The 57,671-nt window shown below is 39.1% G+C and carries 56 protein-coding genes and 1 pseudogene (1 of these 57 running past the window's edge); 10 read left to right on the forward strand and 47 right to left on the reverse strand.

Annotated features, from left to right (window positions below; translation table 11 throughout):
* The 4 genes from ABP870_RS02095 to ABP870_RS02110 form a co-directional block, all read right to left on the reverse strand.
* Positions 1–134 (reverse strand): replication initiator protein A (locus ABP870_RS02095; protein WP_350013836.1); only part of this gene is annotated, 134 nt, incomplete at its 3' end.
* Entirely contained in the window at positions 131–304 is a 174-nt protein-coding gene (locus ABP870_RS02100; RefSeq protein WP_350013849.1) for a hypothetical protein, read from the reverse strand. The genes ABP870_RS02100 and ABP870_RS02095, both read right to left, overlap by 4 nt.
* Positions 305–506: 202 nt before the next feature.
* Positions 507–1,820 carry a 23S rRNA (uracil(1939)-C(5))-methyltransferase RlmD gene (gene rlmD, locus ABP870_RS02105; protein ID WP_350014002.1) on the reverse strand — a complete coding sequence of 438 codons (1,314 nt, stop codon included), beginning with the start codon at positions 1,818–1,820 and terminating at the stop codon, positions 507–509.
* A gap of 28 nt (positions 1,821–1,848) precedes the next feature.
* Positions 1,849–2,826 carry a hypothetical protein gene (locus ABP870_RS02110; RefSeq protein ID WP_350013850.1) on the reverse strand — a complete coding sequence of 326 codons (978 nt, stop codon included), beginning with the start codon at positions 2,824–2,826 and terminating at the stop codon, positions 1,849–1,851.
* A 62-nt stretch (positions 2,827–2,888) separates the two neighbouring features.
* Between ABP870_RS02110 and ABP870_RS02115 the strand changes: the two genes are divergently transcribed.
* The 4 genes from ABP870_RS02115 to ABP870_RS02130 all read left to right on the forward strand — a co-directional run bounded on the left by ABP870_RS02115 (position 2,889) and on the right by ABP870_RS02130 (position 5,479).
* Positions 2,889–3,668 (forward strand): phosphotransferase, encoded by a 780-nt coding sequence (locus tag ABP870_RS02115; RefSeq protein WP_350013851.1) that lies wholly within the window; start codon positions 2,889–2,891, stop codon positions 3,666–3,668.
* Between the two features lie 2 nt (positions 3,669–3,670).
* On the forward strand, positions 3,671–4,447 hold the full coding sequence (gene recX / locus ABP870_RS02120; RefSeq protein WP_350013852.1) for a recombination regulator RecX: 777 nt from the start codon (positions 3,671–3,673) through the stop codon (positions 4,445–4,447).
* Between the two features lie 81 nt (positions 4,448–4,528).
* A complete protein-coding gene (ntdP, locus tag ABP870_RS02125; RefSeq protein WP_062712559.1) occupies positions 4,529–5,062 on the forward strand; it encodes a nucleoside tri-diphosphate phosphatase in 534 nt (177 codons plus the stop codon).
* A 99-nt stretch (positions 5,063–5,161) separates the two neighbouring features.
* Positions 5,162–5,479, forward strand: coding sequence for a DUF960 domain-containing protein (locus ABP870_RS02130; protein ID WP_350013853.1), 318 nt, complete (start codon positions 5,162–5,164; stop codon positions 5,477–5,479).
* Between the two features lie 182 nt (positions 5,480–5,661).
* On the opposite strand, the gene ABP870_RS02135 is transcribed toward ABP870_RS02130, so the two are convergent.
* From ABP870_RS02135 to ABP870_RS02145, 3 genes are read right to left on the reverse strand one after another with little or no spacing between them, the layout of a single operon-like run.
* The gene (locus tag ABP870_RS02135; RefSeq protein ID WP_350013854.1) at positions 5,662–6,351 is read right to left on the reverse strand and encodes a Bax inhibitor-1/YccA family protein; all 690 of its coding nucleotides are present in this window, start codon (positions 6,349–6,351) and stop codon (positions 5,662–5,664) included.
* 21 nt (positions 6,352–6,372) lie between these two features.
* Entirely contained in the window at positions 6,373–6,876 is a 504-nt protein-coding gene (locus ABP870_RS02140; protein ID WP_350013855.1) for an HD domain-containing protein, read from the reverse strand.
* A gap of 39 nt (positions 6,877–6,915) precedes the next feature.
* The gene (locus ABP870_RS02145; RefSeq protein WP_350013856.1) at positions 6,916–7,659 is read right to left on the reverse strand and encodes a TrmH family RNA methyltransferase; all 744 of its coding nucleotides are present in this window, start codon (positions 7,657–7,659) and stop codon (positions 6,916–6,918) included.
* Positions 7,660–7,704: 45 nt separating this feature from the next.
* Between ABP870_RS02145 and ABP870_RS02150 the strand changes: the two genes are divergently transcribed.
* Both ABP870_RS02150 and yidC read left to right on the forward strand, forming a co-directional pair.
* Positions 7,705–7,983, forward strand: a complete 279-nt coding sequence (locus ABP870_RS02150) for an acylphosphatase (protein ID WP_350013857.1) — start codon at positions 7,705–7,707, stop codon at positions 7,981–7,983.
* Between the two features lie 81 nt (positions 7,984–8,064).
* On the forward strand, positions 8,065–8,982 hold the full coding sequence (yidC, locus tag ABP870_RS02155; RefSeq protein WP_350013858.1) for a membrane protein insertase YidC: 918 nt from the start codon (positions 8,065–8,067) through the stop codon (positions 8,980–8,982).
* Positions 8,983–9,130: 148 nt separating this feature from the next.
* Here the strand turns inward: yidC and ABP870_RS02160 are convergent.
* The 16 genes and pseudogenes from ABP870_RS02160 to htpX form a co-directional block, all read right to left on the reverse strand.
* Positions 9,131–9,268: pseudogene (locus tag ABP870_RS02160) on the reverse strand (IS3 family transposase); the annotation flags it as partial.
* 257 nt (positions 9,269–9,525) lie between these two features.
* On the reverse strand, positions 9,526–10,017 hold the full coding sequence (greA, locus tag ABP870_RS02165) for a transcription elongation factor GreA (RefSeq protein WP_350013859.1): 492 nt from the start codon (positions 10,015–10,017) through the stop codon (positions 9,526–9,528).
* Between the two features lie 66 nt (positions 10,018–10,083).
* Positions 10,084–12,069: an endolytic transglycosylase MltG gene (mltG, locus tag ABP870_RS02170; protein ID WP_350013860.1), complete on the reverse strand. Its 1,986-nt coding sequence runs from the start codon at positions 12,067–12,069 to the stop codon at positions 10,084–10,086.
* Positions 12,070–12,161: 92 nt separating this feature from the next.
* Positions 12,162–12,653, reverse strand: coding sequence for a GNAT family N-acetyltransferase (locus tag ABP870_RS02175; protein ID WP_350013861.1), 492 nt, complete (start codon positions 12,651–12,653; stop codon positions 12,162–12,164).
* A gap of 135 nt (positions 12,654–12,788) precedes the next feature.
* Positions 12,789–14,120, reverse strand: a complete 1,332-nt coding sequence (gene murC, locus ABP870_RS02180) for a UDP-N-acetylmuramate--L-alanine ligase (RefSeq protein WP_350013862.1) — start codon at positions 14,118–14,120, stop codon at positions 12,789–12,791.
* Between the two features lie 9 nt (positions 14,121–14,129).
* Entirely contained in the window at positions 14,130–14,834 is a 705-nt protein-coding gene (locus ABP870_RS02185; protein WP_350013863.1) for a hypothetical protein, read from the reverse strand.
* A gap of 59 nt (positions 14,835–14,893) precedes the next feature.
* Complete coding sequence (locus ABP870_RS02190) at positions 14,894–17,992, reverse strand: DEAD/DEAH box helicase (protein WP_350013864.1); 3,099 nt, start codon at positions 17,990–17,992, stop codon at positions 14,894–14,896.
* A gap of 294 nt (positions 17,993–18,286) precedes the next feature.
* A complete protein-coding gene (locus tag ABP870_RS02195; RefSeq protein WP_350013865.1) occupies positions 18,287–18,817 on the reverse strand; it encodes a hypothetical protein in 531 nt (176 codons plus the stop codon).
* Positions 18,818–18,858: 41 nt separating this feature from the next.
* Positions 18,859–20,169 carry a ribosome biogenesis GTPase Der gene (gene der, locus ABP870_RS02200; protein ID WP_350013866.1) on the reverse strand — a complete coding sequence of 437 codons (1,311 nt, stop codon included), beginning with the start codon at positions 20,167–20,169 and terminating at the stop codon, positions 18,859–18,861.
* 60 nt (positions 20,170–20,229) lie between these two features.
* Positions 20,230–21,132: a primosomal protein DnaI gene (gene dnaI / locus ABP870_RS02205; protein WP_350013867.1), complete on the reverse strand. Its 903-nt coding sequence runs from the start codon at positions 21,130–21,132 to the stop codon at positions 20,230–20,232.
* A gap of 2 nt (positions 21,133–21,134) precedes the next feature.
* Positions 21,135–22,307 (reverse strand): helicase loader, encoded by a 1,173-nt coding sequence (locus ABP870_RS02210; protein WP_350013868.1) that lies wholly within the window; start codon positions 22,305–22,307, stop codon positions 21,135–21,137.
* Positions 22,307–22,780 (reverse strand): transcriptional regulator NrdR, encoded by a 474-nt coding sequence (gene nrdR / locus ABP870_RS02215; RefSeq protein ID WP_350014003.1) that lies wholly within the window; start codon positions 22,778–22,780, stop codon positions 22,307–22,309. The genes ABP870_RS02210 and nrdR overlap by 1 nt, the downstream gene beginning before the upstream one ends.
* An 810-nt stretch (positions 22,781–23,590) precedes the next feature.
* On the reverse strand, positions 23,591–25,048 hold the full coding sequence (locus tag ABP870_RS02220) for a sensor histidine kinase (protein WP_350013869.1): 1,458 nt from the start codon (positions 25,046–25,048) through the stop codon (positions 23,591–23,593).
* A gap of 43 nt (positions 25,049–25,091) precedes the next feature.
* Positions 25,092–25,781, reverse strand: a complete 690-nt coding sequence (locus ABP870_RS02225) for a response regulator transcription factor (RefSeq protein ID WP_350013870.1) — start codon at positions 25,779–25,781, stop codon at positions 25,092–25,094.
* Between the two features lie 241 nt (positions 25,782–26,022).
* Entirely contained in the window at positions 26,023–26,556 is a 534-nt protein-coding gene (locus ABP870_RS02230; protein ID WP_405054635.1) for a DUF177 domain-containing protein, read from the reverse strand.
* A gap of 35 nt (positions 26,557–26,591) precedes the next feature.
* Positions 26,592–27,497, reverse strand: coding sequence for a zinc metalloprotease HtpX (gene htpX / locus ABP870_RS02235; protein WP_350013871.1), 906 nt, complete (start codon positions 27,495–27,497; stop codon positions 26,592–26,594).
* Between the two features lie 113 nt (positions 27,498–27,610).
* Here htpX and rsmG point away from each other — a divergent pair, with 113 nt between their 5' ends.
* The 4 genes from rsmG (at position 27,611) to brnQ (ending at position 32,367) form a co-directional block, all read left to right on the forward strand.
* Positions 27,611–28,324, forward strand: coding sequence for a 16S rRNA (guanine(527)-N(7))-methyltransferase RsmG (rsmG, locus tag ABP870_RS02240; RefSeq protein WP_350013872.1), 714 nt, complete (start codon positions 27,611–27,613; stop codon positions 28,322–28,324).
* A 24-nt stretch (positions 28,325–28,348) separates the two neighbouring features.
* Positions 28,349–29,722 (forward strand): TrkH family potassium uptake protein, encoded by a 1,374-nt coding sequence (locus tag ABP870_RS02245; RefSeq protein WP_350013873.1) that lies wholly within the window; start codon positions 28,349–28,351, stop codon positions 29,720–29,722.
* Positions 29,723–29,740: 18 nt separating this feature from the next.
* Complete coding sequence (ktrA, locus tag ABP870_RS02250; RefSeq protein WP_350013874.1) at positions 29,741–30,412, forward strand: potassium uptake transporter gating subunit KtrA; 672 nt, start codon at positions 29,741–29,743, stop codon at positions 30,410–30,412.
* A 572-nt stretch (positions 30,413–30,984) separates the two neighbouring features.
* Positions 30,985–32,367, forward strand: coding sequence for a branched-chain amino acid transport system II carrier protein (gene brnQ, locus ABP870_RS02255; RefSeq protein WP_350013875.1), 1,383 nt, complete (start codon positions 30,985–30,987; stop codon positions 32,365–32,367).
* A gap of 38 nt (positions 32,368–32,405) precedes the next feature.
* On the opposite strand, the gene sstT is transcribed toward brnQ, so the two are convergent.
* The 24 genes from sstT to tkt form a co-directional block, all read right to left on the reverse strand.
* Positions 32,406–33,614, reverse strand: a complete 1,209-nt coding sequence (sstT, locus tag ABP870_RS02260) for a serine/threonine transporter SstT (RefSeq protein WP_350013876.1) — start codon at positions 33,612–33,614, stop codon at positions 32,406–32,408.
* A gap of 112 nt (positions 33,615–33,726) precedes the next feature.
* On the reverse strand, positions 33,727–34,917 hold the full coding sequence (locus ABP870_RS02265; protein ID WP_350013877.1) for a pyridoxal phosphate-dependent aminotransferase: 1,191 nt from the start codon (positions 34,915–34,917) through the stop codon (positions 33,727–33,729).
* A 1-nt stretch (position 34,918) separates the two neighbouring features.
* Positions 34,919–35,707: a carbon-nitrogen family hydrolase gene (locus ABP870_RS02270; protein WP_350013878.1), complete on the reverse strand. Its 789-nt coding sequence runs from the start codon at positions 35,705–35,707 to the stop codon at positions 34,919–34,921.
* Positions 35,708–35,800: 93 nt separating this feature from the next.
* The gene (locus tag ABP870_RS02275; RefSeq protein ID WP_062711905.1) at positions 35,801–36,493 is read right to left on the reverse strand and encodes a methionine ABC transporter permease; all 693 of its coding nucleotides are present in this window, start codon (positions 36,491–36,493) and stop codon (positions 35,801–35,803) included.
* Complete coding sequence (locus tag ABP870_RS02280; protein WP_350013879.1) at positions 36,494–37,558, reverse strand: methionine ABC transporter ATP-binding protein; 1,065 nt, start codon at positions 37,556–37,558, stop codon at positions 36,494–36,496.
* Positions 37,551–38,909 (reverse strand): M20/M25/M40 family metallo-hydrolase, encoded by a 1,359-nt coding sequence (locus ABP870_RS02285; RefSeq protein WP_350013880.1) that lies wholly within the window; start codon positions 38,907–38,909, stop codon positions 37,551–37,553. Before ABP870_RS02285 ends, ABP870_RS02280 begins: the two co-directional genes overlap by 8 nt.
* Positions 38,910–39,207: 298 nt before the next feature.
* The gene (locus tag ABP870_RS02290) at positions 39,208–40,080 is read right to left on the reverse strand and encodes a MetQ/NlpA family ABC transporter substrate-binding protein (protein WP_350013881.1); all 873 of its coding nucleotides are present in this window, start codon (positions 40,078–40,080) and stop codon (positions 39,208–39,210) included.
* Between the two features lie 144 nt (positions 40,081–40,224).
* Positions 40,225–41,562, reverse strand: a complete 1,338-nt coding sequence (gene pepC, locus ABP870_RS02295; RefSeq protein ID WP_350013882.1) for an aminopeptidase C — start codon at positions 41,560–41,562, stop codon at positions 40,225–40,227.
* A gap of 272 nt (positions 41,563–41,834) precedes the next feature.
* Positions 41,835–42,656: an ammonia-dependent NAD(+) synthetase gene (gene nadE / locus ABP870_RS02300; RefSeq protein WP_350013883.1), complete on the reverse strand. Its 822-nt coding sequence runs from the start codon at positions 42,654–42,656 to the stop codon at positions 41,835–41,837.
* A 3-nt stretch (positions 42,657–42,659) separates the two neighbouring features.
* On the reverse strand, positions 42,660–44,123 hold the full coding sequence (locus ABP870_RS02305; RefSeq protein ID WP_350013884.1) for a nicotinate phosphoribosyltransferase: 1,464 nt from the start codon (positions 44,121–44,123) through the stop codon (positions 42,660–42,662).
* A 180-nt stretch (positions 44,124–44,303) separates the two neighbouring features.
* Positions 44,304–45,221, reverse strand: a complete 918-nt coding sequence (trxB, locus tag ABP870_RS02310) for a thioredoxin-disulfide reductase (protein WP_350013885.1) — start codon at positions 45,219–45,221, stop codon at positions 44,304–44,306.
* A 64-nt stretch (positions 45,222–45,285) separates the two neighbouring features.
* Positions 45,286–45,510, reverse strand: coding sequence for a DUF4059 family protein (locus ABP870_RS02315; protein ID WP_350013886.1), 225 nt, complete (start codon positions 45,508–45,510; stop codon positions 45,286–45,288).
* 107 nt (positions 45,511–45,617) lie between these two features.
* Complete coding sequence (locus ABP870_RS02320; protein ID WP_350013887.1) at positions 45,618–46,361, reverse strand: amino acid ABC transporter ATP-binding protein; 744 nt, start codon at positions 46,359–46,361, stop codon at positions 45,618–45,620.
* Positions 46,361–47,158, reverse strand: coding sequence for an amino acid ABC transporter permease (locus ABP870_RS02325; RefSeq protein WP_350013888.1), 798 nt, complete (start codon positions 47,156–47,158; stop codon positions 46,361–46,363). Before ABP870_RS02325 ends, ABP870_RS02320 begins: the two co-directional genes overlap by 1 nt.
* 138 nt (positions 47,159–47,296) lie before the next feature.
* The gene (locus ABP870_RS02330) at positions 47,297–48,127 is read right to left on the reverse strand and encodes a transporter substrate-binding domain-containing protein (protein ID WP_350013889.1); all 831 of its coding nucleotides are present in this window, start codon (positions 48,125–48,127) and stop codon (positions 47,297–47,299) included.
* Positions 48,128–48,606: 479 nt separating this feature from the next.
* The gene (locus ABP870_RS02335; protein ID WP_350013890.1) at positions 48,607–49,950 is read right to left on the reverse strand and encodes a DEAD/DEAH box helicase; all 1,344 of its coding nucleotides are present in this window, start codon (positions 49,948–49,950) and stop codon (positions 48,607–48,609) included.
* A gap of 66 nt (positions 49,951–50,016) precedes the next feature.
* Positions 50,017–51,027, reverse strand: a complete 1,011-nt coding sequence (gene mraY / locus ABP870_RS02340) for a phospho-N-acetylmuramoyl-pentapeptide-transferase (RefSeq protein WP_350013891.1) — start codon at positions 51,025–51,027, stop codon at positions 50,017–50,019.
* A gap of 1 nt (position 51,028) precedes the next feature.
* Complete coding sequence (gene pbp2x / locus ABP870_RS02345) at positions 51,029–53,275, reverse strand: penicillin-binding protein PBP2X (protein WP_350013892.1); 2,247 nt, start codon at positions 53,273–53,275, stop codon at positions 51,029–51,031.
* A 2-nt stretch (positions 53,276–53,277) separates the two neighbouring features.
* The gene (gene ftsL / locus ABP870_RS02350) at positions 53,278–53,601 is read right to left on the reverse strand and encodes a cell division protein FtsL (protein ID WP_350013893.1); all 324 of its coding nucleotides are present in this window, start codon (positions 53,599–53,601) and stop codon (positions 53,278–53,280) included.
* A 2-nt stretch (positions 53,602–53,603) separates the two neighbouring features.
* On the reverse strand, positions 53,604–54,554 hold the full coding sequence (gene rsmH / locus ABP870_RS02355; protein WP_350013894.1) for a 16S rRNA (cytosine(1402)-N(4))-methyltransferase RsmH: 951 nt from the start codon (positions 54,552–54,554) through the stop codon (positions 53,604–53,606).
* A gap of 105 nt (positions 54,555–54,659) precedes the next feature.
* Complete coding sequence (locus ABP870_RS02360; RefSeq protein ID WP_350013895.1) at positions 54,660–55,058, reverse strand: hypothetical protein; 399 nt, start codon at positions 55,056–55,058, stop codon at positions 54,660–54,662.
* Positions 55,059–55,078: 20 nt separating this feature from the next.
* A complete protein-coding gene (locus ABP870_RS02365; RefSeq protein ID WP_350013896.1) occupies positions 55,079–56,329 on the reverse strand; it encodes a glutamate-5-semialdehyde dehydrogenase in 1,251 nt (416 codons plus the stop codon).
* Positions 56,330–56,338: 9 nt separating this feature from the next.
* The gene (gene proB, locus ABP870_RS02370) at positions 56,339–57,142 is read right to left on the reverse strand and encodes a glutamate 5-kinase (protein WP_350013897.1); all 804 of its coding nucleotides are present in this window, start codon (positions 57,140–57,142) and stop codon (positions 56,339–56,341) included.
* Between the two features lie 80 nt (positions 57,143–57,222).
* A protein-coding gene (gene tkt / locus ABP870_RS02375; protein ID WP_350013898.1) for a transketolase crosses the window boundary here: on the reverse strand, positions 57,223–57,671 show its 3' portion. It continues 1,537 nt past the right edge of the window; only the last 449 of its 1,986 coding nucleotides appear in the window; its start codon lies beyond the right edge, outside the window; its stop codon occupies positions 57,223–57,225.

Raw genomic sequence — 57,671 nt, forward strand, 5'->3', positions numbered from 1 at the left:
CGGTCTTTTAGAACAGCATAAGCAACCTTAACTTCTAACTTCATATCCTTGTAGCGATCGCTCTCAAACAAAAGTTTTGGAAGTTTATAGTAACGTTCTGACGTCTGGTAGTGATTTGCGGTAATACGTTTCATGATTGTCCCTCCAACACTAATAGAGCAACATTTCCTATGTCATCAAACTGGATTAAGCCAGACTGTTCCATCTCAGTAATTAACTGAGTTGCTATTTCAATATTAATTCCCATGATAGCCATGAGATGGCACATCACAATTTGTCGTGATGACTGTTCTTCCTTTTGCATCATTACCTCCTGAAAATAAAAAAGCGAGAACACCTATTAAAATGTTCTCGTTTACTTTGATATATCTAATCTTTGTGTCTTCCACAGACAGGCGAGATAAAAACGCTAACTTCTATCTCTTTTTTTGGGACTTTTTTTAGACCTCCAAGACCATCTGGAACAAACACAAAATGCTTAAAAAACTGCTTAAAATCAAGGATTCTCAGCATTCCTTCTTTTGTAGTTTCACTACAGCCTCTGTCCTTGCTGTATGGGGAAACATATCCACACTTTGAATATACTCAACATCATAAACTTTCGTCAACTGCACCAAATCACGCGCCAAGGTTGAAACGTTACAAGAGACATAAACCATTTTTTTCGGTTGGTATTTGACAATGGTTTTCAGGAGTGCTTCATCTAAACCAGTCCGCGGTGGGTCCACAACAAGGGCATCTGCTCGATAGCCGTCTTGATACCATTTGGGAATGATTTCTTCTGCTTTTCCTGCTTCGTAGTGAGTGTTGTCAAATCCCATGCGGCGCGCATTTTCTTTCGCATCTTCAATAGCTTCTGGGATAATATCCATACCGCGCACGCTTTTCACTTTATCTGCAAATGCAAAACCAATCGTTCCAACACCACAGTATGCATCAATCAAATGATCTTCAGGCGTCACATCAAGAGCCTTGACAGCCTCTCCATAAAGAACTTCCGTCTGCTCTGGATTCAATTGATAAAAAGCTCTTGGAGATAGCTGGAAACCATAATTAAGAACTTCTTCTTCAATGGTGTCCTGACCCCAAAGTATTTCGGTGTCTTGACCATAAATCTCACTGGATTTTGAGGTATTAAGATTAAAGGCGACTGTTTTTATCTGAGGATACACAGCAATCAACTCTTTAATGAGAGCAGTTAAATTAACCCACTTGCTAGCAATGAAGATGATTTGAATCTGATCAGTAGCTTCTGCCTTACGAACCATGACTGTCCGAATCCCCTGAATTTTGCGCTCATTGTAGATAGGCACTTTGTATTTATCCAAAAGATTGGTAATCTTGTTAATGATTGCCTGTGTCAGCTGATCCTGCACCAAACAGTCTTCCAGAGAAACAAGTCGATGGCTACCTTCTGCATAGAGTCCTGCCTTGACAGAACCGCCAAAAGAGCGGGTTTGAAACTGCAATTTAGCACGATAATGTTGCGGTTTATCCATACCCAAGGTCGGACGTATCTCATAGTTTTCATATCCTGTTGGTTTAAACTTCTTAAGAGCTTGTTTGAGTAAATCTACTTTGAAATCAAGTTGCTTGTCATAGCGCAAATGCATGATTTGACAACCCCCACAAGCTTCATAGATGGGGCATTGGGGAACAACTCGGAACTTGGATTTTTTATTAATGTCTAACAACTTTGCTTCGACAAAATTACGTTTAACAGAAGTCACCTGACAAAAGACTTCCTCGCCTTTTAAGGCTCCACGTACAAAGACCAGAGTTTTCTTATAAAAGCCAATCCCTTCGCCATTGATCCCCATACGCTTGATTTTCAATGGAATCCGCTGTTTAACTTGTAGAGTGCTCACAATGAAATACAACTCCTTTCTCCTTGAGTTTCTTAATTGTTGTTGGGCCAATTTTAGGGATTTCTTTAAATTCGGCTTCCGACCATTCTTCAATATCTGAAACGTATCGAATACCAAAACTGGTCAAGGTATTTAATTGAGCACTACTAAACACTCCCAACTCTTCAATAAATGGCGGCTCTTCTATCTCTAGTAATTGCTGAATAACAGCCATAATGTAATGACTAGAAGGAACTAAGATAGCCAAAAATGAGCTTAAGGAAACATAGACAGCTGTCATGCTATTAACTTGATATGAGTCTATAACACTAGCTTCCATGATGTCTTCCAAAGGCATAGTCGGGCGGTTACAAAATTGAAATAAACCATCCACTTGGTATAGCCACTTATCCAGTATATCTCTGGCAGATTCTTCCTGACCAGCCAAGATACAGGAAACTATATAAGGAATAGCCATCATCAAATCTCCTTGATGATAGTCCTTGCTGAAATAAAAAGCGTTCAATTCCTCATGCCTTGACATCAACACATACGACGCCATAATTTCATAACGTGTCCCTAAACCATCTGTTTCCTCTACCTGATAGATTTCAAGGAAATGGTCTAGAGCTTTTTGATAAAGACCATTTTGTTTGTAGGCTGTCGCTAGTGCCATCTTATTTGACAGATATGGGCGCTCGTCCAAATTGACCCAGCCAACTGGTGATGAAGCCAACCAAGCATCGTGCCCTGCAGCTTCTATCCCCTCTAGGTCCTTTAAGAGGCGAACATTCTCGCGCGCTGCCTCTGCTTCTTCTAGTTCTTCTTCAAATTCCTGTCCAAAGGCTAAATCATCATAAAGTTCATCTAACTCTTCGTCAGAAAAGTCCGCCAACTCCTTTTTTAGAATCTCTTCAAAATCCTTTTCAGCTAGATAGTCACTAAAATCAACTATATTATCTTTCTTTTTATCGACCATATCAGCTACTCACTTTCAACTTACTTTTGCTTCCATTGTACCATTTTTGGTATAATAAAATCATGACAAATCCTGAACTTTCTCCAAAGATAAGTGAAATGCCTACAAAATTACACCTGTACTTAAGAAACAAAATGCTATATGATGTTTCATCTCACTCTGGAGCACTGGTTCTAAAAGTTGGTAACGATTTCTTTCTGAAAGTTGATGCACCTGGAAAACTTGCCAAAGAAGCAAAATTAACTCACTATTTTTTCACACATGATATGGGAGTTGAGGTGATTGATTATATCAGTACCGACAAAGACTATCTCCTGACAAAGGCCGCAATGGGTTCTGATGCAACATCTTTTTTGGATCAGCCAGAATCAGTCTGTATGATTTTAGGAAAAACATTACGTGATCTTCATCAACTAAGACCAAAGGGTTTCCCACAAGACCGTCTTCTTGATGCTTATCGTCAGACAAGCAAAATCAACTATCAAAAAGGTGTTTTCTATCAAAAAGCACTCCTTCCGCACTTTAATATCTCAGGTAAAGATGAAGCCATTTATTTAGTACAAGACCAAGGACATCTGTTAGAAACAAATGCCTTCATACATGGTGATGCTTGCCTCCCTAACATTATTTTAAAAGACAGCCAAACTTTCTCAACCTTCATAGATTGGGGACTTTCTGGCTATAGTGAAAAGCATGTCGATATCTTTTGGGCTATTTGGTCCATTCATTATAATTTAGCTGATGACAAATACATCGATGTTTTTCTAGACAGCTATTCACGAGAAGAAATTGACTGGGATAAATTAAAAATCGTTGCCGCCCATGAAGCCTTTGGAGACTAAGCATGAAAATCACCAAAATCGAAAAGAAAAAGCGCCTCTATCTGTTAGAACTGGATGAGACAGAGAAGCTCTATATTACGGAAGATACAATCGTTCGCTTTATGTTGAGTAAAGGTATGACGATTTCAGAGAAAGAACTTGACGAAATTCGTCAGTTTGCCCAATTTTCTTATGGGAAAAATCTGGCTCTTTATTTCATATCGTTCAAACAAAGAACGGAAAAAGAAGTTAGGGATTATCTCTATAAACATGAGATTGAGTCGACTATCATTCCCAAAGTCATTGATAATCTAAAAGCTGATAAATGGATTAACGATAGGCAGTTTGTAATTTCAACAGTTGAGCAAAATCTATCAAGTGGTGATAAGGGATCTTTTGTTATCAAGCAGAAGCTCATGCAAAAGGGCATCTCTAGTAGCACCATTGATAGCGTTTTAGCCGACTATGACCTTACCGAGGTTGCCGAGCGCATCGCGCAGAAACTTTTACGCAAGTATGATGGCAAACTAGCTTTTAAAGCCCTAAAAGACAAACTCAGCCAAAGTCTCACTAACAAAGGATTTTCCTACCAAGAAGCTAAACTCGCCATTGAAACGCTAGATTTAGAGAAGGATGAGGAAACTGAGGAAGAGCTTATCTACCAAGAGTTGGAAAAACAATACCGAAAATATAGCCGAAAATATGAGGGCTATGATCTAAAACAACGGCTAACACAGGCACTCGCTAGAAAAGGATACGATTTTGATGCCATTCGGTCCGCTTTAAGAGACTATTTGTAGTCACTTCTCGTCTCAAAGTGATTTTTTCTGAAAATTATGATAAACTATTAAGGACAAAGAAATTGTAGAAAGATGATTGCCATGAAATTACCAAAAGAAGGCGACTTTATTACAATTCAAAGTTATAAACATGATGGTAGTTTGCACCGCACTTGGCGTGATACTATGGTACTCAAAACAACGGAAAATGCCATTATTGGGGTAAATGATCACACGCTCGTGACAGAGCACGATGGTCGTCGTTGGGTTACTCGCGAACCTGCTATTGTCTATTTCCACAAAAAGTATTGGTTCAATATCATTGCAATGATTCGAGATAATGGCATTTCTTATTATTGCAATCTTGCCAGTCCTTACGTTCTAGACCAGGAAGCTCTCAAATACATTGACTATGATTTAGATGTCAAAGTCTTTGCTGACGGAGAAAAAAAACTTCTGGATGTAGATGAATATGAGATTCATAAGCGAGAAATGCAGTATTCGTCTGATATTGATTTCATTCTAAAAAAGAATGTTAGAATTTTAGTGGATTGGATTAATAACCATAAAGGACCATTTTCACAGTCTTACGTTAATATCTGGTACAAACGCTATCTTGAGCTGAAGAAGCGTTAAAGTTGTCCTTAGGAGCTGGAGAAAGGTCTTCAGCTCCTTCGCTTTTGCTTTTAGACCACGATCAAACAAATCCAACTGCTTAGAAAGGAAGGATACCAGATGGCTTTTGAAAAATCAACCGCTCGTTACGCGAGCTTCGGTGTTGCCACCAGTTTACCCAGCGAACTAATTGATACCTTTTGGGATATCTTAGACAACTATTTAAAGTCCGTAGTTCCTTTAGATAGTGTTCTGACCTTTAAACTTAAAAAATCTAACAAAGGCATGACCTATGAATACCATGATGCTAAACGAAAACTAATGATTGCTTTTGATTACAAGTATCAATTTGATCCCTTTTTTCCTAAAAAACTCTATATTGTGGATAATAATGGCCAGCAAACTATCCTGCTGGCCCATGAACTTAATCACTTATAGTGCATACAAACCAACAGGTTGTAGACAGTGAGCTTTAGCCTGGTTCATTATCTTCAAAAAAAGAAAAACTCTTAGCAAAGTCACTAAATTGACCTTGCTAAGAGTTTGTTTTATTCACACTGAACGTTTACAGTTTCTATTTTGCTATCATTTAAAGGGGTGTCTGGATGCTGAAAAATGGATTAATCGTTACGCCCCAAAATACGCAAAAGATTTAGGAACAAGTTAATGAAGTCCAAATATAGGCTAAGCGCCATTGAGATAGCCCAACCATTTTGAACATTACCGCCTGTTTGCTGATAAACGCGTTTAATCATTTGATTATCGTAAGCAATCAAACCAGAGAAAATCAAAACAGAAACAACACTGATCAAGAAACTCATCGTTCCACTACCGATGAATAGGTTAACCAGACTAGCAATAATAATACCAATCAAAGCTGCCACAAGGGCTTTGGCCATGCCTGACAAATCCTTTTTTATCGTTGCGCCAATGGCTGCCATAACAAAAAATACCAAGGCTGAGCTCACAAAAGCTTGAACAACTGTCGTTTGAGTATATTGAGCAACAATAAAACTAAGTGTAAAGCCATTCAAGGCTGAATAGGTTAAAAAGAGTGGTAAAGCAGCTGGTGTATTTTTTCGGGCTGCAGTTGATGCCAAGAAAACTAAGGCTAATTCTGCAAAGAAAGCACCATAGTATACCCATGAATACTGCGTCATAATCGTGACGAGATTAGCTTGAAATGGGTAAAGCATGAGCCAAGAAACAAAGGCTGAAAGCCCAATACCAATACCAACAAGACTATAGATTTTCGTAAAGAAGGCTGATAAGCCACTCTGCGATTCTGTGTAAATGAGATTATCATTCATAACTAAAACTTCCTTTTCTAATTAGCGATTGTGACTGCCCAAAAATTTACGGCTATAACGGATAGGCTTTCCAAAAGTACGGCGCATAGGGATAGTAGCTTCCTTAATAGCCCAGTACTTATCAACCATAGTCACAATATAAGATTCCTTATAACGTGGAAAGGCGATAGTAGCTCCCCACATATGCTTGAGGATAATATCCTCTTCTTTTTTATTTAGCGGCGTTAATTTTCTGGCATTACGAACGGCAATACGAGGATGAATCCAGGCATGGCTTTTTTTGAATTTAGTCACGCGCCAATCATAATAAAAGAAATCATGGAGAAGACCACCACGTGCCGTTGAATCTTTATCCCAACCAAGCTTTCGAGCAATTTTATAACTGGTATAAGCAACATTAATCGAATGTTCCATACGCGTGGAATGGTGATGTTGAACGATACCATCAAGTTTTTGGAAGCGTGGGTGGCTAATCAAATGCCCAACCAGTTCCATGAATTCAGCATCATTTTCATATTTTTTCATCGGAATCACCTCCTTAGGCTATTATTATACCATATTGCCTTAAAGCAAGCTAAAAATCACTATTCCTGCTGCTACTGCCACATTAAGACTTTCCGCCTGACCTGGCATATTAATATGAATCAAATGATCAGCGATAAGACTTGTCTGCGAACTAATTCCCTGCCCCTCATTTCCCATCACCAAGGCAAATTTGTCGAAAGGTTTTAAATCCTGATAATCAACTGACTTATCTGACAAAGTTGTCGCTAGAATGGGCAAATCAGCCGCCTTCATTTCATTGAAAACATCAGCCAAAGCAGAACGAAAGACAGGTAAATGAAAATGACTGCCCTGCATCGAACGAAGCGTTTTAGGATTATACAAGTCAGCCGATTTATCTGACAAAATCACGCCATCCAAACCAGCAGCATCTGCTGTTCGAACCATTGTCCCTAAATTTCCAGGATCTTGGACATCCTCTAAAACAAGATAACGTCCAGCCTTGAAATCTGGCAAGCTCACTTGATCCAAAATGACTTCTGCAACAATCCCTTGTGGCGTTGGTGCATCAGAAATCTCTTTCAAAACATCACTTGAAACCAAAACCAATTCAGAGCGCGGGGCTACCTTATCTGCTAAATCTTCCAAAACAAAAATATGTCGGAATGAAACGCCCATTTTTTGAGCTTCTTCAAAGAGATGCCAACCCTCAATAAGATAAGAATCCTGACGGTGTTTTTTCTGTAACAGTTTTTTAGTCTTTTTAATGAGATTATTGGATTTTGAGGTTATAATAGTAGTCATAGAAGTATTATATCACAGACTAAAAGAGCAAATGGAGGAAAAACCATGAAAAAAGTACGAATGATTGTTTCTGGTCGTGTTCAAGGCGTTGGCTTTCGCTACTCAACTTATGCCTTAGCCAAAGAAATAGGAGATATTCGAGGACGCGTTTGGAATAACGACGATGGAACGGTTGAAATTCTTGCACAATCCGATGATTCAACCAAGATGGCTAAATTTATCCAAGAAATCCGCAAAGGGCCTTCTCGGATGAGTCGTGTCACCTATGTCGATGTACAGATGGGACAATTCCAAGACTACACAGACTTCAGAATGGCTAATTAAAATTAGGACTTCAGAAGTATTGAGAAAATCCTAAAAAAACTGTAAAATAGGTAGGTATTACAAAATTAAAGGATATAAACTGTGAAAAAATCAACTAAAAAATTAATTCTCTCAGGAATGGCAGTATCGATGCTCTTCTTTCTATCTGGCTGCGTACGGACAGTTAATGGCAAACCAGCTGGTTTTATCTGGGATACAATTGGTAAACCCATGGAAAAAGTCATCCAATACTTTGCCAATGATTTAGGACTTGGCTTTGGTCTTGGTATCATTGCTGTTACGATTATTGTTCGGTTGTTAATTTTACCACTTGGGCTATACCAATCGCAAAAAGCAGCTTATCAATCAGAAAAGATGGCCTTCTTAAAACCGTATCTTGGTCCTATTCAAGAGCGTATGAAATCAGCCACAACACAGGAAGAAAAATTAGCGGCTCAAGCTGATTTTATGGCTGCTCAACGGCAGTATGGTGTCAGCATGTTTGGTGGGATCGGATGTTTACCACTCCTCATCCAAATGCCATTTTTCTCAGCCCTATACTTTGCAGCGCGCTACACAAATGGTATTCAAGGCTCTCGTTTCCTATGGTTCTCTTTGGATAAGCCTGACTTGCTTCTCACAGCCATCATCGTAGCTCTCTATTTCTTCCAATCTTGGTTATCCATGGCAACTGTTCCAGAAGAGCAACGAGCACAGATGAAGACAGCGATGTATTCAATGCCTCTTATGATGGCCTTCTTTGGATTTTCATCACCAGCAGGGGTAACTCTATATTGGTTCGTTGGGGGTTTCTTCGCCATTGCTCAGCAATTGATCACCACTTACATCATCAAGCCTCGTTTGCGTAAAAAAGTAGAGGAAGAGTTTGCCAAGAACCCTCCCAAAGCGTTTAAGTCAACTTCGACAAGTCGTAAGGATGTGACACCAGCAGCTAAACCAGCACAAGGTGCTATCCAAACAAAATCAAAACGCAATGCTGGAAAACAACGCAAACGTTAACCCGTATAAAAGAGGCTTTAATATGCTCAGCCTCCCAGATTAAAGGCAATCATCAGTTTTGATGGTTGTCTTTTTTATATATTAGGATTTTAATGATTACAAACAAAGCCGTAAAAAGGCAACACTATTTTGCACAACTTTTATAAAAGCAATCATCAGCCCAACGCTGACCAACGCGAACATAAGTCAAATCCGTTACAATCGCTTCAAGTGGGCTTACATGATTGAATTGTCTAGCTAAGAGATTTGGGAATAGGGCTTCATTTTTTCCTTTAGAATGCGCTTTGATATCACCTTTTCTATTCGTAGGGGTACGATTCTGCTCTTCTTTTCATTGACAGTTTCAATTTCTAGTGTCAGACTTAAAACAGTCTATCCCTAGACGGTTTTAATCCGCTGCCTCACGATACTCAGGCATGGAGGCGATATTGGGTTCTCCGACAGCAGGTGCTCACGGACGGCTTCCACCTCAGATGTGTGACATACCCATCGTACGACAAAAAAGAACTGACATTTGTTCAGTATGTCAATTCTTTTTGATCATTATTTGTTACCTTCTGTTTTTTCAACACTGATGATTTCAACTTGGTAACTTCCTGCTGGTGAGTCAATAGCGACCTTGTCACCTTTATTTTTTCCAATAAGTGCTTGACCAATTGGACTGTCATTTGATATTTTCCCTGAGAAAATATCAGCACCAGCTGAACCAACAATGTGATAAGTGTCTTTATCTGTTGTTCCAACTTCTTGAACAACTACCGTCTTACCAATAGCCACTTCGTCTTTATCAACAGCATCGCTATCAATAATCTCAGCATTACGAATTTGGTTTTCTAAGGTTGAAATTTCACCTTCGACAAAGGCCTGTTCGTCTTTAGCGGCATCATACTCAGAGTTCTCTGAAAGGTCACCATAGGAACGAGCAATTTTGATCCGTTCGACAACTTCTGGACGGCGAACTAATTTCAATTCTTCTAATTCTTTTTCAAGCTTTTCTTTTTCAGTCTGGGTCATTGGAAATGTTTTTTCTGACATGTTTTTATCTCTTTTCTATTCTTTTTATTAAATGAATATGATGTGGTAAAACCACATCATATTAGTTTACTCATTGGAATTATTTCTATTATCTAAATGCGCATTAACGTATTTAGAAACATTAGCTTCATGAGTGGCATAATCCTCTGCATAATAAACCTCACCAGTTGTGACATCGGCCACAAAGTAGAGATTATTGCTATCAGCAGGATTTACAGTAGCTTCAATCGCAGATAATCCCGGACTATCCACAGGTCCCGGCATCAAGCCAGGATTTTCATAGATATTATACGGAGAATTGATCTTGGTGTCAATAGTAGCATCTTCGCGAAGGGTTGTTTCCTGACCAAGTTTGCCCATGGCATACAAGATCGCAATATTACTTTGTAACGGCATCTGAGCATTCAAACGGTTATAAAAAACACTAGCAATCTGGCGACGATCATCGTCCGTTGACCCTTCTTTTTCAACCAAGGAAGCTAGAGTCAAAATGTCATTAACGGTTTGACCTTTTGCAGCAATCTGGTCATAGTAAGGTGCTAAATTAGTATGCATTGTTGCCAACATTTGATCAACAATCTCTTCAAGTGTCGATCCTTCATAATAATTATAGGTTGCTGGGAACAAGTAGCCTTCCAATTGGTACCTTGCTTTATCTGCAGAAGGGATGTCTTTCAAGAGTTCTGGGTACTTCTTAACCATTTTATCAATGAAGTCCTTGTTCTTCATTAAATCTAGGAAATCTTTTTCAGAATAAGGTGTCTTGCTTACTTTTTTGGTATTGACGTTAGTAGTCACAGCTTTGGCGATTTGGTCAATTGTGAAACCTTCTGTCACCAATATTTTTCCAGAAACAGGTTCTTGAGGTTCTGACGTTCCTCCTTCTTTCAAGACATCAATAATCTCCTGAACAGTCATATTTTTTTGAAGATTGTAGTAGCCGCTTTGAAGTTCGGAAACATTTTTAAAGCGCGTATAGTAGTTGAAAATAGAAGCATTTTTTACTAAACCATTTTCTTCTAAGATTTGACCAATTAATTTATTACCAGATCCTTCGGGAATTTGAACAGTGACAAATTTTTTAGAATCTGAATCAACAGCCCCAAGTGAACTGGAGACGTAACGATAGCCTAAAAATGCTGTTAGTAGGGCAACAACTAGGATAATAGTCACTAGAATACCAGTAATCTTAGCAGCAATCTTATGATTTTTCTTTTTTCTATTCATCGGTGATTGTTTTACCTCAGTAATGGATTCTTTTGCTTCGATTTCAGCAACAACAGCTTCATTGTGTTCTCCTAAACGTTCACTAACGTTTTTTTCAGTCGCTGTTTTAGAAGTCGTTGTTGCCTCCTCAGCCTTATGATCTGCCCTTGATGGAACAGCAGAAGGTAATAAGGAATCACTAGTAGAGCTAGTCTCTTGTATCGTTTCCGAAGCTGTTTGTGATGGGGTTGATAGAGAAGCCGATACAACTTCTGTTATCATCATTTCTGAAGATGAAAGACTATCACTTGGTGATCTTTGAATCTTTGTCGGATAATCAAGGGAATCAACTAAGTGACGATGATTAGTCATCTTCGTTTCTTCAGCACTTGTAGCTGAAGCTTGACCATCTTCGCCTAGACGATAGTCTCGACTCTCGGAAGATAAAGGCATTTGAGAGGGTATTTCTGACGATTCAAGAGGCGATTTAATAGCTTCTTGAACCAAAAGCTCCTGCTCAATTGCCCTTTGTTGCACACGCTCTTGATTCTGACTGTCTATTTCTTGTTCACTTTGAACACAGGCTAATTCTGATTGACGAGCTGTTTCGGCTACTTGGCGAGCCTGAGTTTCTTGCTGATGCTCCTTGGCTAAGAGGGCTTCCTCTCGCTCTTTTTGACGTCTAGCCATTTTTACTTGACGTTCTTCTTCTGCTCTTCGCTTAGCTTCTTCTTCTTGAAGTTGACGTTTACGATTAGCTTCTTCTTTTAATTCTCGCAAAATGCGTTCTTTAAAATTTTCTGAACCAGCAGAGGAAGAGTTGTCATCATCTTTAAAATCAGTCAAAGCTGATCCTCCTATATAATAATCAATCGCCATTATATCTTAAAAACCTTGGAAAAGCAATGATTATAAAGGGTTGTCACCTATTTTTAACATTACTTCCTAGGATTTTCCCAGACCATATTATACCAGAGCGCATCACCATGTTCTGACTCAGATTCCCCCTCATCAATAAAGCCATTCATTTCATAATAGGAAACCAAATAATCATGACAGGTTAAGCTGATGCCTTGACGGTTTTGGGCAACTGATAGGTCTTTTAGGGCTGCTATCAGAGCTGTACCAACGCCTTGTTCCTGATATTTTTTTGAAACAGATAAACTGGTAACGACAATAAAACCACCTGTTTTAGCATTTTCCCTAACCTCATGAAATAAGTCGTCCGTTAAGTAACGTTGTGACACTGCTGGTCCTTCAATATAACCAGCAATGTCATGATTGATGACAGCCACTAGGAAGGTGTCTGAGATACGTTCGATTCTTTCCCTTATAACCTCAGGTCTTATGGCTTCTTCTGCTGAGAAATTTTGGGATTCGATAGCAGAAATCGTATGACAATCTGCTATTTCTACATGTCTAATTTCCATTAGGTCTCCTTATCAAAAAAAAAGAGTAGATAAAGCCTCTTAAGGTCGGTCGGCTCTTCTACCCTATCCTTTAAAGTCAACAGCTAGAACTTTTCTTTTCTGTGCTTTGCCAATGACACAGTTGTTCAGCCGATGCTACTGATTATTTTCTGTCAAGTTAGATAAGAGTTCTTCAAAAGAACGTTCATAAAGTTGTATATCTCCAGCACCCATGAAGACATAAACGGCATTATCATGGTCAAGGAGTGGGGATACATTTTCAACGGTAATCACTTTTGCTGGTTTGTGGATACGGTTGGCTAAGTCCTCGACTTTGACATCTCCACGATCAACCTCACGCGCTGAACCATAAATTTGCGCTAAATACACTGCATCTGCTTCATTTAAAGCTGCTGCAAACTCATCTAACAAAGCGATAGTACGTGTAAAGGTATGCGGTTGAAAAATGGCAACAATTTCTTTAGAAGGGTATTTTTGGCGAGCCGCATCCAAGGTTGCCATAATTTCAGTAGGATGATGGGCAAAGTCATCAATAACAATGGTCTCATTAATTTTTTTCTCAGTGAAGCGGCGCTTAACGCCAGAGAAAGTCTTAAGATGCTCTGCAACAAGACCCATATCAAATCCTGCAACAAAAAGATTAGCGATAACAGCTGTTGCATTTAGGATATTATGGCGCCCAAAGGCTGGGACATGGAAATGACCAATTGCTTTACCGTCATGCATCACAGTAAACTCAGAACCATTAATAGTGCGGGTGATGTCTGTTGCATAAAAATCATTCGACTCATCGAAGCCATAATAGTAAATCTTGGCAGGAGAGGTGATGCGACGAAGGTAATCATCTTCTCCAAAGACAAAAAGGGCTTTTTTAGCTTGTTTGGCATAAGTATCAAAGGCATCAAAAACATCATCAATACCGGTAAAATAATCTGGGTGATCAAAATCAATATTAGTGATGATGGAGTAATCTGGGTGATATGGCATGAAATGGCGCTCATATTCATCCGACTCAAAAACAAAATACTGACTCGACGCTGAACCACGTCCGGTACCATCACCAATCAAAAACGATGTGTCAGTGATGTTTTTCATAACATGGGCTAAAAGACCTGTTGTTGACGTCTTACCATGGGCTCCTGCTACACCAAAACTGGTGAATTGTTTCATGAATTCTCCAAGAAACTCGTGGTAGCGCTTAAATGAGTAACCCGACTCAATCACTTTAGCCATTTCAACATTATTATCTTGACGAAAGGCATTACCAGCAACCAGCTCAATATCTGACGTAATATTTTCTTCAGAGAAAGGAAGAATCGGAATTCCAGCCTGCTCTAATCCACGTTGTGTAAAGTAATATTTATCGACATCAGACCCCTGAACCTTATGTCCCATTTGATGTAACATCAATGCAAGTGCGCTCATCCCCGAGCCCTTAATTCCGATAAAATGATAGGTTTTTGACATGCTAACTCCTTAATCCTCAAAACGGGTCAAATTTAACTCTTGAGCAATCTGACGTTCTCGTTTTTCTTGCCTTTCTTGGTGATTATATATTTGACTACGTTTTAAAAAGTCAAATGTGTTTTTCTTTGGTTTCGAATCTCTTTGATTGTCAGGTTTGTTGTAAACTTTTGGTAAATCCACCAAAATATAGGAATCTTGGTGTAGTTTTTTAGAAAAAACAGATAATTCAGAGGTATGCTCTGACACTGTCTTTTTCTGAACGCCCTTAGATGTTAACCCTTTTTGCATTGGTTGCTTAGTAAGGGGTGTCTTTTTTTGATAGCCAGGAACTTCCCTCTTCAGACTTGTTTGAGGAGAGAGAGTCGCAGCAGTCTTAAAAGACTTGCTTGGCTGCTTCGCACGCTGTAATTCATGATTGACATAAAACTGTCTCTTTTGTCTCAAATCATTCTTAGCTTCTTCACGTGCCTGTTCAGCATAAGTTTGTGTCTTGTCTAAGGATTCAGGTGCCTTTGATTGAGCAGAATCTGTTTCTTGACTAGTCTTACGAACAAACTGACTGTTAGGTGTTACATCGGAATAGTCCTTATCATAATAGGTCCCATTGATATTGGTAATGAGATCATCATTATCATATAGACGCATCTCTGTTGGTTGTCCGATAACAGGTTCGTCATCAGGGATTAGGGGAAACGTACGTCTTCTGGAACTCATCGGCTCACTTCCTTTCTGTAACAGTCCTATTATAAACTAAAGGGCTCACTTTTTCAAAGTTATCTGTCAATACCTATTCCAAGAATTTCTTTGATGTCTTCAATCGTCATGTTTGCTCTTGTCTCGTTACCATCCAAGACTGTTGTGACAAGGTTTCTCTTATTTTCTTGCATTTCTAAAATTTTCTCTTCAATCGTCCCGCGTGTAATCAAACGATAGACTTCAACATTTTCTTTTTGACCAATACGATGGGCTCGGCTAATCGCTTGCATCTCAACGGCGGGATTCCACCATAAATCAATCAGAACAACCGTGTCAGCCCCTGTCAGATTGAGTCCTACTCCCCCTGCTTTCAAGGAAATCAAAAAGGCATCTTTCGACCCCGCATTAAAAGCACGGGTCATTTCTTGGCGTTGATTGGCTGGGGTCGAACCCGTTATTTTATAGGTACTTAGCCCTAATTTATCTAATTCTGTCTCTGCAATATCCAGCATGCCTCTAAATTGTGAAAAAATCAAAGCACGATGACCGTTTTCCTTAATTTGAAGAAGGAGGTCTCGCAAGCTATCTAATTTTCCACTGTTTCCAGAATAATCCATAAAGAGGCTTGGGGTGTCACAAATTTGTCGTAATCTGGTGATTCCAGATAAAATCTCGATTTTTTGCCGATTAATCTCTGAGTCACTTGACTGGTTGATGCGTTCTTGCATTTGACGAAGTTGAGCGAGATAAATGGCTTTTTGACTCTCAGCTAATTCATTTGGATAAGTGATTTCAGTCAAATCAGGTAATTCTGGTAAAACGTCTTCTTTCTTTCTCCGAAGAACAAAAGGCTTAATATATCTAGAAACTTGATTAGCATCTAATTTTAAGAAGGCTTTCTGATTCGGCAAAAGACCTGGTAAAACAATTTGAAAAATGGACCAAATTTCTAGCAGTTTATTTTCAATAGGAGTTCCCGAGAGAGCAAAAACATTCTTAACGTTAAACTGTCTTAAATAATGAGCAATCTTAGTTTGGGCGTTTTTCATGACCTGTGCTTCATCTAAAATCAGATAATCATAGGCACGTGCTTGGTACTCCTTGAAATCTTGACGGAAAGAGCTATAACTAGTGATCGTCACTTGATGATCATTCGCAATCATCTGATCACGCGCTGCCTTTAAGCCATACGAGACAGCCACATCAATCTGCGGCGCAAATTTATTGAATTCCTCCTGCCAATTGTAAATCAGGCTAGAAGGCGCCAAAATTAAAACATGAGAGTCTTTGGTCAATCGGCTAGTCAAAAATGCTATTGTTTGTAGAGTTTTACCAAGCCCCATGTCATCAGCTAAAATGCCACCAAATCCATAATGATCCAACATGGATAGCCACTGGATACCTCTCAGCTGGTAATCACGTAAATCAGCTTTTACTGACAATTCAGGCAACTCAAACGCTTCTGGGTGCCTTAAATCTCTAGCTAAGTCCTGGAAGTCTTGAGAAAAGCTTACTTGTTCTGAATTTGTGAACGTTTCTGATAACTGGAAGGCTGCCGTGCTGTTCAACTGAACATGCCCATTTTGAAAGGTTTTTGCCCGCAGTTTCTCTAGTGCCTGACTGATTTTTTGTGTCTCTTGATCAAAGACAACCATTTTCCCAGACTGAGCCATAAAATAAGCCTGATTATCAAAAAGGGCTTGAAGGGCTCGATCGACATCCTCTTCACCTAATTGTGTGAAATCAAAAGACACATCTAAAAGGCCGCCCTGACGTTCTACTCTAACCTTAGGACGCTCTACCACTCTCATAGCTTCCAAACGCTCTGAAAGCTTAATAGCTCCTAATTGGCGAAACTGAGATAAGCTTATTTGAAAGAATGAAACCAAATCCTGACTCGATAAAAGCAGCTTTTCACCTCTTAAATCAAAACCAAACCCTTCTTTTTCAATGAGTTGAAAAAGATTAGCTTCCTTCTTGTAATGAACAGCAAAAGGCAGCTGCTTGAGCTGTGCTTTAGTAGTAACTTCAAGATCTTTAAACTGTAATGTCGTTTGCAAGACAAGACGATTATCATCATGCCAATCAAAAGCAAAAAGCACTTTAAAATCTCTTTGCTGGAAAGTTTTAGGAGCATTAACACTACCTATACGCCCAAAATCTAGGAGACTAGCGGCCAGTTTGTCCTGATCATCCAAATCAAAATACAGATGCTTTACTAAATCCTCAGCAATCGGCAAGGTTTTTAAAGCACTAACCAACTTCTGTTGTTTGCGATCCAGATAATAAAAATGCCCACTAACAAAGAGATATTGATGATCAAAATAAGCCTGATGGCTTCTCTCCTTAACTTTCAGTTCGATAACCTTTTGATGCACCTCCACATCGAATTCAAACAGATGATGCTCTGGCTGAAGATAAGTGAAGTCTATGCTATGATACGTTTTTAATCCAATTTCTAAACTAAAATAGTCTAGCTGATTTAAGAGGCTCAATCCTTCTTCAAAGAAACCTGACGGAACTAGAAGATGGCGATTATGATTAGGAAATAAAAAGTTCAAGTCTTGTTGAGGCGTGTCGGGTGTCAGGCGCCACAAAAATTCAATGAGATGTTGACTAGCGTCGTCAAATTGACCAAATGATAATGTTTCATAATAGTTTTTCCCAATTTGATAAAAGGATTCTTTTTTAACGATATTGAGAAAACTCTTGATATCACGGATAACATAACTTCTTTGATCAGGTAAACGCCGAATTCGAAGTGTCCACCAGATATCGTTAGAATACAGGCTTTGTTGCCCCTCAGCACTAAGGCTAAAAGCTTTCTCAGTATTGTCACTCATTTGCAGTGTATCTAAAAATAAACTGCCAAATGACTGCCTTTCAGTAACTTCTTCAGCTGCATCTGTTCCTTCTTCCAGTTGTTCTACTAATTCTCGGCCCTCAGTATCATTTTTCAAAAAATATTCAACCGCTGCCAAATGCTCACAGTAAGCTTTTTCACGGAAAAAAGCACATTGACAGACAACTTCCTCATCATTTAATGAATATTGGATCGTAATCCCATCAACGCTGGCCTGTAACAAGGTCCCTTTTTGAGAAATAATCGAAATCACACCCGCTTCATAAAGAGCAATTCCTTGATTACGAATACGACCTGGAATTAATTTTGCCATAAATGTTTCACCCTCTCATGCCAATTAACATTAAGTTGCTCATTTGATATGGATTCTTTAGCTAAGACTGGCATTATCTATCCCTTTATTATAACAAAAAGCCTAGCATTTGGCTTATGATAAGGAATTTTAAAGATTTTGAGGGCAAAAGAAAAGACCCTTAAGGTCAAGGTCCTTTCGGTTAAAATGGACAGCTTCTTTGCCATTTTCATCGCTTCTAAAGCAGATACCACATACCATCGTAAGTGACAGGGTGAAAGTCCCAAAACAGGGCTTACTGACTGGCTAAGGTAATCATCGTGACTGCCCCAAAATCACTAACTCACGGAGGGTTTTCGCCAACTCTTCTTTTTGTTCTTTTGTCATCTTTGCCGTTTTAGCATTATGCCCATCAACAGTCCCAACGTGGGTGCGAACCTCACCTGCTTCACTAATCGCTACCAAGAAAGGAACTGAAACATTTTCTTGTTTGACTTGGGCTTGATAAAAGCTTTTAAGCGTTTGACTGTCTGTTTGACTGTATTGTTTGTCATGAATATCCACAGCAAATGCAGTCTTTTCTTCCTCTTTCAAGACACGCTCTAAGACTGGGACTAACTCCTGACACCAAGGACATTCTGGAAAACCATAATAGTATATCCCAGCTTGCCCAGAGGTCATTTTCGACAATGTTTCACTGCCGTTTGCAGTTATCAGTGATTCAGTGCTAGTGTCGTAATCAAGAGATTCCTTCTGTTGCACAGCAGGTTGGGCTACTAGATGATAAATGAGATATATAAAACCGAGTCCCAATACAAAAATCCCGGCTAAAGATAGTTTTTTCATAATCTTCCTAAAAAGCGGCCTAGCCGCTTCTTTCTATATCATTAGCTACGTTTACGCGCTATAAGTCGAATAGGTGTTCCTTCAAATCCAAAGGCTGCGCGAATTTGATTTTCCAAGAAACGTAAATATGAGAAGTGCATCAACTCTTCTTCGTTGACAAAGATAACGAAAGTTGGTGGTTTAACTGCCACTTGTGTTCCATAGAAAATCTTGAGACGTTTTCCTTTATCAGTTGGCGTTGGATTGATGGCAATCGCATCCATGATAACGTCATTAAGCACGGCTGACGGGATACGGCGATTTTGGCTTTCACTGATCCGTTTCACCATTTCAGGCAATTTGTAGAGGCGTTGCTTCGTTTGCGCTGAAACAAAGACAATTGGGGCATAAGTTAAGAATTGGAAATTATCCCTAATATCTGCTTCCCATTGACTGACGGTGTGATTATCTTTCTTGATAGTATCCCATTTATTCACAACGATAATAATCCCTTTACCGGCCTCATGAGCAAAACCAGCAATACGCTTATCATAATCACGAATGCCTTCTTCAGCATTGATAACCATTAAAACAACATCTGAGCGGTCAATAGCACGCATCGAGCGCATAACAGAATATTTTTCGGTATTTTCGTAAATCTTACCTGATTTACGCATACCAGCGGTATCAATCATAGTGTATTCTTGACCTTCGCTGTCTGTAAAATTGGTATCAATCGCATCACGAGTCGTTCCTGCAACTGGACTGGCAATCACGCGTTCTTCACCTAAAATGGCATTGATCAGACTTGATTTCCCAACATTAGGACGGCCAATCAAACTAAATTTGATAATATCTGGATTGTCTTCCTCATGTTCAGTCGGAAGATTTTCCACAATAGCATCCAAAACATCACCCGTACCAATACCATGAACAGATGAGACAGGATAAGGATCGCCCAAGCCAAGTGTGTAGAAATCATAGATTTCCGCACGCATTTCAGGATTATCGACCTTATTAACAGCTAGAATAACTGGTTTATTTGTTTTGTAAAGGATACGCGCAACATATTCATCCGCATCGGTTACACCTTCTTTGGCTGATACGACGAAAACAATAACATCAGCTTCCGTCATGGCAATGTCAGCTTGGTGTTTGATTTGCTCCATAAAGGGGGCATCTACATCATCAATACCACCGGTATCAATCAAAGAGAATTGACGATTAAGCCACTCTGCACTAGTATAAATACGATCACGTGTTACACCTTCCACATCTTCCACAATGGAAATGCGTTCTCCAGCAACACGATTAAATAGTGTCGATTTCCCGACATTGGGACGTCCGACAATAGCAACTGTTGGTAAGGACATAATGTCTCCTTATCTTATTTTTTAAATGATTTTCAAAATGCTAAAAGATAACATAGGGATTTATCTTCTATTTTCACCCTGCAAGTGGGTCTCTCTAGCCAAAAAGCGGATACGTTCCATGACACGCTTAGCCTGCCACGTCTCATCGCCATTTCGACCGTTGGCTAATTTACGCTCCAAATCTTCAAAACTATAATTTGAAGTAAAGAAAGTTGGTAAATTTTCCTGCATCCGGTACTGCAGAATAACTTGTAAAACTTCGTCACGTATCCAAGATGAGGTTTGTTCCGCACCAATATCATCTAAAACTAAGATTTCACTGGTTTTAACAGCATCAATTTCCTCTTTAACAGAATCTGTTTTAATAGCATTTTTGATATCGATGGTAAAACTTGGGTAATGAAGAATCGTTGTAATGGCGTTTCTTTTCTCTGACAGTTCGTGCGCTAGCGCTGCCATAAAAAAGGATTTTCCTACTCCCATGTCGCCGTATAGATAGAGTCCTTTTTGATCTGGACTGGGATACTGGCTAATAAAGTCAATTAAACTTTCATAAACGTCCAAACGCTTGACATCATCTAGTAAGACATCATCAAAAGAAATGGTTTTATAAGATTTTGGGAGGCTAACTAAAGTAATCCGGTTCTCAATCGCCTTCTGCGCTTGAGCTTCTTTCAATTCTTTGGTTTCCAAATAAGTCACGTCAGCATAGCCTTCATTCATGGTTAAAATAGGTTCATAACCTTTGGCAATATAACTGTCTTCCTGATCTTGAAACTTGCGGCGTTCGTTGATAAATTGATTGAACTTAGGTAAACTACGCTTGATTTCGTCTTGGGTCAAACCATGTTGGTTGATAAAGGCCACCACATCTGGATCCGATAAGATTAACTGGGCCATCTGGTTTGCATCGAAATGCCTAGAATGTCCCGATTTGTTTAAAGTGTGTCCTACTTTTTCCATGATCAGTCCTTTCTAAGACGTTCCAAGGCTTTTCGTCTTGCTTCTTCTAATCGTTTTTGTTCCTCATCAGACGTCTGATTTTGATAATCTTGGTTACTCCATTCTGGAACATTAGGTTTTGCTTGTTTAGGCGATGTTGCTTGAGTGCTTTTTACTGATTTGTTTGAAAACTCTCGCATTTTTAAAACAGCTGTCTCAGCCCTATTAATCTCTTGAAAAGCAAAATCATTGGCAATCTTCATGGCGTATTTTTTATTCACATTGGCTGAATTGGTTTTCATAATGGTATACAGCACAATGATATTGATAACTTCATCCAAAAAACCCATCTTAGCCAACTCTAAGAGTAACTGTCTCTCATCAGCAACAATCGAAGCCTTGCGTGTTTTCTTAATTTTAGCTAAAAAAACATCTGCTCGATCACGTTGGGCTTCCTTAACAATAACGGCTTCTTGTGACGTCAATTTTCCTGATTTAGGAGAATCCTTCTTAGACTGCTCTTTTTTCGCTTTCATTCGTGGTAAGGAAATCGTTAAATTAACAGCCGTTTCCTTGGCAAGTAAGTAAGTATCATGCCAAGTCATTTTATGTTGCTCAGCTATACGATACAAACCAATAACGTCCGATTCCTCTTGAGCAAAAGATAAACCATCACGTTTCATCAACTTTTTAAAAGCATCCAAATCAAAAGTCCCTTTGGAGCTACTAGTTTTTTGAATGAGAGCTACTTGCCCTTGATCATCAAACACATCAGAGAAGTTTTTAGACAAATTCTGCGCATTTTCTGGCAAAACAGCTACCAACTCCTTAACAGCAATCTCCCCAATCTTTTGGGTAAGCAATTGTCGATAAAGAGGCACGTTTAAAAAATCTTCACTAGATAAAGGAGCCTTAAGTTTGATAAAATAAACGTCTCTCTGTTGATAGAAAGCCACAAGCTCCATAGCGGTTAAGGTTGCTAAAGCGGCCTCAAAAGCTGCCATTCCCATTAACGTATGATTTAAAATCTCTGAGAACTTATGTTTCTTAGTTCCATCATCCTTAAAGGCTATCAAATAATGATAAACACTAAAGGCATCCTGACCAATAATCGGGTAATAACAAGCCATCAAAGCTTGCGATGACCCATCAACCAGATTACCTTTGACAAACGAAAATGCATCAATCGGTCTCATTAATTACCCTTTTTCCCACGAACACGATTGGTAATCTGCTGCAGCAATTCTTCGATTTCATCAACATCCTTAAAGCTGCGATAAACAGAAGCAAATCGCACATAGGTAATTTCATCAAGTTCTGCCAACTCATCCATAACCATATTACCAATGACTGTACTTGGAACCTCATTTTCATAGTTACTACGAATAGCCTGTTCAATACGACGAATAACATTTTCGATGTCATCACTAGAAACTGGACGCTTTTGGGCACTCATAATGATTCCATGTAAAATTTTATCTTTTGAGAAAGCTTCTCTGGTCCCATCCTTTTTAACCACTAAGAGCGGTAATTCTTCAACACGTTCAAATGTTGTAAAGCGATTATGGCAATGATCGCATTCTCGGCGTCTTCTGATAGTTGTCCCTTCTTCGGCTTGACGACTATCGACAACACTTGATTTTGTAGTATGGCATTTTGGACAACGCACAAAAATCACCCCAATCTTTCTTAAAATGGTTATTGGTAAAACTGAATTAAAATGTCATTCAAATACCAACTTATAATCAGCTTTTTAATACTTTATTATAGCATATTTTCAACCAGAAATAAACTGACCAAGAACATTCACACGACAAACATATGAAACAGAGATTTCCGAATGATCGTACTGTTAAACATCGACAATTTCGTAGTTTTCCTCTACTAAAATTGCCCAAAAATACCACACCTAGCTTGTCGCTGAAATACCTGAACTTCGACATACGACATACATAAAAAATATTATTGTTTCACTAACCCCTTTCATACGCTTGTCCTGGCAAGCATCTGTACTCGCTTAAAAAAATGCATGACGTCATTTTTCAATGCTAAACATTTTTTAACATTATGATGATATAATACTCATCTAAAATCAAAAAAATAACACGATGTATCAAATAACAAAATAAGATTCCGCAGTTTGGGGCGAACGAAGTGAGCTTGAAAGGCTATTTTCGCCGTAGTGGTATGATTAGTGACAGTGCTGCTATCACTAATAAAGGAGGTTGCTTTTGTCCGCACTACTTAAGAAAAAATCAAAAAAGGTTATTTTTTGAAATTAACCAAGTATAAACACATCATCACGGCTAATTCCTTATATGCAAAATCATCATAAGTCTTCTTCACACATTTGGTATGGTAGTCATCACCTACTTCAACATAAGCTTCATCCGGTCAGTTTAGACAAAAAATAAGTCGCCACTACTTTTTAAAATAGTAACGACTTATTTCATCTTATCTGAGTTATCGGATATACCCATTACTCCTCAAAAAAGTCTGGCGATGGCTCCGCCAACGGTATGGCAATGGTAAAAGTTGTTTGAACATTGACCTCACTTTCAACACTCAAACGGCAATCATAGGCATCACAAATTTGCTTAAGAATCGATAAACCAATACCCAATCCAGCCCTAGTTCCTTCACGGTTGCGTGACTTATCTGTTCGATAAAACCGTTCAAAAATATTTTGTAAATCTTCTTTTGCAATTCCTTCGCCATGGTCTTTAACCGTAACCAAGGCGTAATCTTCCTCCTTATCTAAGGATAGTTCAATTAAACCGCCATGTGGTGAATACTTTATGGCATTATCAATCAAAATCGTCAGAACTTGTTCGAAATGGTTCTTGGCGATTTTGGCGCAAACATCATTAGCATTCACATGAAGAGCAAATTGAAAATCTGGCCTTAGGATTTCAAAATTATACAAGGATACTTGCATAGAAGATTCTAAACGGCTCACTTCTTTAGTTTTTTCAGACAGATTACCTTGCAGACGAATCAAATCAAGCATATCACTAATCATTAGATTCATACGATGGGCTTCGTGACGACTAGCTTCTAAACTTTCTTCCAAAATTTCTGGATCATTTTTTCCCCAGCGACTAAGCATGTCCAAGTGGCCTTTAATGACCGCTACTGGCGTTCTCAACTCATGACTAACATCGCTAATAAACTGTTGTTGTAATTTATTTTGTTCAGCGATACGGGCCATCATGGCGTTAAACATGTGAGATAGCTCCTCTATCTCATCGCCACTGTTGATCTCAGCTCGTACATCCAAATCGGTAGGATCACCTTCGATACGACGCATAATACGACGCAAACTATAGATAGGTTTCAGGAAGACCTCAATACTGAAGCGCATAATGACCAAGACGATAATAATTGTTCCAACTTCCAAGAATAACAAGACAATAATCAAACGATTCTTCAAAGCATAATAGAATTCAAGATTATGGAACAGCTTAGCATAGCCAATCACTTTTGTCTCAGACTCATTGTAAATAGGAACGCTAATCGTGAACCCTCGATCTTTATCAATCCGCTCTGAACGAAGCTTATTAAGTGGTCCCAGAGTGAGATAGTCCACTTTCGTGCTAGTCGTAAACAGCAATTCTTTTTTAGTATTGTAAAGGTAGGCTATTTGGTTTGAGTACAAGAGACGTGAAACAGAGTTATTCCCTGCACTAGCCATCCCTTCCGTCAACACTTTTTCAGAACCCGCTGTATCTATCGTCTGAGTTGTCTGCAAATAGACAATTAAGTTATCCTTGGTTAAGGGCTCATCAATGTCAGAAACATGTCTTTGAACCAAATTTGCCGTAGTTCTAATTGTTTTCTCTTCCTGCTTAATCAATAAGTCATTTGAAAATAACAGAACCAAAATCGTAAATGTGGTCAAAATGAGAAAAAATAGCCCCATTGTGACTAGGACCATTTTTCTACCTAAAGGCATTCGATGCAGTTTTTGAAAAAAACGTTTATTTTTCACGAATGACATACCCCATACCACGAACCGTTTGAATGTAAGACTCCTTACCAGGAACATCAATTTTGCCACGGAGGTAACGAATATACACGTCAACGACATTAGTTTCAACAGCTTCATCGTATTTCCAGACGAGATTCAATAATTCTTCACGTGTCATAACACGGTTCATATTGGACATCAAAGCTGATAATAGATCGAATTCGCGCTTTGTCAATGGCACGGTTTCGTCACCACGGATAGCTGAACGATTTTGCGGATCTAATTTGAGATCTCGGTAGCTTGATCCACTCGAAGTGGTTCGCTTACTTTCTTCGATCTCTTGACGACGGAATGCTGCACGAACACGAGCTAGCAATTCTTCAATTGCGAATGGTTTAATAATATAATCATCTGCACCACGATCCAGCCCTGAAACGATATCCATGACAGAATCTCTTGCTGTCATCATAATGATATAGGTTGATTTTTCTTGTTGCAAACGACGTGTAACCTCAAAGCCGTCCATTTCTGGTAGCATTAAATCCAAAAGAATCAAATCAAATTCTTTTTCAAGTGCCGTTTCTAAACCAGCACGGCCATTATTTTCAACAGTTACAGAATAACCTTCATGTTGTAATTCTAAAGAAACGAAGCGTGAAAGATTTTTTTCATCTTCTATAATCAAAATGTGTTTCGTCATTTTACCACCTTTGTTATTTCATTTAAACTTTATATTATTATAATAATTAGAATTTACATGCTGAAACAGTTCAAACAAATGATCAGTAAGCGATTGTAGTAGCGGTTACATAAACGGTTACTCATTTTTATTAAACTATCATCAGCAAGCGTCGTTTCAATAATTCCCAGATATTTAATCATACCATGTTTAGCAAAAGATTACAAATTAAAGTTATATGTCAAAATGATGTCAATTTGATTTATTCCTTGTCAAACAAGCCTGAAAGCGATGCAAATGGATTATTTTCTTGTTTTTCTTCTTCCTTCATGGTTTGATATTGTTCTTCCGTCAACACAATCCAATCATTGCCTTCTGGCATTGTTTCAGACGCTTCTTCTTCTTTTGTTAAAACTTTTAATGGAATATTTAGCAAAATATTATCTAAAATACTTTCAGAAAGATCGATTTGATCATCTTCGATAATTAAAACTAGGTTTTCTTCAACCAGCTCTTTCCTACTTGAGGCGTCAGTTCTTGTCATAAAAACTTCAGAAACCGTGTAGTCTTCAGAGATAGTCACGGCTTCCATCGAACGACTTGATGGCAATGTCAACTCATAAGCCAATTGATAATCCAGTAAGTAAAGCCCATCGTCAAAACTCACCATACCGACTGCTTTTAAGTGTTGCAAATCAATGACTGAGTCATCACGCGCAATGAGTTGATCTTTTAAGTCTAATTCTTTTTCAAAGTGCAATCCCTCTGGATTTTTTCGAATATCTACTAACTTCATAATCTACCTTTTCTATCTATTGGCCTTATTTCAATTTATAAGGAATGACTGCTTGCGATTACTTCCAACCTTTTGATGCGTTCTTCTAGAGGAGGATGAGTTTGAAGCAGTGATTTTAGAGACTTATTTTTTCTAGGGTCACTAATGTACAAAGCGGCACTAGCCTCATCAACATGATGTGACATTGGTTTTGAAGACTGCAATTTTTTAAGGGCGTTGATCATAGCTTGAGGATTCTGAGTTAATTCGACTGAACTAGCATCCGCTAAATACTCACGCTGTCGTGAAATAGCCAATTGAACCAAACTTGCTATCATCGGAGCCAATATAATAGTAATAATGGCAAACACCAAAACTAAGACCCCAGAACTATCCTCACGGTCATTTCGTCGTCTTCCACCACCATACCACATGAGACGACCACCAATGCTCGAAATCATAGTTACCACAGAGGCTAAAGCTACTGCAATGGTTGAAATTCGAATATCATAATTTCTCACATGGCTAATTTCATGACCGATGACAGCTTCCAACTCCGTCCTATTCATAACTTCGAGTAAACCGCTGGTAGCTGCAACGGCAGCATTTTCTGGGCTAGAACCAGTGGCGAAAGCATTTAATGCTTCATCCTCAATAATATAAACTTTTGGCATTGGAATCTGCGCTACCATAGCAATCTTCTCAACAATATCGTAGTACTCAGGCGCTTGTTCCGGACCAATCTCTCTAGCACCATTCATGGACATCACAACCTGAGTCGATTGAAAAATCATACTTGTCGCATAAATAGTCCCAATAATTAAAGCGATAGCCAAACCAAATCTGGTATTCCCAATCATAAGATAGCCTATTGCTGCTCCTATAGCACTAAGCAAACCAAAAAAGAAAATGAGTAGAAAGATGGTTCTTCTTTTATTACTTGCAATCTGTTGTTTTAGCATTTGTCATCCCCTAAGAATGTTTCTCTTCATTATATCAGGTTTAAGATAATTTCTAAAGAAAATAACAGGTGTTTGTGATAAAATAAGGGAAGTTTAAGAGACAAGGAGCTTATATGACACCGCAAACTTTTTGTGAGCAACTAAACACTCATGGCATTACATTAACAGACAAACAAAAACATCAATTTGAACGTTATTTTGAGCTTTTAATCGAATGGAATCAGAAGATTAACCTTACAGCTATCACTGAAAAAAACGATGTTTACCTCAAACATTTCTATGATTCTATCGCCCCTATTTTGCAAGGGGATTTAACAAACGAGCCAGTTCGAATTCTTGATATTGGCGCTGGGGCTGGTTTTCCTAGTCTCCCTATGAAAATCATTTTTCCAAACTTAGAGATTACTATTATCGATTCTCTCAATAAACGCATTCAATTTTTAAATCTCTTGGCTGATGAATTATCCTTAAGCAATGTTCACTTCTTTCATGGACGTGCTGAAGACTTTGGTCAAGACAAAGAGTTTCGTCAGCAATTTGACTTTGTAACGGCTAGAGCAGTGGCGAGAATGCCAATTTTAGCTGAATTAACGATCCCTTTTTTGAAATTAAATGGCCGATTAATCGCCTTAAAAGCTAGCGCTGCCGACCAAGAAATGGACCAAGCCAAAACTGCTCTCACTACCCTATTTGCACAGGTCATCGAAAGCAGGGATTATGAACTTCCAAACGGAGACCCTAGAAATATTACCATTGTCGAAAAGAAAAAAGAAACACCAAAAAAATACCCACGAAAAGCTGGAACTCCGAATAAGAAACCACTTTAATGTCGATCATTAGAAAGGACTCTCATGTCAACGTTTATTTCCAAATGGTCGGTGACTCAGCGACTCAGCTTTAGTTTTATTGTTGTTATTTTAGTCGGCAGTCTTATACTGTCGCAACCTTTTACACATTATGCTAACGCCCCACAAACCAGTTATTTTGACCATCTTTTTAATGTTACTTCCATGGTTTGCGTAACAGGCTTATCGGTTTTTGCTGTAGGGGATGTTTATAACGGGATCGGACAAGTCATTGTGATGCTCCTCATGCAAATTGGTGGTCTGGGGTTAGTGACCCTAATAGCCATTAGCAGCTATGTCCTTCATCGTAAAATGAATCTGTCTGATCAATCATTGCTACAATCAGCATTGAGTCGAGATAGTGGACAAGACTTAAAGAGATTTCTCTACATGGTTTATCAATTTACCTTTATTATTGAGAGCCTTGCTGCCTTGATCCTAATGATCGATTTTATCCCGCGATTTGGTTTAGGTCACGGTATTTTCAATGCAATTTTCCTAGCCATCTCTGCTTTTTGTAATGCAGGCTTTGATAACTTTGGGTCATCTAGCTTACAGCACTATGCCACAAATCCTATTATCAACTTCACCACTATCGGTCTGATTGTGGCTGGCGGCCTTGGATTTGGCGTTTGGCAGGATATTATACAGTGCGTTAAAAGCTATCTTTCTGAACGTCCAAAACGTCTATCAACACTCTTTCGTCCCCTGTCCAACCAGTCACGCTTAGTTCTCAAAACAACAACTATTATTCTAGTCATAGGGACACTACTGAGCTGGCTTTTAGAATGGAACAATACTAAAACCATTGGCAACTTGTCCCCCTCGCAACAGTTTATGACATCTCTTTTTCAGACTGTTACGATGAGGACAGCTGGCTTTGCAACCATTAATTATGAAAATGCTAACCCTGCCACTAACTTCCTTTATATGATCCAAATGGTTATGGGTGGTTCACCTGGAGGTACAGCTGGCGGTATCAAGGTTACTGTTGTTGCTATTATCGCTTTACTGTTTAAAGCTGAACTTTCTGGACAGACGGAAGTCACTTTCCATCACCGTACTATTGATAATCGCATTATCAAACAAACACTAACCATTATCATTTTTTTCTTCAGTCTTATGATGGCTGGTTTTCTACTATTGCTAATCGTTGAAAAAACTGTAAATCCTTTTAAACTGTTATTCGAAGTTTCATCAGCTATTGCCACTGTTGGTGTTTCGATGAATGTGACTGCTGATTTGTCTACACCTGGACGTATCATTATTATGATTCTCATGTTTATTGGTCGGGTCGGACCGGTAACAGTGCTGCTCAGTCTGTTGCAAAAGAAAGAAAAAACCATCCATTATGCTAAAGCAAATATTTCAGTTGGATAAGACAGAAAGGAGACCATTGTGTCTAAAAAAATTATCGGTGTTCTAGGTCTTGGAATCTTTGGAAAAACCGTCGCCGAAGAACTTTGTACCTTTGACCAAGACGTCATTGCCATTGACTATCATGAGGATCATGTTCAAGCCGTTGCCAATACGGTTACTCGTGCTGCTGTTGGTGACATCACCAACTACGAATTTCTAGAAAGTGTTGGCATCGAGCACTGTGATACCGTTGTGATTGCAACAGGTAATAGTCTCGAAGCTTCCGTTCTTGCTGTTATGCACTGTAAAAAATTAGGCGTTCAAAATATCATCGCAAAAGCTAAAAGCGGCATTTTTGAAGATGTTTTGTACCATATTGGAGCCAATCGCGTGATCATGCCCGAGAGAGCTTCTGGAAAATCACTGGCATCTCATATTTTAAGACGTCACATTTCTAACATCATTCATGTTGAAGATGATATTTCAATCATCGAATTTAAAATCCCTCAAAAATGGGTTGGTAAAAATCTCATTGAACTTGATGTGCGTAACAAATATGAATTGAACGTTGTCGGCATTCGTCGAGGGAATATGGAAAGCCTGACAACAGATTTTAACGCTCAAGAGCCTCTGCCAGATAATATCCAAATAAGCGCTGTCACCAATTCTCGTACTTTCGAAAAATTTGACTATTTAGGCTATTTAAAATAGCGCGTTAAACCGTTACGAGAGGTTGAGCAAAACGTCTAAATATAATAAATGGCTTAGAATAATGTCGTCAAAAACGTTAATTCTAAGCCATTTTATTTTGTTCAATTTTTTAACGGTAAGGCTAATACTAATCAGAAATCAAAAATAGCGGTACAACACAGTCTTTGTGTACAATTGATTTTAGTTGGGGAGGTATGACTTATTTTGTCTTAACATTACGATGTCGCTATTCCTGAATTTTGTTGAGTATAAAAATTGACTTTTTTCTGTCCTCTTCTCTTCATTTTCAAATCAAAAAACAAACGTTATTAACTTTCTACAATCTAATGAAATAACAACAGGACAGCAATACCTCAAGAAAAATATCGTTACTAGGCAGTATTTTTCTGAAATATTTATAAAATTCTAGTGAACCTACCACCCAATTCTACATATTCAGTTGTACTATAATTGTTTCATGTTGCTATGATATTACCAGTAAGATAAGTTGACAAACTGTCAGAATAATTTTAAAATAATAAACGTTGATTTTTTATAACACAATACTCATTTTTAGAAAGTTTCATCCTTACATGCTAAAAAAATTTAAAAACCCAACCCTTATTGTTGGGTTTATGCTATTCGCCCTGTTTTTCGGGGCAGGTAATCTCACCTTCCCTGCCTTTTTAGGCCTTTATTCAGGCCAAAATTTCTGGCAAGCTATCCTAGGATTCTGTATTACTGGTATTGGTCTGCCTTTACTCGGTGTCACTGCCGTAGCTTTTTCTGGACATGAGAGTCCTCAGGACCTTGCAAGGCCTGTTTCCAAATGGTACGCCTTGCTCTTTGCTGCTATCTTATATCTTTCCATTGGTCCTTTCTTTGCTATCCCACGGACAGGGGCAACGTCCTTTTCTATCGGAATTGAGCCTATTTTTGGTAATAGCCCATTAGTAAGAGTTATTTACGCTTTGGTCTTCTTTGGTCTATCTTACTTCCTAGCCGTCAAGCCAAGCCAAATTGCAGATTACATTGGCAAATACCTAACACCGCTTTTGATTTCCGTCCTTGCCATTTTAATTATTGTTTCGTTTATTAATCCCATTGGTGGATTAGGAGAACCACGCAATGCTTCAGAGACTATCAACAATGCTTTCAAAGACTCACCATTTGTAGCTGGTCTAATTCAAGGTTATGGGACAATGGACGCCTTAGCTTCACTAGCCTTTGCCATTCTCGTCATAAATGCCATTAAAGATCATGGCATTAGCGGCCAAAAACAAGTTGGACAGAGCGTTGTCAAGTCAGGCCTGATTGCTTGTCTCCTGCTTTCTCTAGTTTATATCTTTATTGGACGTATCGGTGCCACCTCCCAAAGTTTATTTACCTTACATCGCGGTATCTTCGAGCTTTATGGTATCCAAGTTGATGGCGGGCATATTCTTAATCAATCCGCCGCATTCTACCTTGGTAATTTAGGACAAACGATTCTTTCAGTTGTTATCTTTTTAGCCTGTCTGACAACTTCTTCTGGATTAATCACAGCTTGCTCAGAGTTTTTTCATCATTTGGTCCCGAAATTATCCCACCTGACATGGGTAACCATTTTCACTCTCTTGTCTACGCTCTTTTATTTCGGTGGATTATCCGAAATTATCAAATGGTCGACACCGTTCCTTTATCTCCTATACCCTTTGACCATTGCTTTGATTTTGTTAGTATTCACGAAACAGTTCTTCGCTAATCATTCCTTTGTCTATCAAACAACAATAGCCTCTACATTTATAGCTGGTTTCTATGATTTCTCATCCACACTTGGCTCATTAACCGGGGGCTTCCAGCTACCAGATATCGTCAACCACTTTTTTACCCACACTGTACCTCTGGGACAATACAACATGGGGTGGATTACCTTTACACTAGTCGGTTATGCTATCGGATTATTGGGTTATCATTATTATTTCAAAAACAGATAAACAAAAGCTATCAGACTTTTTGCTGATAGCTTTTTTGTTTAATGGTTGTTAAAATATGATTTTTCAGCAACTGCTGTAAAGAAAACATCCGATGCTGAGTTCAGAGCTGTCTCACAAGAATCTTGAACGACACCAACGATGAAGCCAACGCCAACCACTTGCATAGCAACGTCATTTGGAATCCCAAACAAACTGCAGGCAACAGGAATTAATAGCAAAGATCCACCAGCAACACCCGAAGCGCCACAAGCTGAAACTGCTGCCACAACACTTAAAACAAAGGCCGTGGCAAAGTCAACTTCAATGCCCAAAGTACGTGCTGCAGCTAAGGTCAACACATTAATAGTAATAGCTGCTCCTGACATATTAATCGTTGCTCCTAATGGGATAGAAACAGAATAAGTATCTGGATTCAAACCTAATTTTTCACAAAGACGCATATTAACAGGGATATTGGCTGCCGAACTACGGGTAAAAAAGGCCGTTACTCCTGACTCTTTCAGACATTGAAAAGTCAGTGGATAGGGATTTTTCCCCATCATGATGAAGCCTAATAAAGGATTGACCACTAAGGCAACAAAAGCCATCGTCCCAACAAGTGCCAAAATCAAAATACCATAATCAGCTAACACTGAGATACCATTTTCAGAAATAGTAGAATAGACCAATCCCATGATACCAAACGGTGCTAAATTAATAATGCCCTTGACGATTTGTGCTATAACATCTGCTAAGGTAGCTAAAAGCTCCTTTGTCGTCTTGCTAGCTGAACGAAAGGCCAATCCAAAGATTACCCCCCATGATAATACCCCGATATAATTAGCCTGAGCTAGGGCATTGATGGGATTATCAACGATATTCAAGAGTAAACTTTGAAAAACTTGGGCAATCCCTTCAGGCGAATTAGCATTTGCAGCAGCTGACTCCGTCAATCTCAAGGTCACTGGAAAGACGTAAGAACTTAAAACAGCAACAAAGGCTGCTGAAAATGTCGCTAGTAGATAAAGGAAGATAACAATCTTCATATTACTCTTTTGCCCATCGCGTGATTGTGATAAGGCATTAGCAACCAAGGCGAATACCAGGAGCGGAGCAATCGCTTTTAGCCCACCAACAAACATCTGTCCAATTAATCCAATAAAGGACATTTTAGGAACAAGTAATCCTAAAAGACCACCAATAATAACACCGATAAGAATACGCTTGACTAGACTAACACGTCCCCAAACGTGAAACGCTTTTTTCATATGTTCTCCTGAATTTTTAATACATTTTTAGACTAAAACAGGAGCAAATTGCTCCCATTTCTATGTATTATATCATAAAAGTTGTTTAAACATTCAAGCTAGTTTCGATTATTTAAAACAAGTCTAATTTTTTGATCCTTGCTACCGCTTCCAATAAGCGTTCGGTACTCTCTAAAAGACCAATGCGGACATAGCTATCTCCAGCAGCACCAAATCCTATACCTGGAGCAACAGCAACCTTAGCCTCTTCTAATAACAAATCGGAAAAAGTTTTGGAAGTATGTCCTTTAGGAATATGTCCTTTAGGAATCGGCATCCAAGCATAGAAGCTTCCTTTAGACGGGTAAGCTTGCCAACCAATGGCAGCAGCTGCTTCTACAAAAGCATGTCGTCTTTGATCGTAGAGCTTGTTTAGCTGACGAATTGCATCGCCACTCCTCTCATCCAGCAAAGCCACACAACCAGCTTCCTGAATGGCTGGAAAGACTGAGACAAAAAGATGATCTTGTAATAGATTGAGGGCTGAAATCATGTCTTTATTTCCCACTGCAAAAGCCAAGCGCCAGCCCGCCATATTAAAGGTTTTAGAGAATGTATACAGTTCAATACCGACCTCTTTAGCTCCTTTCGAAGACAAAAAGCTAGGATTGTCATAACCATCAGCTCCTAGAGCCCCATAGGCAAGGTCACTGACGATTCCTAGACCTTTTTCCTTGGCAAAAGCTACCGTTTGGTCATAAAATTCAGTACTAGCTACAGCTCCAGTTGGGTTATTGGGATAATTTAAATAAAGAAATCTTGCCTTATCCAATAGTTCATCTGAAAAATTAGCATAGTCAGGTAAAAAATCATTCTCAGCAAGCAAAGGAAAGGTGTCATAGTCAACTTGTCCTAAAACGCTTCCTGAAAGATAATCTGGATAGCCAGGATCTGGCAGTAATAACTTTTCTCCTGGATTCATCAAGGCTAGAGGGAATTCAACCAAGCCAATTTTGGCACCTCCTAAAACACAAACTTCAGTTTCAGGATCCAAATCAACGTCATATTGTTCTTGATAAAAGGTAGCTATGGCTTCTTTTAACGATGTCTGACCCCTAAAATGGGAATACTTATGGTTTAGAGGTTTTCGACTTGCTTTCGCCATAGCTTCGACAATAAAATCATAAGTCGGCTGATCAGGATTGCCCTGTCCTAGATTAATAACGTCATGACCAGCAGCTATTTGAGCATTGACCTTAGCGACCAAGTCTGCGAAAAATTGTTTGGGTAATTGATCTAATAAATGCGATTGTGAAAATCTCATCCTAGCCCTCCTTGTATAAATCTAGTCGACGATCCGCAAACACAGGCATTTGACCACGAATTTCCTCAATCACCGAAAGATCAATATCACAAATAGAAAGACCTTCTTGAACATCCGTTTCCAAAAGAATATTGCCTAACGGGTCAATAACTAATGAATGCCCATCAAAGCTATCTAATAACCCTTGCCCTGTCCGATTAACTGCAACGACAAATGCTTGATTTTCAATAGCTCTTGCCTGCAATAATATTTTCCATTGGCTAATTCTAGCACTCGGCCATTGCGCAGGAACAACCAGAAGTTTTGACCCCTTAGCTATTTGCTTACGTAGCCACTCTGGAAAACGAATATCATAACAAATCACTTGGCTCGTTAAAACATCATCTAACCAAAAACAACTGTCCTTATCACCAGCTGACAAATACTTATCTTCTGCCATGAGTCCAAACAAGTGAACTTTATCATAACGGTTGATTAATTGACCATTGCGATTGAAGCTATAAGAAGTATTATAATATTGTCCATCACAAACTCTGGCTATCGAACCACCGATGATGTTGGTATGATATTTTTGAGCCAAGTCTGATAAAAATACACGTGCTTCCCGTCCATCTGTATCAGCACAAGCCTCCAAATCTAACAAAGCATATCCTGTATCCCATAATTCTGGCAATACTAGTAAAACCACTTGATTTAAGGCGAACTCCTCATCTAATAAGTCTAAAACGTGCTGACGATTGTGATCAGGTTGACCTTCTTTGATGGCCATCTGTAATATAGCAATCTTCATGATACCTCCTACTGAGCAAAAAGAGACCTACCAACAGATAAATCTCGTTTTTGTATGGCACTTGATAAGTCCTGTTACACTCTTCAAAAGTGACTACCGATGACTCAGTTTTCGTGTTAGGAAATCTCCAATAAATTGGATACCAAAGATTAATAAAAGAATTGCCAAGGTAGCCATAAATGTAACGTCTGTGTTAGACCGATTATAACCATAAGAAATAGCAACGTTACCAAGACCTCCAGCCCCAATAGCTCCCGCCATAGCTGTTTCACCAACTAACGAAATCAAGGTTACTGTTGATACACGAATAAGATCAGGCAATCCTTCTCCAAGATAGACTTTGATAATATCAAAAAGCGTTGCCCCTGATGCCTGTGCCGCTTCAATCACTCCACGATCTAATTCTGATAAAACTACCTGAACTTGTCGAGCAAAGAATGGGAAAGTCGCTGCTGAAAGAGGAACCAAGGCTGCGGTCGCCCCAAGATTTGTTTTAACAATGAAAAAAGTCACTGGAGCCAAAATGGCTAGCAAGATAATGAAAGGAATCGCACGAAAGACTGAAGTAATCTTATCTAAAACTTGAAAAACCGGACGATTCTCAATAACACCACCGGGTGCAGTCAAAACAAGAAAAAGACCTGCAAGGAGCCCCAAAAGACCACCAATAATAAACGATACAATCGTCATGTATAAGGTAGCATTGATAGCTGCCAACCAACCATTATCTCCTGTCCAACCAATATGATAAACATTTGGTAAATAAGTTTGAATCCACTCTAACATCTAGGCACCTCTCTTTAAAATCGTTAAGTGAATACCGGCTGCTGCAATGGCTTCTTGTGCTGCCAAGAGGCTATCCAAAGCTCCTGATAAGATAACCACCATTTCACCAACAGGTGTATTGTCAAGAATTTCAATATTCCCGTAAAGAATATTGGCAGTGACTTGAAATCGTTTGTAAATTTCATTCAAAATCGGTTCATCTGTCGATGTTCCCGCATAATTAAGTTGCACTAAAATAGAGTCTGCAGCTAGGTTAGCAACAACATCTTGCTGGGCAATCTTTATCATGGCTTCGTCAATGCCAGTCGCTGTTTTAATAAACTCTTGTGTTAATGCTTCTTTAGGATTTGAGAAAATATCTAAAACAGACCCCTCTTCGATCAAAACACCATTTTGCATAACAGCAACACGATTACAGATATCTTTAACAATCTGCATTTCATGTGTGATCATTACCACCGTCAAACCTAATTTTCGGTTAAGGTCTTGTAGCAGAGCCAAGATTTGCTTGGTTGTTTTCGGATCCAAAGCCGATGTTGATTCATCAGAAATCAGGATTTCTGGGTCATTTGCTAAGGCACGCGCTATAGCAACACGCTGCTTTTGACCACCAGATAGCTGCGCTGGATAATTGTCAGAGCGGTCAGATAGTCCCACTAACTCCAATAACTCTGAAACCTTCTTAGCTTTAGCTTCCTTACTCAAATCAGAATGACGTAAAGCAAAAGCAACATTTTCAGAAGCCGTCTTTTGAGCCATCAAGTTAAAATGTTGGAAAATCATGCCGATTTTTTGACGCTTCTGGCGCAATTCTGACGATGATAATTGCACTTTTCCTTTATCATAAGTCACATCATCATTGATGGTAATTTTTCCTGCTGTTGGTACTTGAAGCAGGTTAATCACCCTAACCAAAGTGGATTTTCCAGCACCCGAATAGCCAACAATACCATAAATATCACCCCTATTGATGGTCACAGAAACATCCTTAACAGCCTCGATAGTACGTTTCTTCTGATGAAAAGTGATATCGATGTGTTCTAAATTTATAATCGCATTAGTCATAACTTGCAATTAACTCCTCTATCATTTTTATATGCGTTTCATAGTCTGTCATTTTGACATTTTCATCACTACCATGATCCCGACTATCAGGATTACCAATTCCGAAGGCTGCAATAGGAACTTGCAAAGCTTCAAATACTTGGTACATAGGACCAGTACCAGCTGTCGTTGGTAAAACAGCAACACCATTTGGTGAAAAACCTTCCGCTATGCTAATGACATTTTGAATAGCTGGCGCCGTCATGTCACTCCGATAGCCTTTCTCTCCTAAAGTGTAGGTTAATGTTACTTGATGGTAACCATTTTGGGCAAGTTGTTTTTCAATCAATCCTAAAACCTTGTGAGGATCCATTCCTGGGACCAACCGCACTTCTAGCTTAGCCGAAGCCTGCGCGGGAATAATCGTCTTAACACCTTGTCCAAGATAACCAGATGATAAGCCTTCTATGGTCAAAGCTGGTTCAAAAAATAATCGTCTTTCTAAATCAGCCTGTGTTTTAGCTAAGGTCGGAAGTTTTAAGTCATACAACTCCTTTAAAGAATCCAAATCGAGATGAACATGTTTCGCTACTAAGTCAACCTCATGCTGAGTTGGCTGAACGATGTCCTCATAGATACCATCGACCAAAATCCGACCATCTTCTGCTCTAAGACTAGTCAACGCATTGAGAAGATACCATGTTGCACTGTCAAAGATGGCCCCAAATTTAGAATGACTATCCACCTTAGCAGATTTTACTTCTGCATTGAAAGTAACAATTCCTTTGGTGCCACCGGAAATTTCAATCTGATTTTCCTTATTACGAACACCCTGTTCCCAAATCAAAAGGTCTGCGTCAGTTAACTTATCAGCATATTTTGCTAAATACTTTTCTAAATCAACAGATGCAGATTCTTCTGCCCCTTCCATCATAAAAGTAATGTTCACCGGCAAGTCTTTGTGTTTATTCAAATAAGCCATCACTGCTGTTAAGCGTGCTGTAATATGACCTTTATCATCATTGACGCCGCGACCATACATGTAACCATCCCGAAAGGTGAGCTGGAAGGGATCACTCTGCCAAACCTGATCAGCATCCGCTGGTTGCGTGTCATAGTGATTATAAAAAATAATATGTTTGGCTTCAGGTCGTGGACTCTTAAACTGGGCCAGAATAAAGGGGGCAGCATAACTCTCATCAACAATAACCTGTGCACCAGCATCTTCAAAGACTTCTTTGAGATAGGCTGCCGTTTCAGCCAAACCAACTGCTTGGGCAAAAATAGACTTGCTTGCAATTAGTTTTTCTAAAACGTCAAGGTAGTTTTCTTTCAAGCTAGCTTTTTCTTTGGTTTCATTTATCCCTGGCATATTCTTCCTCTCTACGATCAAGACTATAGTCCAATGAATTCACTTTCAGAACAAGGAACGAAAGACGCAGACAATACCTGATCTTCTTCGAAAATGAAAATCAGACCTTGTTGACTTAGTGTGATGAACTTCAGTTCTATCTGCAGTGGCGCCGCCTAGTTTGCTTTTCGATTTCATCTAGTACCGATAGCGATGATGTCTCAAAGTTCATTCAAAAGACTATACCATAACAAGAAAACAGGAGTGCTTCCCACACGCCTATTTTACTTGTTCATTAATAAATTATTGGAGACTTGAATTAATTTTTTGGAGCACCTTCCCAGATAGCAATATCTGTGCCTTTAGATGCTTTCTTGATGATTTTAGCAACTTCATCCGTTTGGTAAACATCAATCAAAGTCTTGATAGCGTCTGCTTTATCTGATTTTTTCCAATCTTTTTGTGCAGCAATAATATTAATCCATTGTTTTGAACTATCATTTTTTTCTTCAGTGAAGATTGAAGTACCATAATCAACCCCAGCGTCAACAGCGTAGTTATTGTTAATAATAGCCGCATCAACAGATGTCAATGTTGAAGCAGATTGATCAGCGGCGATCTCTTTGATGTTCAAATCCTTTGCATTTGATGTAATATCGTCAAGTGTCGCTACTTCTTCACCTGATGTCGATAATTTAATTAAACCTGCTGATTGAAGCACATACAGGGCACGGCTTTCATTGGTTGGATCGTTTGGCACTGAAATCGTTGCTCCTTTTGGAAGGTCTTTGACATCCGTGTATTTGGCTTTTTTCCCATCTAAACCTGAGAACAGGTGAATAGGACTCAAGAGTGTATCAGCTGCCGCCACCAAATCACCATCATTTTTCTTGTTCCAATCGTTCAAGAAATTATAATGTTGAAAGGCATTAACATCAATTTCACCATTTTTAAGAGCTTTATTGGGTTGTGTATAATCAGTGAACTCTGTGAATTTTAGCTCGACACCTTTTTTCTCAGCCAATTCTTCAACACGGTTCCAAAGAGGTTCAGTAGCATCCGTTTTGGTCATGATACCAACACGAACAACATCTTTATCATCAGCTGAATTATCACCTGAACAAGCTGCCAAAACAACTGTTGAAGCCACAGCTAAACCTGCTATACCTAATGCTTTTTTCAATAATGTCATGTCATCTTACCTCTTACTCTTTTTTAATTGCTTACTTATTATGTCATACACAGTTATTAAAAACAAGTTGTTAAAAACTAGGTTTAGTTATAGCTAAAAATTATAACAAAAAGAGCTGACCTTTGTTCAGCTCTTAAAAATAAGTTATTTAGAAGCTAGAGCTCCCATCGGATCCCATGGTTTCAAGAGAACTGGCTCTGCCTCATAAGCAGCCAACTCTTCAGCTGTTAATAAATCCTTGCGAACAACAATTTGATAGGTATACTCATCCATCCAGGCATCTGAGGCAACGAAATAACCTTTTTCACCAACTTTATCACCCCAAGAATTTTCAACCTTCCATTTAAGGGGTTGACCATTCTCATCTAAATCAACACCTGTCAAGACCATTGCATGGGTCATCAAGCTTTCGCTATAGTCCAATCGACCAGCTTTATCTTGAATGAGTTCAATATCCATACTTGAGGTGAAATCATAGGCATTTGTTGCCATAACACCTGATTTACGATCAGAAGACTGACCAACATCTGAACCAAACCATACCGTTTCACCAGATTGCAGTTGCGCGATAGCCAGCTCTTTAAACCGTTTCATATCAAGATTGAGGTAGCGAACGTCACGACTACCGACCACATTTCCTAGCAGTTCAACGGTGTAAGATTTACCAAAAGGTTTATCCGCTGTCGGCGCATTGATAATAGAAACATAATCATCCAATTTCAGACCAACATATTGCTCATAAAAGGCTTGTGGCGTGATGGCTTTATCACTATGATAGTTATTATCCTTATCACGGTAAGCAAAATCAAAAGTCCGTGGCGGTAGCCCAAGGTTAATAGCTAGAAAGTTAAAAATTTCTTGCAAGAGCTCTTCTTTTTTGCTTTGGATAGCTTTTTCATCAGCACCTTCAGCAATGAGTTCTCTGAGAATTTGAGCATCTTGTCGTAAGAGTTTGTTTAAGTATTGATTGAGTTCACGACTATTGCTTGAGCTGATTGACTCTGGGTAAACGGATTTTGGAACAACACCGTATTTTTCAAAAAGAGACACAACCATATCCCATTGGCCACCGTCTTGTTGAGGCACATCTAAAAGAAATTTAACCTTACGGCTCTCTAATACTTGATCAGCTGTTGCCACAATATTTTCCAAAAACCAATTTGATTTCTCGTATTTATCCCAAAAGAAAGTATGCGCTTGTGATAATTCAAAATCTTCCAATTTAAACTCTGAAATCAGTTTATGGCGAAACGTATTTAGTGCTGCAAACATCCAGCAACGACCCGATGCTTTTTGATTGGAAACAGCATCATTGGTAAGATCTATTGAGAAGACATAATCATTTTCAATCGCACTTTGACGCGTTTCAAGAACTTTTAAGAGTCCTGCGTGAGTCACTGCGTTCTCTAGTGCTTGAAATTTAGGGTTAGCTTGATAGTTATCAAACAATTGATCTATAAAGTTTTTCGTTAATTCAGACATTCTCATCCTCCTAAAATCATGTTACTCCATATTATACGCCTTCAAAGATATTATTCAAGAGAAAAAGGGAACAGGAGTTCTTTTCGGTCAAAAAAACAGTCGCTTTTGGAACTACTTCTGCAACTTCTTCATAAAACGAAAACTCTCAGAAAAAGTGGCTAAATCACCCTTTCTAAGAGTATAAATCACTAGCAATCAGGTCCTTATAGATTCCTTTTCTCTGCTGTTTAGGGAGCGGAGCTTTGGTCTAAAAACAAAGTTTCCCGTATTAACTATTTCCAAAATTCATCAAAAATGGTTATTGGCAAATGACGCTTATGCATGGTTTTTTGCCACCAATTTTCAATTTTTTCTTGGGCTTCGGGTGATACCTGCTTGCCTTCAAGGTAATCATCAATATCGTTATAAGTTACTCCTAATGCAACTTCATCAGCAAGTCCTGGTTTATTTTCTTCCAAATCTGCTATGGGGATTTTTTCATAGAGCGCCTTGTCAGCGCCTAGTTCTATTAAAAGTTGTTTCCCCTGACGCTTGTTCAAACGAAAGAGTGGCAAAATATCCGCTCCACCATCGCCAAACTTAGTGAAAAATCCTGTGATGTTTTCCGCTGCATGGTCCGTTCCAATAACGGCACCACTGTACTGTCCTGCCACTGCATACTGCGTAATCATACGTTGGCGAGCCTTGATATTACCTTTGTTGAAGTCTGATACTTCCACGCCTGCCTTGGCTAATTCTGACACTTGACCATCTACTGCTTCCTTGATGTTAATGGCTAGACTGACGTCGGGCTTGATAAAATCAAGTGCTTTTTGCGCGTCCGCTTCATCAGCTTGAACACCATAAGGAAGACGAATAGCGATGAATTGATAGTCTTGATTGGTTTCAAGACGTAATTCTTCAATAGCTAATTGTGCCAAACGTCCAGCCAAGGTAGAGTCTTGGCCACCTGAAATCCCTAAAACTAAGGTCTTTAAAAATGGGTGTTTTAAGAGATAGGCTTTCAAGAAATCAATGGAGCGACGGATTTCTTCTTGAGCATCAATCTCCGGCTTAACACCTAATGCTTTAATAATAGTTGCTTGTAAGCTCACTTCTTAGTCTCCTTTAACTCGGGCGAAGGCTGCTTTACGAACACGATCAATAAGCGCCATTTTATTGTCCCAAACATCCTGAGCAAGGTCCACCGGGTATTCTTGTGGATTAAGGACACGTTTGTACTCATCCCATAAATCTTCCAACTCTTTATGGGCATACTCTTTGATGTCTTCTAAACTTGGTAGCTCATAAACCAATTGACCATCTTGAAAGATATCCGTCAATAACGGCACAGCATTAAAGTTCTTAACCGTCTTTGAAATGTAGGTATAGACAGGATGGAACATATGGATTTCATCCATTTTAGATACATCAACATCTGCAAACGTAATGTAGTCTCCTTCTGACTTCCCTTTTTCGCGGCTAGTAATACGCCAAACTTGCTTCTTGCCTGGTGTAGAGACTTTTTCAGCATTGTTTGATAGTTTTATCGTGTCTCTCATTTCCCCATTATCATCTTCAATAGAAACGATCTTATAAACCGCCCCGAGAGCTGGTTGATCATAGGCTGTAATAAGTTTGGTTCCAACTCCCCAAACATCAATTTTTGCTTTTTGCATTTTCAAGTTTAGGATAGTATTTTCATCTAAGTCATTAGACGCATAAATCTTGGCATTCGTGAAACCAGCATCATCTAATTGTTTACGAACTTCTTTAGAAAGATAGGCCATATCTCCGGAATCCAAACGAACTCCTTGAAAATTAATCTTATCGCCAAATTCCTTCGCAATCTTAATAGCTGCTGGAACACCAATTTTTAGGGTATCATAAGTATCCACCAAGAAAACACAGTTGTAGTGAGTTTGGGCATAAGCTTTAAAGGCATCATAATCATTACCATAAGCTTGAACCATCGCGTGAGCATGCGTTCCTGACACTGGAATACCAAAAATCTTACCTGCACGCACATTTGAAGTGGCATCCGCACCCCCAATGACAGCCGCACGTGTCCCCCATATAGCAGCATCCATCTCTTGAGCACGGCGAGTTCCAAATTCAAGCAGCGGCTCATCTGCAATAACTGTCCTAATACGAGCCGCTTTGGTTGCAATCAATGTTTGGAAATTAACAATATTCAAAAGAGCTGTTTCAACTAGCTGACATTGTGCCAAGGGTCCCTCTACTTGAACGAGAGGCTCATTGGCAAATACCAAGTCCCCTTCACGTGCTGACTTAACCGAAAGTTCTAATTTAAACTCTTTCAAATAGGCTAAAAAATCCTCTGGATAGCCTTCCTCACGAAGATAAGCAAGGTCTGTTTCTGTGAAACGCAATTGTTTCAAGTAGGACACGATACGTTCCAAGCCTGCAAAAACAGCAAAACCATTTTCAAAAGGTAATTTACGGAAGTAAAGCTCAAAAATAGCGCGTTTGTTGTGAATACCTTGCTGGAAATAAACCTGCATCATATTGATTTGGTAGAGGTCTGTATGTAGTGTTAAACTATCATCGGTATAATTCATTTTCTTGTTTCCTTTATTCTTGATCAAAGTCTCTTTTTTTATCACTGTCAAAAGTTCAAGACTTCTAATCTTGTTGACTATTATAGCACATGCACTAGTTTTAGGGAATCTTTGATGCTTTATCTTGTGAATGTCATAACATTATCAAGACAAAAAGCCAGGACTTTCATCCTGACTCTCTTATGCTTCGTGTTCAACAATATATTGATAAGCTTCCTGACCAGCAATAGCACCATCACCAACAGCTGTTGTGATTTGACGCAAATGCTTTTGACGAATGTCTCCAATAGCAAAAATACCAGGAATGTTGGTTCTCATGTGATCATCTGTCACCACCCAACCCTCTTGATCTGTGATCCCTAAATCACGGAAGAAATCTGATACTGGATCAAGACCGACATAAACGAAGACACCACCGAACTCATGGTTGCTGACGTCATTTGTTTTGACATTTTTGATGTCAACATTGGTAACTTTCATGTCATTACCTTTAATTTCTTCAACCACTGAATCCCAAATGAAAGAAACCTTATCGTTAGCAAAAGCACGGTCCTGCAAAATCTTCTGCGCACGCAATTCGTCACGACGGTGTACAATGGTAACAGAATTAGCAAAACGTGTTAAGAATAAACCTTCTTCAACGGCTGAATCGCCCCCTCCAACAACAAGCAAATCTTGATTTCTGAAGAAGGCACCATCACAAACAGCACAGTAAGAAACCCCACGACTATTGTATTCCTTTTCTCCGGCTACGCCAATTTGACGATGCTTGGCACCTGTCGCGATGATAACCGTTTTTGTTTCGTAGGATTCATCAGCTGTTCGAACGATTTTGTAATCCCCTTTATCTTCAATACCAGTCACAATACCATAAAGGTTTTCAACGTCAAATTTCTCAAGGGGTTCAAACATTTTCATGGATAATTCAGGACCACTGATTAACTCAAAACCTGGGTAATTTTCAACATCAGCTGTATTATTCATTTGCCCACCTGGAGCACCTTGTTCCAAAGTGGCCACTTTCAGATTTGAACGAGCGGCATATAGCGCTGCAGTCATTCCTGCAGGGCCAGCTCCAATCACAATTGTATCGTACATGCTTTCTCCTTTTAAACGACATTTGTAGTCAAATTTTAGCAATTCTTCTCTGATTTAGCAATTATTAAGATCTAAGAACTAACAGCAAAGCCATAAAGGCAAATGAAAAAATAGGAACTGTCAATACACAAATCATCAGGACATCATAAAGAACTTCTTGTCGCTCTTTGGCTGTTTTATCTACTTTTTTATAGGCTCTATTCACCATGTAGGTCAGACCAGCAATAAATACGAAGATGGTTGCCAGTAAGAGCCCCTGTAAGTAAAATGAAATTAAAGTATGTAACATGCGTCTACCTTCTCTGCCTTGGATTTATGGATGCCTCTGTCAACCTAGTGATGACAATGCCAAAACAAACTCAGCCAGACTATCTAGCTGAGTTTTTCTCCATTATATCAAAGATATGACTTTTTGTAACTAGCGAAAAATTCTTTCGTCCGCTCTTCCTTAGGGTGGTTAATCATCTGGTCAGGTGTCCCTTGTTCCAAAATCTTTCCTTTCTCGAGAAAGAGAATTTTATCGGCTACTTGAGCAACAAAATTCATGTCGTGACTTACCAATACCATCGTTTGACCTGCCCTGGCAGCATCTGCAATTGATTTTTCAACTTCACCAACAAGTTCTGGATCGAGAGCTGAAGTCGGTTCATCAAGCAATAGAACGTCAGGTTTCATGGCCAAAGCACGGGCTAAGGCAACGCGTTGTTTTTGCCCACCTGACAAATGTCGAGGGTAGTGGTTTTCTCTATCTGAAAGGCCAACCTTGGCTAATTCTTCCTTGGCAATCTTAGTCGCTTCAGCGTCTGGTAATTGTTTGACAACTTTCAAGCCTTCTTTAACATTTCCAAGCGCTGTACGACGTTCGAAAAGATTAAACTGCTGGAAAACCATAGCTAGTTTGCGACGGAGAGTCAAAATATCTTCAGTTGAAATCGTCTTGAAATCAACCTTGAAACCATCAATGTCAATAGTCCCTGAATCAGCTTCCTCTAGATAATTGAGACTGCGTAAGAAGGTCGATTTTCCAGCACCTGAAGCACCAACAAGAGCCACTACTTCACCTTTTTGGATATCTAAGTCTAACCCGTCAAGCACTTTTTGTCCTGAGAATTCTTTGGTTAAATGACGAATTGAAATCATTAGCGACCTCCCATTTCAAATGATTCTTGAACTGCTTCTGGCGAAGCAATTGCCATACGCTTCTCAATGAAAAGTCCTAGATTTTCAATCAAGAAACTAATCCCCCAATAAACAAGAGATACGGAAATAAAGCGTTCAAAGTAACGATAATCACTACCACCAAGAATTTGGGCTTGAGCATACATTTCAACAATCCCAGCATTAAAAGCAAGCGATGTTCCCTTAGTTAAACCAATCAAACTGTTAATGAGAGTAGGTGTAGCAACGACAGCTGCATTAGGGATAATCACTCGACTATAAATTTGTTTATTGGTCATCCCTAAGCTTTTAGCAGCTTCAATCTCACCAGAATTAACTGACTGGATGGCCGCACGAATCGTTTCACTGGCATAGGCTGCTTCATTAAAGGCAAAGGCAGTAATAGCGAATACTGATGCTGGAATAGCATTAATATTCATATCTAAGCCAGTTTTTTGATTAATTGCCTTGAGTAAAAGCGGGATACCATAGTAACTGAGCATCAACTGAACCAGAATTGGTGTGCCACGCAAGAAACTAACAAAAAAAGCTTGAATAGGGTAAATCACTTTAATGCGATTAATCTTAACAATCGCAAATAAAAGGGCTAGGATAAGCCCAGCGACTGCACCTGCCAAAGTTAAGCCGATTGTTAATGGAAGATGTTCTAAAATGGATGGAATGGCATCAAAAACAGCCCTCCATGAAAAAAGTTTACCAGCTGGTAGTTTTTCCACAAGACTTTCATACCAAGCTGCCGCTAAAAATAATGGTTTCATAAGCATTTCCTTTTCATTGATAACCTTCTATCTGTCCATTCTATCATTGACCGTCTAGCCTGTAAAATAGGAGGTTTTAAAGAGGTGATAGCTTTTGCCTATCACCTCTTAGCTTTTTTCTATCCCTACTCTTGATTATCAGTTTTTAAGCTGGGTGCTGAAATCACCGCCAAAATGCTTGCGACTTAATTTTTTCAGGGTCCCTTCCTTTGCTAATTGCTCCAGCCGTTTATCAACATAAGCTTGAAGTTCTTTTCCTTTTTTATCTTTAGCAAATAAAAAGTATTCTAAGCCATCAGTCTCATCTCCAGAATTGTCCTTAATATCTGATATCTCTAAATCGAATCCTTGATCCTTAACGATATAATTAGCAGAAATAGCATCGTACAAAATAAAATCAATTTTACCACTTTCAATATGTTGCATTCTTGTCGATAATCCCGTTGAACTTGAAGCATATCGAATATCAATTGGCTCTTTATCAGGGTGATTTTTATTCCAATTTTTTAAAACGTCCGCATAATTGACACCTGGTAAAACCTCCGTTGTTTTTCCAGATAAGTCATCTAGACTACTGTATTTTTTCCCTGATTTTCCAACAATAACATGGTTCGATTTGGAGATAGGTTTTGAAAAAAGATACTTTTCAGCCCTATCATCATTGTAGGCAAAGTCATTTGCTGCTATATCAAATCGACCAGCGTCTAATCCTGTCAAAATACTATCAAAAGCTGTTGTCACGAATGTAACGTGATATTTTGAGGAGTCTTTAAAGACTGCTTTTAAAACATCAATATCATATCCAGTAAATGTTTTACCTTTTTTATAAGTAAACGGTGCTGTATCCGAGTCTGTAGCCACTATAATCTCATTACTTTTTGTCTTTCCTTTGACTTGATGAGTTAGGGTGAGCATTCCTACTACCAAAACAGCTATAGCACTAAGAGCAACCAAGAATTTTCTTTTCATTAACAAACACTCGCTTTCTTTTTTATAATCGACAGTTTATCAAATTTAAGAGCTCACTACCAATAGTAATTTCATATCATGTCTTAAAGAATATATATATCAAAAACTCAAAAGATAATTTATAGAATAACAGTAAACCGAATTAGTAGATGTTTACGTTTGGTACTAATATTAATTTAAAATCAAAAGTAGTTGAGATCCAGTCTCTGTGTCCAATCGATTTTAGTAGGAAAGGAATGACTTATTTTGTCATAACATTACGATTTCGCTATTTATGAATTTTGTTTAGCATCATTCAGTCACTAAAGATAGTATGATGTTTTGTCACGTCACATTAGAGTTACTTCTCCTATATAAAAAAGAGTGGGAAAGAACACCAACTCAACGGTAGGATTCTTTCTCGCTCTCTAGCCTATAATGCTGATTATGCTAAGCGGATTAATCTGATGACGCTTACTATAAATGTCATCACGAGGTCACTAAAAGGTTTGTTTTTTAGCTTTACGTTCAGCACGGCCTCGCGCCCTATTAGCGGCACGACGTTCTTTTTTACGTTTCTCATCGACGGCCCACTGAATTTTCTTTTTATAACCTGGTTTTACTTTTTTCTTTTTCTTCTTAACCAAGCCAATCATTTCAGTGTCTAATTTCTGATACGCTTTTTCGCGTTGATGACGACGATCACGGTCATAGGTGTCTTGGATTTCACCATTTTTCAACACCTTTGGCTTAAATGTAATACCCATTTTTTCCAATTCGCGAATATCTGAATCATCACTGGGTTGGTAAAGTGTAATCGCAATTCCAGATAAACCATTACGTCCTGTACGTCCTACACGGTGGACGAAGAAAGATAGGTCCTGTGGGATGGCATCGTTGATCACATGACTAACCCCTTCGATATCAATTCCGCGGGCAGCCAAATCTGTCGCAACAATATACTCAAAATCTAGGTTTTTGACTTGATTCATGATACGCTTTCGCTCACGTGGAGGAATGCCTCCATGGATTTTTGCCACTTTTAAGCCATTAGCTGACAAGTACGAGTGCAATTCGTCAGCACGCTCTTTAGTATTAACAAAAATCATAGCCATATAAGGATTGATGACCTTTGATAAATTCAAAATTTGTGTATTTTTATCTTTTCCTTTTGTTGAAATCAACCAGTTATCAATCGTATCAGCGATAACAGTACTTGTTTTGATTTGTTCGATCACTGGATTAGTCAAGTATTTCTTAAGGAAGGGTTGTAATTTTTGAGGAATAGTCGCTGAGAAGACCAACATTTGAACATCTTTAGAAAGGCTGGCGGCAATCTTATCGACCGTATCAAGAAATCCCATATCCATGGTCATATCGGCTTCATCAACCACAAAAGTATGAGCTCTGTGAATCTCCAAATCTCCTGATTGAACCAAGTCATATACACGACCTGGGGTTCCGATAACAATGTGCGGTTGTGCCGTTTTTAAACGTTCCATTTGACGCAACTTATCCGTACCACCCACATAGTTTACCACACGAAGCTCTTTCTTAGAATGCGACGCAATTTGTTTAGTCGCTTGGTAAATTTGAGTAGCCAACTCGCGACTAGGTGCTGTGATAACTGCCTGAACCTCAGACTTTCCTTCATCCAGTTTTTCAAAAATAGGTAACAAGAAAGTATGGGTTTTACCTGAGCCTGTTTTTGACTCTCCAACCAGATCACGACCTGAACGAACCACTGGGATTAATTTCTGCTGTACAGCTGTTGGTTCTTTAAAACCAATCTCATCTAAAGCAGATTGAATATAAGTTTTAAAATTAAAATCTTTAAAGGACATAATGCCTCCTTTTCTTATGACCATTATAACATAATAAAAGCAAGGAAAATCTTCCTTGCCCTAAAATTATAAATAAAGTAAAGCTAGCGTCACTAAACTAGAAACGATGGCTACTGACCACATAAAGCCATCAACTTTCCATTCACTCCAGCGCTCTCCCTTTCCTGACAAGCCTCCTAATTCAAGATGGTGGTGAAAGGGTGTCATTCGGAAAATCCGACGACCTTCTCCATATTTTTTCTTAGTGATTTTGAAATAGGTCACTTGTAACATGACTGATGCTGTTTCAAAAACATAGACAAAACCAGTCAGTAATAGTGTCCACTCTTGTCGTAGAGCAATAGAAATAGCTGCTAACATAGCACCAAGCGCCAGTGAACCAACATCCCCCATAAAAATCTTGGCTGGTTTTTTATTGAACACAAAAAATCCAAGAAGGGCACCAATCATTGCGGCAATCATGATCAAAATATCAAATTGTTTTTGGACAAAGGCAATGACACCATAAGTTGCCAAAGTAATGACAACTGAAATGGAAGCAAGGCCATCAATACCATCGGTTAGATTGACCGCATTAGAAAAACCGACAACCCAAAAAATGACAAATGCGACATAAAAAACACCTAGTGGAAGCTCCCAACCTAAGATATTCAAACTAGTAATGCCACTCGGACGAACGTGTATAAAATAGAAAAGCAAACCAGCAACAATCTGAAGAATCATCTTTTGCCACGGAGTCAGACCTTCATTGATTTGTTTAAAGATTTTCAAAAAATCATCCAAGAAACCAATAATACCATAAATCAAGACAACAGATATAATACCAACCGTTGCACCAACAGCTGCACCTTGATTAATTTGGTTAACAAGTCCAAAAATAAGGCTAACAAGAAGACTAACTGTTAAAAAAACAGTTCCTCCCATAGTTGGTGTACCAGCTTTGGCTAGATGTTGCTTGACATCCTCATGCATTTGCTGTCCACCAATTTTTTTCATCTGATAATAGCGAATAAAGAAGGGCATAGCGATAATCGTTAAGACAAAGCTCACGATACCGACTATTATACTGATTAACATGTTACTCTCCTAATGTAATTTTGATATTTTTCTTTTTCTTAAACGGTGTGCCGACATCCGTGTTTTGTTTAACAACTTTTCCAGAACCTTTAATCGTGATACTCAAATCATTCCATTTGGCAAATGCCTGAACATTACGCTTGCTCCAACCATACATGTCTGGCATTTCGTCGACTTTTCCAGCCTGAACAAGGATTTGTTGATTGGCTTTTAGTTTCGTACCTTTGGTTACAGACATTTTGGTCACTTTCGCACCATCGCCAACGATGATTGGATGCACAAGATTTTTACGCAAGGTCTCAATAGCTTTTGACGTTGATTGGTCAACAAAATCTGGAATCTCGTAAGTTGTCTCACCGCGTTTTTCTTTGGTGGCTACTGACGTGGTTAATTGATCCTGCATGGTCATAGCTTCTTGAAGAACTGGATTAAAAATAGTTCGCCACTCTAACCCCTTCCAACTCTCTGGTTGTTGTACGGTGACATACATGGTAAAGAGTGGTTTTTCCGCAGGAATCATAGCAACAACTGAATGGATATAATCCCGCTCACCAGTAAGATAGCCTGAACCGTCATCCTTGGCAATCTGTGCAGTACCAGATTTAACGGCGATAGATTCGTTACCGACTTGGATAATTGGTTCTCCAAGCCAGTTTGCATATAAGGTACCATAGTAAGGTGTGGTTCCAACCGCAACCATGTGTTCTCGGGTTTCCTTAGCAGCTTTTTTGCTAACTGGGTTTCCGACAATCTCAGGCTTAGAGACACGGCTGGTACTGTCATTGTGGTTGACCACTTGACTGATAAATTGTGGTTCTAACATTTCACCGTCATTTGAAACACCACTAAAGGCTCGTAACATTTGTGACTGTGTTACCGCAATCCCCTGACCAAAAGCGCTGGTGGCAGTATTAACGCTATTATTAGAAATAATACCAGCCGATTCAGAACCCATGCCGAAGTAGGTCGACTCCCCAAATTTGAATTTTGTGAGATAATCACGCCACTTAGCATTCCCCATTTTCTGCTCCAAGAGGGTCATCCCTACGTTACTTGAGTAAGCAAATCCTTGAGCAAATGTCATCGTTTGAATACCAGCGGTACCATTATTGACTGACCAGTCATTAACAACTATGCCAGATAGATTCAATCCAGAGTTGGTGAAGTACTGATTGGCTTTGAATTTTTTAGCATCAATGGCTGACGCTAAGGTCATGACTTTCATGGTAGAACCTGGCTCATAGTTGGTTTGATAGAGCGTGTTTTGCCATGAGAAATTTTTGTCATCAAGACCCTCAAGGGTATCAGAGTTAAAACTTGGGCGTTGCGTTGTCGCTAATATTTCACCCGTTTGTGAGTTAACAATGGTTGCGCTAGCAAATTTCCCCTTTGCTTCTGCTTGGAAAGCATCCATCTGGGTTTCTAAATAGGTTTGCAGAGGAGCTGACAGGGTGGTGTAGACATCACGACCATCCGCAGCCTTTTTCACAACATGTTGAGTTCCAAGGAGGATGTTACCGTTACGATCTTTTTCATATTCAACGGTACCATCTTTACCAGATAAAACATCATCCAAAGAGGCTTCGACCCCTGTAACACCTGACAAAATGGTTGATCCATCGTCTTCTACCTGGGGTTGTGCCAGACCGATGAACTGGGAGGCAAACACACCATTAGGATACATCCGACTGGTACTAGTATCAAATGAAATGCCTTTTATTTTTGCTTTTTCAATGACATCCTTTAAAGTGCTCATCTTACTGTAACTAAGATTAGAACCTTTTGTACCAAAGGAAACTTGTGTCAGTTTCTCCTGTTTCAACTGACTCATAACATATTTCTTTTCCATCCCTAACTGCTTGCTAAATATTTCGGCAACTTTTTCAAACTGGGATGGCTGTACATATAGTTTTTCTTGATCAGCATTGACATACGTTTTATCAATGATGGCATAAACACTGTAGGTCGTTGAATTTTCCGCAATGACGTTACCATTGCGATCAAAAATACTGCCTCGTCTTGCCTGCAAGGTTGATCTGCTATTGTAGACAGCTTTAGCACCTTCTGACAAATCGACTCCAAATTTACTATCTGAGCCAACAATAACAGCAAAGTTGATGACAAAGACAAAAAAGATGAACACTGTTAGGATCATCAAGTTTTGACCAGCATAACGCCTATTCTCTTCTGGATGTTCTTTTCTAATCTTGACAACATAGTCAAGAAAGAGTTTTCGAAGTTTACTCATTTCTACTCCACGTTTTGAATATTGTCATTCTGAATGGTTAGACCGGCTTTTTTGGCAATTTCAGCAATCCGATCGTAACGGCTCAATTCATTGACTTCTTGCTTAGCATCATTTAAGTCTGTTTGAGCGCCATTGATTTCAACATTCCAATGATTGATTTCTTGTTGTATCTGCATGTTACGACTCTGCAAATAGATGATGCTAATCGCCATAAAAATAGCAGTCACCACAATAGCTCCGTAGAAAGCCTTTTCAATGCGTGTAAACGTACGGATTCTTTTTTGCAAAGCCTCCGTAAGCGCCTCACGTTTGGTTTCGTTTGGCATACTTATTTCCTAACTTTTTTTGCCACTCGCAACTTAGCAGAGTGGGCACGATTATTAGCTTCTAATTCTTCTTGACTCGGTAAAATTGGCTTGCGGTTAACCAGCTCCATTTTGGGTTGTAAGCCATCTGGGATAAATGGCAAACCTTTTGGCACTTCCACTGTTGAGGCTTCTTTGAAGAGTTGTTTCGTTAAACGATCCTCTAAAGAGTGAAAGGTAATCACAGAAATTCGTCCATCGACAGCCAGTAAATCTAGGGCTTCTTGGATTGAATCATCAGCCGCACCTAATTCATCATTAACTTCGATACGGACAGCTTGAAAAATCTGCTTAGCAGGGTGACCTTTTTTCTTGAGTTCTTTAGCAGGTTTAGCTGATTTAATCAACTCTGCCAACTCGGTTGTAGTCTCAATAGGCTTGACTTGACGCGCCTGTTCAATCTTACGAGCAATCTGTTTAGAGAATTTATCCTCACCATACTTAAAGAAAATGCGCACTAAGTCATGGTAATCATAAGTGTTAACTACATCATAAGCCTTTAGCTCTGCTTGGCGGTTCATGCGCATATCAAGAGGAGCGTCTTGCTTGTAAGAAAAGCCACGTTCACGTTCATCTAGTTGTGGGCTAGAAACGCCCAAATCATACAAAATCCCATCAATCTCAGTCACTCCTAGTCGGCCTAGATTAGACTTCAAATGACGGAAATTGTCTTTAATGAAGGTGACCATTCCCTTGTCAATATAGTTTTTTAGTTTTGCTTGGGCATTATCAATAGCTGTCTGATCTTGATCAAAACAGTAAAGATGCCCCTTTTCGCTTAATTGAGATAACAGATAAGACGAGTGGCCTGCACCGCCTAGGGTCGCATCCACATATATTCCGTCGGGCTTGATATCAAGCATATCAACGGTTTCGTGCAAAAGCACTGTTACATGATGAAAGTCTTTAGTCATAACCTTTATTATATCATAAATGAATCTTGCTTGTCTTAAATGTGCAAACGGACATGGTCGCTAGAGTTTGGAGGAGAATACCATCGAGCTTCAGTTTTTACTAAACTAGGAAAGTCTGTCTAGCAGGTCTCTAACGTCTTCTTTTAAAGAACTGATCTGTTCAGAGACTGCTGATATTTCCTTTCCAACTTTCCAATCTGTATAGACATTATCTGCCCAAATATCCCAGAATCTATCGCTTTTTGAATTAGAAATATCAGTAACCAAGTCAAGTTCTACATCACTGAGTTTTTCTTGAGTTATCTTTCTTAGCTGATTTAATCCTTCTAATTTCTGATTGACTTTAGTGATCTTATCTCGTTTAATAGCACTCATAAAAACATTACCAGCAATCAAGTCCATAATGCTCCAGTCATTGAGGTTTTTAAGATCATTCTGACAGTCGTCAATCGCATTTAATAACTGTCTTAAAGCTTCTTTGGCTTCGTCGTTCTGTTTGGTCATAAATGTCCTCCTAAAATGACTTAGTCTCTAATTTGGCCCTGTCCATTGATGTAAAACTTCGTTGACGTTAAAGCTTCTAAGCCCATTGGTCCACGCGCATGCATTTTTTGCGTTGAAATTCCAATTTCGGCCCCTAATCCAAAAACAAATCCGTCTGTAAAGCGAGTTGAGGCATTGACATAAACGACTGCTGCGTCAATACTATCTTGGAACATTTCTGCTCTTCTAATATCTTGGGTCACAATCGCCTCTGAATGATGGCTTGTGTAACGGTTCACCCAGTCCAGCGCCTCTTCAAAATGGTCAACCACTTTAACCGATAGGATGTAATCTAGAAACTCTGTCGCAAAATCTTCTTCTGTCGCTTCAACAGAATTTTTCAAATAAGACATGGCCGCTTGGTCTGCTCTAAATTCAATGTTTTGTTTGTCAGCTAATGCTGCTTCTAACTTTGGAAAGAAATCTGCCGCTATAAGACGATGAACTACAAGACTTTCTGCTGCATTACAAACGCTTGGTCGTGAGGTTTTAGCATTGATCACGATTTCAGTTGCCATATCTAAATCAGCATACTTATCGACGTAGATATGAACATTACCAACTCCTGTCTCAATGACTGGTACCTTGGCTTTTTCTTTAACCGTTTGAATAAGGCGTGCACCACCACGTGGAATAAGGACGTCAACGTAATCAGTCGCCACCATTAATTCTTCTGCCACAGCGTGTGAGGTATCTTCTACCAACTGAACAAAATCAGGATTGTAACCAGCCTCTTGAATAACCTGACGCGCCACCTGAACAAGAGCTTTGTTAGAATGGATAGCATCCTTACCGCCACGCAGAATGATAGCATTATTAGTCTTTAAGGCAAGACTAAAGGCATCAATGGAGACGTTAGGACGACTCTCAAAAATCATTGCAAGAACTCCAAGCGGAACTCGTTTTTGAACAATTTTCAAACCATCCAAATTAGTATAACCACGCACAACCTGTCCAACAGGATCAGACAAGTCTGCTACTTGACTGACGCCTTCTGCGATGGCTTGGATACGCTCTTCTGTTAGACGCAGACGATCGACCATAACGTCTGAAATGCCGTGTTCTGCTGCAGCTGCCACGTCTTTAGCATTAGCTTCCAAAATAATGGTTGAAGTGCTCACCAAAGCATCAGCCAAGGCCAAGAGCAGTTGATTTTTAGCAATGGTTGACAAAGAAGCTAAGTCGCGACTAGCCACTTTTGCTTGTTTTCCAAGTCTTTCAATTACTGACATAACCTGTTCCTACTTTTCTTGTTTAAAAAGGGTACCGATGACTTGACCATCGAGTACTCTGAGAATATCTCTTGGGTTTTCCCCATTCATTAAGACCATGGCTCCATTATAGTCAAACATCATTTGTGCTGACTGGATCTTGCTGAGCATACCACCAGTTCCAAATTTAGAGCCCGCCCCACCAGCTGATTTTAAAATCTCTTCAGTAATCTCACTCACACTTGTTCTCAAGGTGGCATCGTCATAGATGGTTGGATTTTTGTCAAAAAGACCGTCGATATCCGATAACATGATCAGCAAATCTGCTTTGACAATCTTCGCGACGATAGCTGACAAGCGGTCATTGTCACCAAATTTGGTGGCATGGTCCATTTCATCAACACTGACTGCATCATTTTCATTGACAATGGGAACTATCCCCAAATTCAAAAGACTTTCAAAGGCATTGGTCACATTCTCCAGGCTTTCTGGAAATTCAACCACGTCACGTGTCAGTAGAATTTGAGACACATTGGTTTGATAATGAGAGAAAATCTGAGCATAGAGGCTCATCATAGCTACCTGGCCAACACTTGAGACAGCCTGCTGCTTTGATAGTTCTTGTGGGCGGCTATCCATGTCTAAAAGGTTTAAACCAAACCCCATGGCACCGGATGACACCAAGACGACTTCTAATTCCTTGTTACGGAGACTGGCAATGACAAAAGCCAGTTGATCAATTTTTTCTAAATTAATTTTTCCGTTTGGCAGGACTAAAGAACTAGTTCCTATTTTGATCACCAAACGTTTTACCTTACTAAATTCTCGCTTCATAGGCAAATTATACTAAATTTTTAAGCATTAGAATAGTTTGAACATCAAAAAAGCCTCATATCATGAGACTTTTTGACTAATTAAAGTGATTTATACAATTGAGTAGCATTCTCTACTGTAAATCCATACTCTTCAAAGATTTTATTTCCTGGAGCAGATGTTCCCCAGGTATCAATAGTAAGGGTTGTCCCTTTCAAGCCTGTGTAACGTTCCCAGCCGTAGCTTGCTGCTGCCTCGATAGCAAGGCGTTTAGTTACAGAACTTGGGAGAATTTCTTCCTTATACTCTGGTGTTTGTGCATCAAAGAGGTTTTGAGATGGCATAGAAACCACACGAACGTGAATACCTTCTTCAGCTAGAGAGGCTTGTGTGTCAAGTGCCAATTTCACTTCAGAACCTGTTGCGATAATGATACCATCAAGATCACCTTTTGCTTCTGAAAGAATGTAGGCACCCTTGTTAAGACCTTCTTCAGCCAATTCTGCCGTTCCTTCAAGAACCGGTAGGTTTTGACGCGTTAGGACAAGCA

The sequence above is a fragment of the Streptococcus jiangjianxini genome, from assembly GCF_040225085.1.
Classification (GTDB): domain Bacteria; phylum Bacillota; class Bacilli; order Lactobacillales; family Streptococcaceae; genus Streptococcus; species Streptococcus jiangjianxini.

Bases quoted from the DNA above. Each gene is read 5' to 3' on its own strand.
- ABP870_RS02220 (WP_350013869.1), bottom strand. From the start codon at position 25,048: ATGGTCCTAGTCACAATGGGGCTATTTTTTCTCATTTTGACCACATTT.
- ABP870_RS02330 (WP_350013889.1), bottom strand. From the start codon at position 48,127: ATGAAAAGAAAATTCTTGGTTGCTCTTAGTGCTATAGCTGTTTTGGTA.
- sstT (WP_350013876.1), bottom strand. From the start codon at position 33,614: ATGAAAAAAGCGTTTCACGTTTGGGGACGTGTTAGTCTAGTCAAGCGT.
- ABP870_RS02285 (WP_350013880.1), bottom strand. From the start codon at position 38,909: ATGCCAGGGATAAATGAAACCAAAGAAAAAGCTAGCTTGAAAGAAAAC.
- ABP870_RS02115 (WP_350013851.1), top strand. From the start codon at position 2,889: ATGACAAATCCTGAACTTTCTCCAAAGATAAGTGAAATGCCTACAAAA.
- recX (WP_350013852.1), top strand. From the start codon at position 3,671: ATGAAAATCACCAAAATCGAAAAGAAAAAGCGCCTCTATCTGTTAGAA.
- ABP870_RS02110 (WP_350013850.1), bottom strand. From the start codon at position 2,826: ATGGTCGATAAAAAGAAAGATAATATAGTTGATTTTAGTGACTATCTA.
- ABP870_RS02135 (WP_350013854.1), bottom strand. From the start codon at position 6,351: ATGAATGATAATCTCATTTACACAGAATCGCAGAGTGGCTTATCAGCC.
- rsmG (WP_350013872.1), top strand. From the start codon at position 27,611: ATGACACCGCAAACTTTTTGTGAGCAACTAAACACTCATGGCATTACA.
- ABP870_RS02175 (WP_350013861.1), bottom strand. From the start codon at position 12,653: ATGGAAATTAGACATGTAGAAATAGCAGATTGTCATACGATTTCTGCT.
- ftsL (WP_350013893.1), bottom strand. From the start codon at position 53,601: ATGCCAAACGAAACCAAACGTGAGGCGCTTACGGAGGCTTTGCAAAAA.
- rsmH (WP_350013894.1), bottom strand. From the start codon at position 54,554: ATGACTAAAGACTTTCATCATGTAACAGTGCTTTTGCACGAAACCGTT.
- ABP870_RS02275 (WP_062711905.1), bottom strand. From the start codon at position 36,493: ATGTTAGAGTGGATTCAAACTTATTTACCAAATGTTTATCATATTGGT.
- ABP870_RS02265 (WP_350013877.1), bottom strand. From the start codon at position 34,917: ATGAGATTTTCACAATCGCATTTATTAGATCAATTACCCAAACAATTT.
- ABP870_RS02150 (WP_350013857.1), top strand. From the start codon at position 7,705: ATGAAAAAAGTACGAATGATTGTTTCTGGTCGTGTTCAAGGCGTTGGC.
- ABP870_RS02270 (WP_350013878.1), bottom strand. From the start codon at position 35,707: ATGAAGATTGCTATATTACAGATGGCCATCAAAGAAGGTCAACCTGAT.
- ntdP (WP_062712559.1), top strand. From the start codon at position 4,529: ATGAAATTACCAAAAGAAGGCGACTTTATTACAATTCAAAGTTATAAA.
- ABP870_RS02305 (WP_350013884.1), bottom strand. From the start codon at position 44,123: ATGAATTATACCGATGATAGTTTAACACTACATACAGACCTCTACCAA.
- ABP870_RS02130 (WP_350013853.1), top strand. From the start codon at position 5,162: ATGGCTTTTGAAAAATCAACCGCTCGTTACGCGAGCTTCGGTGTTGCC.
- ABP870_RS02325 (WP_350013888.1), bottom strand. From the start codon at position 47,158: ATGAAACCATTATTTTTAGCGGCAGCTTGGTATGAAAGTCTTGTGGAA.
- ABP870_RS02195 (WP_350013865.1), bottom strand. From the start codon at position 18,817: ATGAAAAAACTATCTTTAGCCGGGATTTTTGTATTGGGACTCGGTTTT.
- ABP870_RS02185 (WP_350013863.1), bottom strand. From the start codon at position 14,834: ATGAGTTCCAGAAGACGTACGTTTCCCCTAATCCCTGATGACGAACCT.
- pbp2x (WP_350013892.1), bottom strand. From the start codon at position 53,275: ATGAGTAAACTTCGAAAACTCTTTCTTGACTATGTTGTCAAGATTAGA.
- ABP870_RS02100 (WP_350013849.1), bottom strand. From the start codon at position 304: ATGCAAAAGGAAGAACAGTCATCACGACAAATTGTGATGTGCCATCTC.
- ABP870_RS02290 (WP_350013881.1), bottom strand. From the start codon at position 40,080: ATGACATTATTGAAAAAAGCATTAGGTATAGCAGGTTTAGCTGTGGCT.
- ABP870_RS02335 (WP_350013890.1), bottom strand. From the start codon at position 49,950: ATGTCCTTTAAAGATTTTAATTTTAAAACTTATATTCAATCTGCTTTA.
- htpX (WP_350013871.1), bottom strand. From the start codon at position 27,497: ATGCTAAAACAACAGATTGCAAGTAATAAAAGAAGAACCATCTTTCTA.
- brnQ (WP_350013875.1), top strand. From the start codon at position 30,985: ATGCTAAAAAAATTTAAAAACCCAACCCTTATTGTTGGGTTTATGCTA.
- ABP870_RS02190 (WP_350013864.1), bottom strand. From the start codon at position 17,992: ATGGCAAAATTAATTCCAGGTCGTATTCGTAATCAAGGAATTGCTCTT.
- mraY (WP_350013891.1), bottom strand. From the start codon at position 51,027: ATGTTAATCAGTATAATAGTCGGTATCGTGAGCTTTGTCTTAACGATT.
- ABP870_RS02140 (WP_350013855.1), bottom strand. From the start codon at position 6,876: ATGAAAAAATATGAAAATGATGCTGAATTCATGGAACTGGTTGGGCAT.
- pepC (WP_350013882.1), bottom strand. From the start codon at position 41,562: ATGTCTGAATTAACGAAAAACTTTATAGATCAATTGTTTGATAACTAT.
- dnaI (WP_350013867.1), bottom strand. From the start codon at position 21,132: ATGGAAAAAGTAGGACACACTTTAAACAAATCGGGACATTCTAGGCAT.
- rlmD (WP_350014002.1), bottom strand. From the start codon at position 1,820: ATGGGGATCAATGGCGAAGGGATTGGCTTTTATAAGAAAACTCTGGTC.
- ABP870_RS02230 (WP_405054635.1), bottom strand. From the start codon at position 26,556: ATGAAGTTAGTAGATATTCGAAAAAATCCAGAGGGATTGCACTTTGAA.
- ABP870_RS02280 (WP_350013879.1), bottom strand. From the start codon at position 37,558: ATGACTAATGCGATTATAAATTTAGAACACATCGATATCACTTTTCAT.
- ABP870_RS02365 (WP_350013896.1), bottom strand. From the start codon at position 56,329: ATGTCAGTAATTGAAAGACTTGGAAAACAAGCAAAAGTGGCTAGTCGC.
- trxB (WP_350013885.1), bottom strand. From the start codon at position 45,221: ATGTACGATACAATTGTGATTGGAGCTGGCCCTGCAGGAATGACTGCA.
- ABP870_RS02210 (WP_350013868.1), bottom strand. From the start codon at position 22,307: ATGAGACCGATTGATGCATTTTCGTTTGTCAAAGGTAATCTGGTTGAT.
- greA (WP_350013859.1), bottom strand. From the start codon at position 10,017: ATGTCAGAAAAAACATTTCCAATGACCCAGACTGAAAAAGAAAAGCTT.
- ABP870_RS02320 (WP_350013887.1), bottom strand. From the start codon at position 46,361: ATGATTTCAATTCGTCATTTAACCAAAGAATTCTCAGGACAAAAAGTG.
- proB (WP_350013897.1), bottom strand. From the start codon at position 57,142: ATGAAGCGAGAATTTAGTAAGGTAAAACGTTTGGTGATCAAAATAGGA.
- ABP870_RS02315 (WP_350013886.1), bottom strand. From the start codon at position 45,510: ATGTTACATACTTTAATTTCATTTTACTTACAGGGGCTCTTACTGGCA.
- ABP870_RS02145 (WP_350013856.1), bottom strand. From the start codon at position 7,659: ATGACTACTATTATAACCTCAAAATCCAATAATCTCATTAAAAAGACT.
- ABP870_RS02245 (WP_350013873.1), top strand. From the start codon at position 28,349: ATGTCAACGTTTATTTCCAAATGGTCGGTGACTCAGCGACTCAGCTTT.
- ABP870_RS02360 (WP_350013895.1), bottom strand. From the start codon at position 55,058: ATGACCAAACAGAACGACGAAGCCAAAGAAGCTTTAAGACAGTTATTA.
- der (WP_350013866.1), bottom strand. From the start codon at position 20,169: ATGTCCTTACCAACAGTTGCTATTGTCGGACGTCCCAATGTCGGGAAA.
- murC (WP_350013862.1), bottom strand. From the start codon at position 14,120: ATGTCAAAAACCTATCATTTTATCGGAATTAAGGGCTCGGGGATGAGC.
- ABP870_RS02225 (WP_350013870.1), bottom strand. From the start codon at position 25,781: ATGACGAAACACATTTTGATTATAGAAGATGAAAAAAATCTTTCACGC.